43 protein-coding genes, 1 tRNA gene and 4 pseudogenes are annotated in these 46,660 nt (G+C 71.4%); 31 read left to right on the plus strand and 17 right to left on the minus strand.

Going from position 1 to position 46,660, the window contains the following annotated elements; translation table 11 throughout:
• Nucleotides 1–129: 129 nt before the first annotated feature.
• The gene (locus ACIA6T_RS13505; RefSeq protein ID WP_399446665.1) at nucleotides 130–3,000 is read right to left on the minus strand and encodes a penicillin acylase family protein; all 2,871 of its coding nucleotides are present in this window, start codon (nucleotides 2,998–3,000) and stop codon (nucleotides 130–132) included.
• Nucleotides 3,001–3,237: 237 nt separating this feature from the next.
• Here ACIA6T_RS13505 and ACIA6T_RS13510 point away from each other — a divergent pair, with 237 nt between their 5' ends.
• The 6 genes from ACIA6T_RS13510 to mscL all read left to right on the plus strand — a co-directional run bounded on the left by ACIA6T_RS13510 (nucleotide 3,238) and on the right by mscL (nucleotide 9,070).
• Nucleotides 3,238–4,770: a potassium/proton antiporter gene (locus tag ACIA6T_RS13510; protein WP_399446666.1), complete on the plus strand. Its 1,533-nt coding sequence runs from the start codon at nucleotides 3,238–3,240 to the stop codon at nucleotides 4,768–4,770.
• Nucleotides 4,771–5,127: 357 nt separating this feature from the next.
• Nucleotides 5,128–6,414: an MFS transporter gene (locus ACIA6T_RS13515; RefSeq protein ID WP_399446667.1), complete on the plus strand. Its 1,287-nt coding sequence runs from the start codon at nucleotides 5,128–5,130 to the stop codon at nucleotides 6,412–6,414.
• A gap of 67 nt (nucleotides 6,415–6,481) precedes the next feature.
• Nucleotides 6,482–6,811 (plus strand): FmdB family zinc ribbon protein, encoded by a 330-nt coding sequence (locus ACIA6T_RS13520; RefSeq protein WP_399446668.1) that lies wholly within the window; start codon nucleotides 6,482–6,484, stop codon nucleotides 6,809–6,811.
• An 87-nt stretch (nucleotides 6,812–6,898) separates the two neighbouring features.
• On the plus strand, nucleotides 6,899–7,732 hold the full coding sequence (locus ACIA6T_RS13525) for an S-methyl-5'-thioadenosine phosphorylase (RefSeq protein WP_399446957.1): 834 nt from the start codon (nucleotides 6,899–6,901) through the stop codon (nucleotides 7,730–7,732).
• Nucleotides 7,733–7,951: 219 nt separating this feature from the next.
• Nucleotides 7,952–8,464: a hypothetical protein gene (locus tag ACIA6T_RS13530; protein ID WP_399446669.1), complete on the plus strand. Its 513-nt coding sequence runs from the start codon at nucleotides 7,952–7,954 to the stop codon at nucleotides 8,462–8,464.
• Nucleotides 8,465–8,599: 135 nt separating this feature from the next.
• Nucleotides 8,600–9,070 carry a large conductance mechanosensitive channel protein MscL gene (gene mscL, locus ACIA6T_RS13535; RefSeq protein ID WP_399446670.1) on the plus strand — a complete coding sequence of 157 codons (471 nt, stop codon included), beginning with the start codon at nucleotides 8,600–8,602 and terminating at the stop codon, nucleotides 9,068–9,070.
• A 22-nt stretch (nucleotides 9,071–9,092) separates the two neighbouring features.
• On the opposite strand, the gene ACIA6T_RS13540 is transcribed toward mscL, so the two are convergent.
• Entirely contained in the window at nucleotides 9,093–9,269 is a 177-nt protein-coding gene (locus ACIA6T_RS13540) for a hypothetical protein (protein ID WP_107425243.1), read from the minus strand.
• Nucleotides 9,270–9,312: 43 nt separating this feature from the next.
• Here ACIA6T_RS13540 and ACIA6T_RS13545 point away from each other — a divergent pair, with 43 nt between their 5' ends.
• Entirely contained in the window at nucleotides 9,313–10,341 is a 1,029-nt protein-coding gene (locus ACIA6T_RS13545) for a P1 family peptidase (protein WP_399446672.1), read from the plus strand.
• Nucleotides 10,342–10,560: 219 nt separating this feature from the next.
• Entirely contained in the window at nucleotides 10,561–11,307 is a 747-nt protein-coding gene (locus tag ACIA6T_RS13550; RefSeq protein WP_399446674.1) for a DUF6227 family protein, read from the plus strand.
• Nucleotides 11,308–11,337: 30 nt separating this feature from the next.
• Here the strand turns inward: ACIA6T_RS13550 and ACIA6T_RS13555 are convergent, their stop codons facing one another.
• The 5 genes from ACIA6T_RS13555 to ACIA6T_RS13575 all read right to left on the minus strand — a co-directional run bounded on the left by ACIA6T_RS13555 (nucleotide 11,338) and on the right by ACIA6T_RS13575 (nucleotide 17,296).
• On the minus strand, nucleotides 11,338–11,631 hold the full coding sequence (locus ACIA6T_RS13555; RefSeq protein ID WP_399446675.1) for a hypothetical protein: 294 nt from the start codon (nucleotides 11,629–11,631) through the stop codon (nucleotides 11,338–11,340).
• A gap of 116 nt (nucleotides 11,632–11,747) precedes the next feature.
• Complete coding sequence (locus ACIA6T_RS13560; protein ID WP_399446676.1) at nucleotides 11,748–13,805, minus strand: fructose-specific PTS transporter subunit EIIC; 2,058 nt, start codon at nucleotides 13,803–13,805, stop codon at nucleotides 11,748–11,750.
• Between the two features lie 76 nt (nucleotides 13,806–13,881).
• Nucleotides 13,882–14,829 carry a 1-phosphofructokinase gene (gene pfkB / locus ACIA6T_RS13565; protein ID WP_399446677.1) on the minus strand — a complete coding sequence of 316 codons (948 nt, stop codon included), beginning with the start codon at nucleotides 14,827–14,829 and terminating at the stop codon, nucleotides 13,882–13,884.
• A complete protein-coding gene (locus ACIA6T_RS13570) occupies nucleotides 14,826–15,587 on the minus strand; it encodes a DeoR/GlpR family DNA-binding transcription regulator (RefSeq protein ID WP_385046769.1) in 762 nt (253 codons plus the stop codon). Before ACIA6T_RS13570 ends, pfkB begins: the two co-directional genes overlap by 4 nt.
• Before the next feature lie 194 nt (nucleotides 15,588–15,781).
• Nucleotides 15,782–17,296, minus strand: a complete 1,515-nt coding sequence (locus ACIA6T_RS13575; RefSeq protein WP_399446678.1) for an MFS transporter — start codon at nucleotides 17,294–17,296, stop codon at nucleotides 15,782–15,784.
• 63 nt (nucleotides 17,297–17,359) lie between these two features.
• Here ACIA6T_RS13575 and ACIA6T_RS13580 point away from each other — a divergent pair, with 63 nt between their 5' ends.
• Nucleotides 17,360–18,331: a helix-turn-helix transcriptional regulator gene (locus tag ACIA6T_RS13580; RefSeq protein WP_399446679.1), complete on the plus strand. Its 972-nt coding sequence runs from the start codon at nucleotides 17,360–17,362 to the stop codon at nucleotides 18,329–18,331.
• Between the two features lie 268 nt (nucleotides 18,332–18,599).
• On the opposite strand, the gene ACIA6T_RS13585 is transcribed toward ACIA6T_RS13580, so the two are convergent.
• Complete coding sequence (locus tag ACIA6T_RS13585) at nucleotides 18,600–19,313, minus strand: TetR/AcrR family transcriptional regulator (protein ID WP_399446680.1); 714 nt, start codon at nucleotides 19,311–19,313, stop codon at nucleotides 18,600–18,602.
• Between the two features lie 669 nt (nucleotides 19,314–19,982).
• Entirely contained in the window at nucleotides 19,983–20,981 is a 999-nt protein-coding gene (locus ACIA6T_RS13590; RefSeq protein ID WP_344555162.1) for a sigma-70 family RNA polymerase sigma factor, read from the minus strand.
• Between the two features lie 193 nt (nucleotides 20,982–21,174).
• Here ACIA6T_RS13590 and ACIA6T_RS13595 point away from each other — a divergent pair, with 193 nt between their 5' ends.
• Nucleotides 21,175–21,693 carry a GNAT family N-acetyltransferase gene (locus ACIA6T_RS13595; RefSeq protein ID WP_399446681.1) on the plus strand — a complete coding sequence of 173 codons (519 nt, stop codon included), beginning with the start codon at nucleotides 21,175–21,177 and terminating at the stop codon, nucleotides 21,691–21,693.
• A gap of 16 nt (nucleotides 21,694–21,709) precedes the next feature.
• Here the strand turns inward: ACIA6T_RS13595 and ACIA6T_RS13600 are convergent, their stop codons facing one another.
• A complete protein-coding gene (locus ACIA6T_RS13600; protein WP_399446958.1) occupies nucleotides 21,710–22,471 on the minus strand; it encodes a dioxygenase in 762 nt (253 codons plus the stop codon).
• Between the two features lie 146 nt (nucleotides 22,472–22,617).
• Here ACIA6T_RS13600 and ACIA6T_RS13605 point away from each other — a divergent pair, with 146 nt between their 5' ends.
• Complete coding sequence (locus ACIA6T_RS13605) at nucleotides 22,618–23,139, plus strand: MarR family winged helix-turn-helix transcriptional regulator (RefSeq protein ID WP_385046790.1); 522 nt, start codon at nucleotides 22,618–22,620, stop codon at nucleotides 23,137–23,139.
• Nucleotides 23,140–23,230: 91 nt separating this feature from the next.
• On the opposite strand, the gene ACIA6T_RS13610 is transcribed toward ACIA6T_RS13605, so the two are convergent.
• Both ACIA6T_RS13610 and ACIA6T_RS13615 read right to left on the minus strand, forming a co-directional pair.
• The gene (locus ACIA6T_RS13610) at nucleotides 23,231–24,790 is read right to left on the minus strand and encodes an MFS transporter (RefSeq protein WP_399446682.1); all 1,560 of its coding nucleotides are present in this window, start codon (nucleotides 24,788–24,790) and stop codon (nucleotides 23,231–23,233) included.
• A gap of 243 nt (nucleotides 24,791–25,033) precedes the next feature.
• Nucleotides 25,034–25,675, minus strand: coding sequence for a TetR/AcrR family transcriptional regulator (locus ACIA6T_RS13615; RefSeq protein WP_399446683.1), 642 nt, complete (start codon nucleotides 25,673–25,675; stop codon nucleotides 25,034–25,036).
• Between the two features lie 274 nt (nucleotides 25,676–25,949).
• Here ACIA6T_RS13615 and ACIA6T_RS13620 point away from each other — a divergent pair, with 274 nt between their 5' ends.
• The 3 genes from ACIA6T_RS13620 (at nucleotide 25,950) to ACIA6T_RS13630 (ending at nucleotide 27,748) form a co-directional block, all read left to right on the plus strand.
• Nucleotides 25,950–27,242: a M6 family metalloprotease domain-containing protein gene (locus tag ACIA6T_RS13620; RefSeq protein ID WP_399446684.1), complete on the plus strand. Its 1,293-nt coding sequence runs from the start codon at nucleotides 25,950–25,952 to the stop codon at nucleotides 27,240–27,242.
• Between the two features lie 118 nt (nucleotides 27,243–27,360).
• Complete coding sequence (locus tag ACIA6T_RS13625; protein WP_399446685.1) at nucleotides 27,361–27,525, plus strand: hypothetical protein; 165 nt, start codon at nucleotides 27,361–27,363, stop codon at nucleotides 27,523–27,525.
• Between the two features lie 150 nt (nucleotides 27,526–27,675).
• Nucleotides 27,676–27,748 (plus strand) — tRNA-Arg (locus tag ACIA6T_RS13630).
• Between the two features lie 120 nt (nucleotides 27,749–27,868).
• Here ACIA6T_RS13630 and ACIA6T_RS13635 read toward each other — a convergent pair.
• Entirely contained in the window at nucleotides 27,869–28,336 is a 468-nt protein-coding gene (locus tag ACIA6T_RS13635) for a type II toxin-antitoxin system VapC family toxin (protein WP_399446686.1), read from the minus strand.
• Complete coding sequence (locus ACIA6T_RS13640; RefSeq protein WP_399446687.1) at nucleotides 28,326–28,595, minus strand: type II toxin-antitoxin system Phd/YefM family antitoxin; 270 nt, start codon at nucleotides 28,593–28,595, stop codon at nucleotides 28,326–28,328. The genes ACIA6T_RS13635 and ACIA6T_RS13640 overlap by 11 nt, the downstream gene beginning before the upstream one ends.
• A gap of 571 nt (nucleotides 28,596–29,166) precedes the next feature.
• Between ACIA6T_RS13640 and ACIA6T_RS13645 the strand changes: the two genes are divergently transcribed.
• The 10 genes and pseudogenes from ACIA6T_RS13645 (at nucleotide 29,167) to ACIA6T_RS13690 (ending at nucleotide 37,719) form a co-directional block, all read left to right on the plus strand.
• Nucleotides 29,167–29,433 (plus strand): hypothetical protein, encoded by a 267-nt coding sequence (locus tag ACIA6T_RS13645; protein ID WP_399446688.1) that lies wholly within the window; start codon nucleotides 29,167–29,169, stop codon nucleotides 29,431–29,433.
• Nucleotides 29,430–29,876 (plus strand): PIN domain-containing protein, encoded by a 447-nt coding sequence (locus tag ACIA6T_RS13650; protein WP_399446689.1) that lies wholly within the window; start codon nucleotides 29,430–29,432, stop codon nucleotides 29,874–29,876. Before ACIA6T_RS13645 ends, ACIA6T_RS13650 begins: the two co-directional genes overlap by 4 nt.
• A 684-nt stretch (nucleotides 29,877–30,560) precedes the next feature.
• A pseudogene (locus ACIA6T_RS13655) lies at nucleotides 30,561–31,443 on the plus strand (tetratricopeptide repeat protein); the annotation flags it as partial.
• Nucleotides 31,444–31,481: 38 nt separating this feature from the next.
• Nucleotides 31,482–31,982 carry an NUDIX domain-containing protein gene (locus ACIA6T_RS13660; RefSeq protein WP_399446690.1) on the plus strand — a complete coding sequence of 167 codons (501 nt, stop codon included), beginning with the start codon at nucleotides 31,482–31,484 and terminating at the stop codon, nucleotides 31,980–31,982.
• Nucleotides 31,983–32,198: 216 nt separating this feature from the next.
• Nucleotides 32,199–32,865 (plus strand): annotated as a pseudogene (locus ACIA6T_RS13665) (serine hydrolase); the annotation flags it as partial.
• A gap of 441 nt (nucleotides 32,866–33,306) precedes the next feature.
• Nucleotides 33,307–34,284, plus strand: a complete 978-nt coding sequence (locus tag ACIA6T_RS13670; protein WP_399446691.1) for an STAS domain-containing protein — start codon at nucleotides 33,307–33,309, stop codon at nucleotides 34,282–34,284.
• 158 nt (nucleotides 34,285–34,442) lie between these two features.
• Entirely contained in the window at nucleotides 34,443–34,955 is a 513-nt protein-coding gene (locus ACIA6T_RS13675) for a DUF5994 family protein (protein WP_399446693.1), read from the plus strand.
• Between the two features lie 129 nt (nucleotides 34,956–35,084).
• Entirely contained in the window at nucleotides 35,085–36,278 is a 1,194-nt protein-coding gene (locus ACIA6T_RS13680) for a PP2C family protein-serine/threonine phosphatase (RefSeq protein WP_399446694.1), read from the plus strand.
• A gap of 94 nt (nucleotides 36,279–36,372) precedes the next feature.
• Nucleotides 36,373–37,077, plus strand: coding sequence for a DUF5994 family protein (locus tag ACIA6T_RS13685; protein ID WP_399446695.1), 705 nt, complete (start codon nucleotides 36,373–36,375; stop codon nucleotides 37,075–37,077).
• Nucleotides 37,078–37,371: 294 nt separating this feature from the next.
• Nucleotides 37,372–37,719 (plus strand): STAS domain-containing protein, encoded by a 348-nt coding sequence (locus ACIA6T_RS13690; RefSeq protein ID WP_055622667.1) that lies wholly within the window; start codon nucleotides 37,372–37,374, stop codon nucleotides 37,717–37,719.
• A 64-nt stretch (nucleotides 37,720–37,783) separates the two neighbouring features.
• On the opposite strand, the gene ACIA6T_RS13695 is transcribed toward ACIA6T_RS13690, so the two are convergent.
• On the minus strand, nucleotides 37,784–38,305 hold the full coding sequence (locus ACIA6T_RS13695) for a DUF5994 family protein (protein WP_399446696.1): 522 nt from the start codon (nucleotides 38,303–38,305) through the stop codon (nucleotides 37,784–37,786).
• A 900-nt stretch (nucleotides 38,306–39,205) separates the two neighbouring features.
• On the opposite strand from ACIA6T_RS13695, the gene ACIA6T_RS13700 reads away from it, so the two are divergent.
• The 4 genes and pseudogenes from ACIA6T_RS13700 (at nucleotide 39,206) to ACIA6T_RS13715 (ending at nucleotide 42,078) form a co-directional block, all read left to right on the plus strand.
• Nucleotides 39,206–39,409 (plus strand): cold-shock protein, encoded by a 204-nt coding sequence (locus ACIA6T_RS13700; RefSeq protein WP_030730357.1) that lies wholly within the window; start codon nucleotides 39,206–39,208, stop codon nucleotides 39,407–39,409.
• A 362-nt stretch (nucleotides 39,410–39,771) separates the two neighbouring features.
• A complete protein-coding gene (locus tag ACIA6T_RS13705) occupies nucleotides 39,772–41,268 on the plus strand; it encodes a DEAD/DEAH box helicase (protein WP_399446697.1) in 1,497 nt (498 codons plus the stop codon).
• Nucleotides 41,269–41,314: 46 nt separating this feature from the next.
• Nucleotides 41,315–41,718 (plus strand): annotated as a pseudogene (locus tag ACIA6T_RS13710) (CBS domain-containing protein).
• 51 nt (nucleotides 41,719–41,769) lie between these two features.
• Nucleotides 41,770–42,078, plus strand: coding sequence for an SCO5918 family protein (locus ACIA6T_RS13715; protein WP_399446698.1), 309 nt, complete (start codon nucleotides 41,770–41,772; stop codon nucleotides 42,076–42,078).
• A 102-nt stretch (nucleotides 42,079–42,180) separates the two neighbouring features.
• On the opposite strand, the gene ACIA6T_RS13720 is transcribed toward ACIA6T_RS13715, so the two are convergent.
• Nucleotides 42,181–42,540: a hypothetical protein gene (locus tag ACIA6T_RS13720; RefSeq protein ID WP_399446699.1), complete on the minus strand. Its 360-nt coding sequence runs from the start codon at nucleotides 42,538–42,540 to the stop codon at nucleotides 42,181–42,183.
• 630 nt (nucleotides 42,541–43,170) lie between these two features.
• Between ACIA6T_RS13720 and ACIA6T_RS13725 the strand changes: the two genes are divergently transcribed.
• Entirely contained in the window at nucleotides 43,171–43,509 is a 339-nt protein-coding gene (locus ACIA6T_RS13725; protein ID WP_399446700.1) for a MerR family transcriptional regulator, read from the plus strand.
• 92 nt (nucleotides 43,510–43,601) lie between these two features.
• Here the strand turns inward: ACIA6T_RS13725 and ACIA6T_RS13730 are convergent.
• A pseudogene (locus ACIA6T_RS13730) lies at nucleotides 43,602–43,777 on the minus strand (VapC toxin family PIN domain ribonuclease); the annotation flags it as partial.
• 272 nt (nucleotides 43,778–44,049) lie between these two features.
• On the opposite strand from ACIA6T_RS13730, the gene ACIA6T_RS13735 reads away from it, so the two are divergent.
• Both ACIA6T_RS13735 and ACIA6T_RS13740 read left to right on the plus strand, forming a co-directional pair.
• Nucleotides 44,050–45,492, plus strand: a complete 1,443-nt coding sequence (locus tag ACIA6T_RS13735; protein ID WP_399446701.1) for a hydrolase — start codon at nucleotides 44,050–44,052, stop codon at nucleotides 45,490–45,492.
• A 734-nt stretch (nucleotides 45,493–46,226) separates the two neighbouring features.
• Nucleotides 46,227–46,514 (plus strand): DUF4190 domain-containing protein, encoded by a 288-nt coding sequence (locus ACIA6T_RS13740; protein WP_385046857.1) that lies wholly within the window; start codon nucleotides 46,227–46,229, stop codon nucleotides 46,512–46,514.
• Nucleotides 46,515–46,660 lie beyond the last annotated feature (146 nt).

Raw genomic sequence — 46,660 nt, forward strand, 5'->3', positions numbered from 1 at the left:
CGCCCGCGCGGGCCGCCGGGCGCCCCCCCCCGCGGCGCGCCCCCGCCCCCCCCCCCCCCCCCCCCCCCCCCCCCCCCCCCCCCCCCCCCCCCCCCCCCCCCCCCCCCCCCACGGCGGGGACCAGGGGGGTCAGGGCTTCAGCAGCAGGGTGTCGCTGGTGCTGTCCGCGACCGCCTTCTCCGAGTACGACCACTCCAGCAGCTCGCCCTCGGCCCACTTGTCCGTCTGGTCGACGTAGTGGGCGCTGTAGGCGTGCCCGGAGGCGCCGGTGAGGTTGATCCACCGGGACTTGTCGAGGTCGCCGAGGTTGACCACCATCCGCATGGACGGCACCCAGACGACGCCGTAGCCCCCGGCGGCGTTCCAGCCGGTCGCGTTGACGGTGGCCTCGCCGCCGCCGAGCTTCCACGGGCCGCGGTTGAGCATGTACTGCAGGAAGTCCGGGCCCTCGGTGCCGAGGGTCTGGTTGTTCAGGAACAGGCGGTGCAGCCGGCCCCAGCTCCAGCTGTCGATGTCCTTGCCGAGCTTGGCGGTCAGCTCCCAGCGGGCGTCGATCATGGCGCGCTTGAACAGCTCGTCACGGTTGTCCGCGGCGGGGCGGGTGCCCGACTTGGGGGTCTTCCACCAGGAGCTGTCCTCCTTGTCCATCAGCGTGCGGACCACCTCGAACCAGCGGTCGCCGCCGTCGGGCTGCGCCTGGTCGGCGTCGCGCTGACCGCACTCGCGGACCTTGCCCGCCTCGTCGGCGGGCCCGGTGGTGTTGACCGGGTCGACCCACACGCACTGGCCCTTGACCCGCAGCTCCTTGGGCAGCTTGTGGGCGAAGGCGAGCTTGAGGATGTTGCGCCACACGGAGTTGAAGTACGCGGCGGCGGCCGAGTCGGCGTCCTGGGTGTAGTCCCAGCCCTCCAGCAGCTTCTGCGCCTCGCGGACGTCCGCGTCCTCGGTGTCGATCTTGAGCAGGTGCGGCACCAGCAGCTTGGCGATGGAGCTGGAGTTGTCGAGCTGCATCTGCCGCATGTCGTCGGTGGAGATCTTGCCGCCGTCCTTGATCTTCGACTTGATCAGTTCGGTGATCCGCTGGCTGCGGGCACCGTAACCCCAGTCGGTGGTCAGCGTGTACGGGTAGTCCTCGTCGACGACGGCCTGGTTGGCGGTGACGATGTAGCCGCGGTCCGGGTTGTACTCGTAGGGCAGCGCTTCCTGCTCGATCCAGCCGGTCCACTCGTAGTCGGCGTCCCAGCCGGGGGCGGGGAGGGAGCCGTCGTGCTTCTCCGCGCGGGTGGGGATCTTCCCGGGGAGCGTGTAGCCGATGCTGCCCTCGGTGTCCGCGTAGACGAGGTTCTGCGAGGGCACCTCGAACAGGGTGGCGGCCTCGCGGAAGTCGTCCCAGTCCTTCGCGCGGTTCATCGCGAAGATCGAGTCCATGGTGCGGCCGGCGTCCAGGGCGGTCCAGCGCAGCGCGACGCCGTAGCCGTCGCCCCGGTCGGGGGCGGCGCTGTCGACGGTGGCCTTCTTGCCGGTCTTCACCAGGTCGTCGGAACGGTCGGAGAGCAGGGGGCCGTTGTTGGTCTCACGGACGACGATCTTCTGCGCCTTGCCGCCGGCGACCTTGATGGTCTCCTCGCGCGTCTCGAACGGCACCACCTTGCCGTCGTACTGGTAGCCGTCGCCGGTGATCTTCTCCAGGTAGAGGTCGGTGACGTCGACGCCGGAGTTGGTCAGGCCCCAGGCGATGTCCTGGTTGTGGCCGATTATCACGCCCGGCATGCCCGCGAAAGTGTAGCCGGTGACGTCGTACTGGCACTTGGCGGACACCTCGCGGCAGTGCAGGCCCATCTGGTACCAGACGGACGGCAGCGAGGCCGACAGGTGCGGGTCGTTGGCGAGCAGCGGCTTGCCGGTGATGGTGTGATCGCCGGAGACCACCCAGGAGTTGGAGCCGATGCCGTCGCCGTTGACGCCGACGGCGGTGGGGAGGTCCTCCAGGACCTGCTGGAGGCCGGTGAGCTGGCTCTCCAGGGAGGAACCGCTGGTACCGGTACCCGTGCCGGTTCCGGTGCCTGTGCCCGTACCCGTCCCGGTGCCCGTGCCGGTGCCCGTGCCGGTGCCGGTGCCGGTGCCCGTGCCGGTCCCCGTACCCGTCCCGGTGCCGGTCCCCGTACCCGTCCCGGTCCCCGTGCTCTCGCCCTGCTCGTACGCCCCGGTGAGCTGGTTGTACTGGCCCTCCTGGACCACCGGCTTGTTCCGGCTGTACGGGTACGCCGGGTACAGGTCGGCGATCTGCTTCGGGCCGAGGCGGCTGGTCATCAGCGCGCGGTCGATCTCGTCCTGCATGTTGCCGCGCAGGTCCCAGGCCATCGCCTTCAGCCAGGCCACGGAGTCGACCGGGGTCCACTTCCCGGGCTTGTAGTCGTTCTCGAAGCCGAGCGCCGCGTACTCCAGGGAGATCTCCTTGCCCTCCTTGCCCTCCAGATAGGCGTTGACGCCCTTGGCGTACGCGTCGAGGTACTTCCTGGTGGCGGGGGAGAGCTTCTTCTCGTACTCCTCCTCGGCGATCCGGTCCCAGCCCAGGGTGCGCAGGAACTCGTCGTTGTCGATCTGGCTCTCGCCGAACATCTCCGACAGGCGCCCGGCGGTCATGTGCCGGCGCACGTCCATCTCGTAGAACCGGTCCTGCGCCTGGACGTAGCCCTGGGCCATGAACAGGTCCTCGTCGGAGGAGGCGTAGATCTGCGGGATGCCGTAGCCGTCCCGCTTGACGTCGACGGTCCCCGTCAGGCCCTTGAGCGTGGTCGAGCCCTTGGTCTGCGGGAAGGAGGCACGCACGGTGCTGACCGACCAGTACCCGCCGTAGGCGACAGCACCGATCAGGGCCAGCACCAGGACGAGCACGATCAGTCGTCCTCTGCGTCCCTTCTTCCTGCCGGACTTGCCGGGCTGCTGCCCCGCGGAGGCGCCGGCCTGCTGACCCGTGGAGGCGGTGGTGTCGGTGGGCATCGCTGTCCTTGCTGTCCTAACGCGAGCGGCAGGTCGGGCTGTGCTTTTAACTGAGCGCTGGAGCAACGATAGGCGCAGGGCCCCGCGCCCCTTGACGCGGAGTCGGGAACCAGCCCGGACTGACGTTCGATCTTGCCGTCCCGAGCGTCAAGAAAGCGTCAAGAGTTAGGTAAGGTAACGAAGTAGTTTGCCGCGGAAGCGGTGGCTCGTATGCGATGTACGTGAGCTCACGCGCGGGTGCGCCTGAGTCAGGGAAGGGAACGGCCGCTGACTGTCCACCACCTCAACCAGCTCCTGCTCGTCTGCTCGATCGTCCTGCTCGTCGCCGTCGCAGCGGTCCGGATCTCCTCACGCAGCGGGCTCCCCAGCCTGCTCGTCTACCTGGGCATCGGCATCGCCCTGGGCCAGGACGGCTTCGGCGACATCCACTTCGACAACGCCGAGCTGACCCAGGTCATCGGATACGCGGCCCTGGTCGTGATCCTGGCCGAGGGCGGCCTGGGCACGAAGTGGACGGAGGTGAGACCGATCCTGCCCGCCGCCTCCGTGCTCGCGCTGGGCGGCGTCGCGGTGAGCGTCGGCGTCACGGCGTCGGCCGCGCACTTCCTGGTCGGGCTGGAGTGGCGGCAGGCGCTGATCATCGGCGCGGTGGTGTCGTCGACCGACGCGGCGGCCGTCTTCTCGGTGCTGCGGAAAATACCGCTCCCCGCGCGGGTGACGGGCGTGCTGGAGGCGGAGTCCGGCTTCAACGACGCTCCCGTCGTCATCCTGGTCGTCGCCTTCTCCTCGGCCGGACCGGTCGAGCACTGGTACGTCCTGGTCGGCGAGATAGTGCTGGAGCTGGCCATCGGCGCCGCCGTCGGACTCGCGGTGGGCTGGCTGGGCGCCTGGGGACTGCGGCACGTGGCACTGCCCGCCTCCGGCCTCTACCCGATCGCCGTCATGGCCATCGCGGTCACCGCCTACGCGGCCGGCGCCATCGCCCACGGCAGCGGCTTCCTCGCCGTCTACCTCGCCTCGATGCTGCTGGGCAACGCCAAACTGCCGCACTGGCCCGCCACCCGCGGCTTCGCCGAGGGGCTCGGCTGGATCGCCCAGATCGGCATGTTCGTCCTGCTCGGCCTGCTCGTCACCCCGCACGAACTGGGCGACGACATCGTGCCCGCGCTGGTCATCGGGCTGGCGCTCACCATGGTGGCCCGCCCGCTGAGCGTCGTCGTCTGCCTGCTGCCGTTCCGGGTGCCCTGGCAGGAACAGACGCTGATGTCCTGGGCGGGACTGCGCGGCGCCGTGCCCATCATCCTCGCGACGATCCCGATGGTGCAGGGCGTCGCCGGGAGCGAGCGGATCTTCAACATCGTCTTCGTCCTGGTCGTCGTCTACACCCTCATCCAGGGGCCGACCCTGCCCTGGCTGGCCCGCAAACTGCACCTGGGCGCGGACTCCGCCGCCGACCTCGGCATCGAGTCGGCGCCCCTGGAGCGGCTGCGCGGACACCTGCTGTCGGTCGCCATCCCGGCCGGGTCGAGGATGCACGGCGTGGAGGTCGCCGAGCTGCGGCTGCCGAACGGGGCCGCCGTCACCCTCGTCGTGCGCGACGGGACGTCGTTCGTGCCGCTGCCGTCGACGGTGCTGCGCCGCGGGGACGAACTGCTCGTCGTCGCCACGGACCCGGTACGGGACGCCGCCGAACGGCGCCTGCGCGCGGTCGGCCGGGGCGGCAAGCTGGCCGGCTGGCTGGGCGCCGACGGACCGCGGGCGGGACGCTGACGGACGACGGACGGAACGCCGACGGACCGCGGGCGGGACGCCGACGGACGACGGACGGAACGCCGACGGACCGCGGGCGGGACGCCGACGGACGACGGACGGAACGCCGACGGACCGCGGGCGGGACGCCGACGGCGTGCCCGGCTTCACAGCGAGCGGCAGGTGATCCCTGTACGATGCAGGCGACCCCCAGATCGAACCAACTCTGCCTGACGCAGAGCTGGCGCGACCGTATGGCGGCCGGGACGCCCTGAGCTGTGGCGCCGGTATCTACCGCAGTCAGCGCAAGAGGACAGCTCTCGGCGCCCCCCGCACGACCCGCGCGGGCCGCTACCAGGTGGCGGAAAGGCACGGGCCGTGGCATCCACGGTCACCACGTCGAAGGACTCGGCGGCCACCTCCCGACCGGGATACGGCCGGCTGCTGCGCACGCGCGGCGCGTGGACGTTCCTGCTCCCCGGCTTCGCGGCCCGCCAGCCGTTCGCGATGCTCACCCTCTCCATCGTGCTGCTGGTGCAGCACACCACCGGCTCGTACGGAGCGGCCGGCGCCGTCGCGGCCGTCACCGGCGTCTCCATGGCGCTGTTCGCCCCCTACAGCGGCCGTCTCGCCGACCGCCACGGCCAGCGCGCCGTCCTCGTGCCCGGCGTCCTCGTCCACACGGCGGCCGGACTGGCCCTCACCGCGCTCGCGCTGACCGACGCGCCCCTGTGGGCGCTGTTCGCCGCCGCCGTGCCCACGGGTGCCTCGGTGCCGCAGATCGGGCCCATGGTGCGGGCCCGCTGGGGCGTGCGGCTCAAGGGCTCCCCGCTGCTGACCACCGCGGCGGCCTTCGAGTCCGTCACCGACGAGTTCACCTTCGTCGTCGGACCGCTGCTGGCGACGGCCCTGTGCACGGCCGTGGACCCGGCCGCGGGCCTGCTCACCGAGGCCGCGCTGACGTTGGTCGGCGGTCTGCTGTTCGCCGCGCAGAAGGGCACACAGCCCGAGGCGGGCCGCGACGGGCACGCGCGCGTGGAGCACGTTTCCGCGCTGCGCGTCCCCGGTGTGCGCGTGCTGATCGTGACGTTCCTGGGCATCGGTTCCGTCTTCGGCGGCATGCAGGTCTCGCTGGCCGCGTTCACCGAGTCGATCGGCGAGCCCGGACTGAACGGCGTCCTCTACGGCGTCTTCGCCGCGGGCAACATGCTCTCCGGCGTCGCCTGCGGCGCGATCGCCTGGAAGACCGCCCCGCAGCGGCGCCTGGTGATCGGCTACGCGGCGCTCGCGCTGACCGCGTCCGCCCTGTGGACCGCCCACTCGGCCCTGCTGCTGGCCGGGCTCGGTCTCCTGGTCGGCATGTGCATCGCACCGGCCCTGATCACCGGCTACACACTGGTGGAGAACCTGGTCCCGGCGGGCGCCCGCACCGAGGCCTTCACCTGGCTGACCGGCGCCGTCGCGCTCGGTCAGGCGGCGGCCGTCACGGTCGCGGGACAGCTGGAGGACCGCCTGTGGGGCGGCGCCGGCTTCCTGGTCCCGATGGCCGGTACGGTGCTGGCCCTCGCGACACTGTTGGCGCTGCGGTCACGGCTGGCCGCGCCCCCGCGCGGGCGCACCGTCGCACGTGGTGTCGGTCACCGCGAGTCCGTCGCAGTGGACTGAACCCGCGGAATACGTCAAGATGGACCGTCGTTAGCACTCATCGAGTGAGAGTGCCAGGAGGAAGACAGTGCCGACCTACCAGTACCAGTGCACCGAGTGCGGCGAGGGCCTCGAGGCGGTGCAGAAGTTCACCGATGACGCGTTGACCGAGTGCCCCAACTGCCAGGGCCGCCTGAAGAAGGTGTTCTCGGCGGTGGGCATCGTCTTCAAGGGCTCCGGCTTCTACCGCAACGACAGCCGCGGCTCCTCGTCGAGCAGCTCGCCGGCGTCGTCGAAGTCGTCGAGCACCTCGTCGTCGACGTCTTCCGCCTCCTCAGACTCGGGTTCGAGCTCGTCGTCCGGTTCGTCGGCCGGCTCCTCCAGTTCGGGCAGTTCCACCAGCACCACCGCCGCGTAGGGCCGCTTCCTTACGGGACCCTGTCGTCATCCGACGACGGGGTCTTCGGCGTTTCCGGGTGCGGTTAGGGTGCGGGGCATGGCGAACATGGCGAAGGCCGGGATCGGCGTGATCGGCGGCTCCGGTTTCTACTCCTTCCTCGACGACGTGACCGAGGTCCAGGTGGACACCCCGTACGGGGCGCCCAGCGACTCCCTCTTCCTCGGCGAGGTGGCCGGCCGGCGGGTCGCCTTCCTGCCCCGGCACGGACGCGGCCACCATCTGCCGCCGCACCGCATCAACTACCGGGCCAACCTGTGGGCGCTGCGGTCGGTCGGCGTGCGCCAGGTCCTCGGGCCGTGCGCGGTCGGCGGTCTGCGTCCCGAGTACGGGCCGGGCACGCTGCTGGTGCCGGACCAGCTCGTGGACCGTACGAAGTCCCGGGTGGGCACCTACTTCGACGGGCTGCCGCTGCCCGACGGCACGGTGCCGAACGTGGTCCACGTGTCGCTGGCCGACCCCTACTGCCCCACCGGGCGGGCCGCCGCGCTGAAGGCGGCGCGGGGCCGGGACTGGGAGGTGGTGGACGGCGGCACGCTGGTCGTGGTCGAGGGGCCGCGCTTCTCCACCCGCGCCGAGTCGCTGTGGCACCAGGCGCAGGGCTGGTCGGTGGTGGGCATGACCGGCCACCCCGAGGCGGCGCTCGCCCGTGAGATGGAGCTCTGCTACACCTCCCTGACCCTGGTCACCGACCTGGACGCCGGGGCCGAGACGGGTGAGGGTGTCTCCCACGACGATGTGCTGCGGGTGTTCGCCGCCAACGTGGACCGGCTGCGGGGCGTGCTCTTCGCCGCGGTGGCCGGGCTGCCGGAGGCGGAGGAGCGGGACTGTCCGTGCACGTCGGCGCTGGGCGGGATGAACCCGGGGTTCGCGCTGCCGTAGCCGGTGGCGGGGCGGAACGTCCCGTTCGGGTGGGGGAGTTCTCCACAGGTTCGGGGTACGTCCACAGGGCCCGGCGGGGCGCGGCGCGAGGCCTCATCGTGGGAGTCGCAAGCCGGTCCCTCGTCGCAGGTGGTGGTACCCGTGTCCCGTCTTCCCTCCTCGCTCCGCTCCCCCTCTTTCCCCCGTCCGCCCGGCCCCGAGGTCCCTCCCCCGTGCGAGGTGCCGCACTTCGCACCGGTGCGGGTGCGCGGCGGCCTGCCGCTCCCGGGCGGGCTCGTACGGCACCGGAGGCGGGCCATGGCGCTCGGCCTCGCGGTCACGGCGGCGGCGCTGGTGGCGGCGGGGCCGCGGGACGCGGACCGGTCCCGCGGCCGTCCCGACGGATCCCCGGCGGCCCGTGCCGCCTCGGCGTCCCCCGGGGACCGTGCCGTACGGGCGCGGGGCGCGGGGGCGGCGGTCACGGCGGCGGTGCGGATCGCCGACGCGGCCACGGTACGGCTGCTGCGGCCGGGCGACCGGGTGGACGTGATCGCCGCCGAGGAGGCGGTGTCCGGAGGCGAGGCCCGCGTGGTCGCGCGCGGGGCACGGGTGACCGAGGTGCCGGAACCGGCGGACGGAGCGGGCGGAACGGGCGACGGCGGGGCGCTGGTCGTACTGTCGGTGCCGCGTTCCACGGCGGCCGGACTGGCCGGCGCGAGCGCCACGGCCCGGCTGGCGGTGACGGTGTGGTGACCGGCGCTTCTCCGGTCCTCGTCCGCGCGTCGGGCCCTTGCGCCGGGTGGCCCGGCTGGACAGGCCGGCACCGGCGTGACGTAGGTTGCGGAGCGCTTTCTTCCGCACCCTACGCACGAGAAATGAGGCCTCGAAGTGAGCGACCAGGAGAAGACGGGCATTCTGCAGGGCTTCAAGGCCTTCCTGATGCGGGGCAACGTCGTCGATCTGGCCGTGGCGGTGGTCATCGGTGCCGCCTTCACGAACATCGTCAACTCGGTCGTGAAGGGCGTCATCAGTCCGCTGGTGGGTGCGTTCGGCACGAAGAACCTGGACAGCTACAGCTCGTGTCTGAAGGGCCCCTGCGAGGGCGCCGGGGACGCCGCGACCGGTGTCAGGATCCTGTGGGGCTCGGTCCTCGGGGCGACGCTGCAGTTCGTGATCACCGCGGCGGTCGTCTACTTCCTGATGGTGCTGCCCATGGCGAAGTACCTGGCCCGGGTGGAGGCCCGCCGGAAGGCGAAGGAGGGCGCGCACGAGGTCGTCGAGATCACCGAGCTGGAGGTGCTCAAGGAGATCCGCGACACCCTCGTCGCGCAGCGCGGCACGGGGCACGGCGAGCGGTAGGGGCGGCCCGCCGGCGGGCGGGTCAGATGTGGTGGGGCGGCTTCTCGTCGAGGAAGCGCTTCAGATCGGCCGCACTGTCGCCGGACGGGCGCTCCCCCCAGCCGCGGTCCGTGTCGTCCGAGGACTGCTGGTCCAGCGGGTCGTCGAAGACCAGCGCCGGCTTGGGCCCACTCGGGCGGGGATCGGGGGCGGTGCTCATACGTCCAGGGTACGACCGCCCCTGACCGGGCAGTACTGGCCCCATGACAGCTGACGCTCTGACGGATGTGGCCGGCGTGCGCGTGGGGCACGCGACGCGCACCGGCGACGGGTGGCTCACGGGCACCACGGTCGTGCTCGCGCCCGAGGGCGGGGCCGTGGCCGCGGTGGACGTGCGCGGCGGCGGGCCCGGCACGAAGGAGACCGACGCGCTCGATCCGCGCAACCTGGTGCGGACGGTCGAGGCGGTGGTGCTGACCGGGGGCAGCGCGTACGGGCTGGACTCGGCGTCCGGGGTGATGGCCTGGCTGGAGGAGCGGGGGCGCGGGGTGCGCGTCGGGCCGGATCCCGCGCAGGTGGTGCCGGTGGTGCCGGCCGCCTGTGTCTTCGACCTGGGCCGGGGCGGCGACTTCCGGGCCCGGCCGGACGCGGCCACCGGCCGGGCCGCGGTCGAGGCCGCGGCGGCGACCGGTCCGGGCGCGCCGGTGCCGCAGGGGTGCGTGGGCGCCGGTACGGGCGCGGTGGTCGGGCAGGTGAAGGGCGGGATCGGCACCGCGAGCGCGGTGCTGGAGTCGGGCATCACGGTGGCCGCGCTGGTGGTGGCCAACGCGGCGGGGTCGGCGGTCGATCCGGGGACGGGGGTGCTGTACGGGGAGTTGTTCCAGGGCCGGGTGCGGTATCCGGAGCCGGAGGTGCACGAGGCCGCGCTGCGGCGGCTCACGGAGGTGGCCGGGCGGAACGCGGCTCCGCCGCTGAACACCACGCTCGCGGTGGTCGCCACCGACGCCGGCCTGTCCAAGGCGCAGGCGCAGAAGCTGGCCGGCACCGCGCACGACGGCATCGCGCGGGCCGTGCGGCCGGTGCATCTGCTCAGCGACGGCGACACCGTCTTCGCCCTGGCCACGGGCGCCCGCCCGCTGGACGCGGCGGACCCGCTGGCCCTGAACGAGGTTCTCGCGGCGGGCGCGGACCTGGTGACCCGCGCGATCGTACGAGCGGTCCGGGCCGCCGGTCCGGTGGACGGTCCGGGCGGTTCGTGGCCGTCGTACGGGGAGTTGTACGGCGAGCGTTGAGGGAGGTGTACGGCGAGCGTTGAGGGAGGTGCCGGTGACCGGCTGCGGAAGTACCGTTCGGCCAGGAGCAATTGACGTCCGCACCGGACCCGTCGGGAACTCCTCTTGCGCTCCGCCCGTTTTTCGGCCATACGTTTTCTCAGTTCCCGGACACGATGTCCGGCCGAGGGGCTACGGTATGCACCCACAAGGTGACATGCAGCAACGCCGGGAGAAACCTTGAGCGTTCCGTACGAGACGGCAGCGTACGAACCACCCGACCCGCCCGAGTCTCCGGAGGAGCACCTCGCGCGCCTCCTCGGCCGCGCCCTGAACTCCTTCGAGCTGCCGGACGAGACGATCCGGCGGCTGGACTGCGCGCTGGCGCACGACGGTTCGCTGCACTCCGCGCACCACAGCGCCGGTCTGCACCGGGAGACGTACCGGCACACCTGGCTGCTCGCCGACGGTTCGGCGCTGACGCTCTGGGAGCTCGTGCACAACACGGCACCGGGGAACGAGCCGCAGCACGAGGTGTATGTGGACGAGGAGGAGTTGCGGACGGCCACGGCCCGGCTGCCGTTGCCGCCGGACACCCCGGACTTCGAACTGCCCGTGACGGTGCAGTTGTTGCCGCCTCCCACGCTGCGGCAGGTGTATGTTCCGGACGGTTCCGCGGATCACGCGCGGCGCTTACTGCGCCGGGCGGAGAACACGGACCGGCCGGACGCGGAGACGGCCGCGCTGCTGGCCACGGCATGCGCGCACCGGATCACGCAGGCCTTCGGCCGCCCGTCCCGCACGGGGCGGCCGGGGCTGTCCTTCTCGCTCTACGAGCACGCGTTCCTGCTGGGTGACGGTGCGGAGATGTCCGTGTGGGAGGTCGAGCACACGGTCACGCCGGACGGGCGGCACATGTGCGAGGTGTACGCCAGCGAGGACGCGGCGCGGGACGCGATGGAGCGCCGGGCGGCGCAGGTCTCCTGACCCGGCGGGCGGGGCCTCGGCCCCGCCCGCTCAGTCCCCTTCGCCGAAGCGCCGTACCAGCCCGGCGAACGCGTCGCGCTCCGCCGGGGTGAGCCGTACGGCTTCCACGTGGGGGCCGGTCCGGCGCTGGCGCGGGATCACCGGGACGCCGTGAGGGGCGTGGGGGGTGTGCTGCCGGCGGGCCGCCTCGTCGAGGGGTTCACGTGCGCGCGTCCGTCCGCGCCGGCGCCGCAGGGCGTCGGCCAGACCCGCCGCACAGGCCACGGCCACCAGGGTGAGGACGGTGGCGCCCGTCGTCCGCGAGAGTGTCGTGTACTCAGGCATGCGGCCCAGTACACACCAAGATCCGGGGCTTTGACCCCGGATCGTGATGATCGTGATCTATATCGCAGTAGGCATGAACCGCCCACACCTACCCAAACGGACGCACCGCCGTAACTCTACGCGGCCACCGGCTGCTTGGTCTCCGACGGCGGCACCGGGGCGCCCTCGCCCGCGCCCGTGGCGACCGGGGCCGGCTTGCGCAGGCCCTTGAGGACGATCACCAGGGCCGCCGTGACGCACACGCCCGCGGCGATGGCGACCAGGTAGAGGAACGGGTTGCCGATCAGCGGGACGACGAAGATGCCGCCGTGCGGGGCGCGCAGGGTGGCGCCGAAGGTCATCGACAGGGCTCCGGTGACCGCGCCGCCCACCATGGAGGCGGGGATCACCCGCAGCGGGTCGGCGGCGGCGAACGGGATCGCGCCCTCGGAGATGAAGGAGGCGCCCAGGACCCAGGCGGCCTTGCCGTTCTCGCGTTCGGTGCGGTTGAAGAGCTTGCCGCGGACCGTGGTGGCCAGGGCCATCGCCAGCGGCGGCACCATGCCGGCGGCCATCACCGCGGCCATGATCTTCATCGCGGAGTCGCTGGGGCTCGCGACGGCGATCCCGGCGGTGGCGAAGGTGTAGGCGACCTTGTTGACGGGCCCGCCGAGGTCGAAGCACATCATCAGGCCGAGGAGGGCGCCGAGCAGGACGGCGTTGGTGCCGGTGAGGCCGTTCAGCCAGTCCGTCATGCCCTTCTGGGCCTCGGCGATGGGCTTGCCGATGACGACGAACATCAGGAAGCCGACGACCGCCGCGGAGATCAGCGGGATCACCACCACCGGCATGATGCCGCGCAGCGCCGCCGGGATGCGCACCTTCTGGATCGCGATCACCACGCCACCGGCGATCAGACCGGCCGCGAGACCGCCGAGGAATCCGGCGTTGACGGTGAGCGAGATCGCGCCGCCGACGAAGCCGGGCACGAGACCGGGCCGGTCGGCCATGCCGTAGGCGATGTAGCCGGCCAGGACGGGGACGAGGAAGCCGAAGGCGACGCCGCCGATCTGGAAGAGCAGGGCGCCCCAACTGTCGGCCTGGGTCCACACGAAGTGGTCCATCACCGAGGGCGCCTCGTTGATCTCGTAGCCGCCGATCGCGAAGCCGAGGGCGATGAGCAGACCGCCCGCCGCGACGAACGGCACCATGTAGCTGACGCCGGACATCAGCCATGTGCGCAGCTTGGTGCCGTAGCCCTCGCCGGATTCGCCGCCTCGCTCGACGGGCGTACCACCGGACACGGCAGCGGTGACCTCGCCGCGTTCCGCCTTGCCTCTCACCTCGGTGATCAGTTCGGCGGGGCGGTTGATGGCCGCCTTGACGCCGGTGTCGACGGTCGGCTTGCCCGCGAAGCGGTCCTTCTCCCGTACGGGGACGTCGTGGGCGAAGATCACACCGTCCGCCGCCGCGATCACGGCCGGGTCGAGCCGGGTGAAGCCGGCGGAGCCCTGGGTCTCGACGGTGATCTCGATCCCGGCTTCCCGGCCGGCGTTCTCCAGCGACTCGGCGGCCATGTAGGTGTGGGCGATGCCGGTGGGGCAGGAGGTGACGGCGACGACCCGGAACGGGCGTTCCTCCTCGGCGGCAGCGGTGGTGGCGGTGGTGTCCGTGGCGGCACCGGCGGAGGCCGCCCCCGGTGCCGCCACGGAGTCCTCGGGGCTCTCGGAGCCCGAGGAGCCCGAGGAGCCGGCCTTTTCGCCCCGGATGAGCGCCGCAGCCGCCCCCGCGTCGCCCACCGACCGCAGGGCGTCGGTGAACTCGGCGTTCATCAGCTGCCGGGCCAGCGACGACAGGATCGTCAGATGGGCGTCGTCGGCGCCGGCCGGGGCGGCGATCAGGAAGATCAGGTCGGCGGGCCCGTCCGCCGCGCCGAAGTCGATCCCGGCGGCGCTGCGTCCGAAGGCCAGCGTGGGCTCGGTGACGTGCTCACTGCGGCAGTGCGGGATGCCGATGCCGCCGTCGAGGCCGGTCGGCATCTGCGCCTCGCGGGCGGCGACGTCGGCGAGGAAGCCGTCCAGGTCGGTCACCCGGCCCAGGGCCGCCATGCGCTCGGCGAGGGCGCGCGCCGCCGCCTCCTTGGTGTCGGCGGACAGGTCGAGATCGACCAGTTCCGCGGTGATCATGTCACTCATCGCGGGCTCCTTCGCACGCGTATCGCCCGTGCGGCGGGGTGGGCGGAAGGGGGGACGGGGGTGAGGAGGGGGTGGTTCATGACACCGGCTCCCGCAGTACGCGGTCGGCGGGTACGTCGGCCGTGACGGTCACCGCGGCCGGGTCCAGGTCGGCCGGGGTCGGCATCACGCTGCCGGGGAGCCGGACGGCCGCCGCGCCGTGGGCGACGGCGGAGGCGAGCGCCTCGGGGCCGCGCCCGCCGGCGACGAGGAACCCGGCCAGCGAGGAGTCGCCCGCGCCCACGTTGCTGCGGACGGCGTCCACCGCGGCGGTGCCGAACCAGGCGCCGTCGTCGTCCACGAGCAGCTGCCCGTCGGCGCCGAGGCTCGCCAGGACGGCCCGGGCACCCATCCCCCGCAGCTCCTCCGCCGCCTTCAGCGCGTCGCCCACGGTGACCAGGGGCCGCCCCACGGCCTCGGCCAGCTCCCCCGCGTTCGGCTTCACCACGTCGGGCCGCTCGCGCAGGGCCGCGAGGAGCGCCGGTCCGGAGGTGTCCAGCGCGACCCGTACGCCGGCGGCGTGCACCCGGGCGACCAGTTCGGCGTACCAGGAGGGGGCGAGTCCGCGCGGCAGGCTGCCGCAGCAGGCGATCCAGTCGGCGCCCGGGGACTGCCGGCGCACGGTGTCCAGGAGCAGTTCCTGTTCGGCCGGGGTCAGTTCCGGACCCGGCGCGTTGATCTTCGTCAGTACGCCGTCGGCCTCGGCGAGCGCGATGTTGGAGCGGGTGGCGCCGGCGACCGGGACCGGAGCGACCTCGATGCCCTGTGCGTCGAGCAGGTCGGCGACCAGGGCGCCCGGTGCGCCGCCCAGGGGCAGTACGGCGACCGTGCGCCGGCCGGCCGCGGTGACGGCGCGGGAGACGTTGACGCCCTTGCCGCCGGGGTCGACGCGTTCGCCGGTGGCCCGGACGACCTCGCCGCGGTCCAGTGAGGGGACCTCGTAGGTGCGGTCCAGGGACGGGTTGGGGGTGACGGTGAGGATCATGCGCGTACTACTTCCGTGCCGCCGAGCTCGATCGCGGCGGCGTCGTCCGGGCCGAGCCCGCTGTCGGTGATCAGCAGGTCCACGTCGCTCAGGTCGCCGAAGCGGGCGAAGTGCTCCTGGCCGTGCTTGGAGGAGTCGGCGAGCAGCACCACCCGGCGGGCGGCGGCCATGGCCGCGCGCTTCACGGCGGCCTCGGCGAGGTCGGGCGTGGTCAGCCCGTGTTCGGCGGAGAACCCGTTGGCGGCCACGAAGAGCACGTCCGCGCGGATCTCGGAGTACGCGCGCAGCGCCCAGGCGTCCACGGCGGCGCGCGTACGGTGCCGTACGCGCCCCCCGACGAGATGGAGCTGGATGCCGGGGTGGTCGGCGAGGCGGGCCGCGATGGGCAGGCTGTGGGTGACGACGGTGAGGGAGGCCTCCGCCGGCAGGATCCCGGCGAGCCGCGCGGCCGTCGAACCGGCGTCCACGATCAGCGTGCCGTCGGCCGGGAGTTCGGCGAGGGCGGCCCTGGCGATGCGGTCCTTCTCGTCGGCCGCGGTCGTCTCCCGCTCGGCGAGGTCCGGCTCGAAGTCGAGGCGTCCGGCGGGGATGGCCCCGCCGTGCACCCTGCGGACCAGGCCGGCCCGGTCGAGGGCCTTGAGGTCCCGGCGGATGGTCTCGGCGGTCACCTGGAACTCCTCGGCCAGTGAGACCACGTCCACCCGGCCGCCGTCGCGGGCGAGCCGCAGGATCTCCTGCTGGCGTTCCGGTGCGTACATGGGGCGCGCCTCCGAGTCCGTTCATGCCCGAACGTGTGGTTTCGCTCGCAGAGTACGTCCGGATGTCCGGGAAGTAAACACACACGGGCATGCGTGGGCACGAACGGGCTTCCGTTCGTGCCCGCACACCCGCACGCCGAGGGCCCGGCACCCCATGAGTCCCATGAGGTACCGGGCCCTTCCCGTCGGCCCGCTCAGGCCACGAGCTCCCGCTCCCTCTCCACCGCCACCGGAGCCTCCCCCGCTCCCTCCACGTGCTGGGCGGGGCGCTTGGGCAGGGCGAACATCAGCAGGAAGATCACGCCCATCACCGCGGCCACATAGCCCAGCGCGTGCTGGAAGCCGTCCGCGAAGGCCGGGCCCACCTCGGCCGGGGCGAGCCGCTCGTCGATCACCCCGAAGAACACCACCGACACCAGGCCGAGGCCCAGCGCGTTCCCCATCTGCTGCACGGTGTTGATCAGCCCCGACGCCGACCCGGCGTGCTCACGCGGCACCTCGGACAGCACCGCGTCGGTCAGCGGGGCCACGATCAGACCCATGCCGACGCCCATGACCACCAGCGGGAGCGCCATCTGCCAGGAGGCGATGTCCATGCCGTAGCGCTCGGACTCCCAGATGTAGAGCAGGACGCCCGCCGCCATCACCAGCGCGCCCGCCTGGAGCACCTTGCGCCCGAAGCGCGGGACCAGCAGCTGCACCGACATCCCGGCCGCCGCGGAGACCGCGACGGAGAACGGCACCCCGGTCAGTCCGGCCCGCAGCGCGCTCCAGCCCAGGCCCATCTGCATGTACAGCGTCCAGACCAGGAAGAAGATGCCGAGGCCGACCCCGAACACCGTCTGCACCGCGATGCCCGCCGCGAAGCTCTTCACCCTGAACAGCGACAGCTCGATCAGCGGGGAGCCGTCCCGCGCGCCCTTGACCCGCTCGTACGCCACCAGCGCCCCGAAGACCACCAGTGCGCCGGCCATCGACACGTACCCCCACAGCGGCCAGCCCAGCTCGCGCCCGCGGGTCAGCGGGTAGAGCAGCATCAGCAGTCCCAGCGTGACCAGCGCGACGCCCACCAGGTCCAGCTTCAGGGCGCGCGGCGCCTTCGACTCGGTGATGAAGCGGCTGCCGAGGAGCAGGCCCGCGATGCCGACCGGCAGGTTGATCAGGAAGATCGGCCGCCATTCCAGGCCGAACAGGTTCCACTCGGTCAGCAGCGCGCCGAGCAGCGGCCCGGACACCGCACCCAGGCCGACGATCGCGCCGAACAGCCCGAACACCTTGCCGCGCTCGTGCGGCGGGAAAGTCGCGTGCACGATCGACAGGACCTGCGGCACCATCAGCGCCGCCATGGCGCCCTGCAGGATGCGGGAGGCGACCAGCATCTCGGGGTTCACGGCGAACCCGCACAGCGCGGAGGCGAGGGTGAAGCCACCGATGCCGACGAGGAAGATCCGCTTGCGGCCGTGGATGTCGCCGAGCCGGCCGCCGGTGACGAGCCCGGCGGCGAAGGCCAGCGCGTAACCGGCGGTGATCCACTGGATCTGGCTGAAGGTCGCGCCCTCGTCGCGCTGGATCGACGGGATCGCGATGTTGACGATCGTGACGTCGACGAGGTCCATGAAGGCCGCGGTCATCACGATCGCCAGCGCGAACCAGCGGCGGCGGTCGCCCACGACGGGCCGTGGTGCCTGCGGGGTGTCGGTGGAGTTCATGTCTCGGAAGCTATTTCCCCAGTAGGTCAGATCAGGTCCTACTTCCGCGGGATCCTCGTTCTCATGACGACGGACACTCCGGCCCGGCTCCTCCAGCTCCTCTCCCTCCTCCAGACGCCCCGCGAATGGCCCGGCGGCGAGCTGGCCGACCGGCTCGGGGTCTCCCGGCGCACGGTCCGGCGGGACATCGACCGGCTGCGCGAGCTCGGCTATCCCGTACAGGCGACGATGGGCGCGGACGGCGGCTACCGGCTCGTCGCCGGCAAGGCGATGCCGCCACTGGTGCTCGACGACGAGGAGGCGGTGGCCATCGCGGTCGGGCTGCGGGCCGGCGCCGGGCACGCGCTGGAGGGCGTGGACGAGGCGTCGGTGCGGGCGCTGGCGAAACTGGAGCAGGTGCTGCCCGGCAGGCTACGCCACCGCGTCAGCACGCTCCAGGCCGCGACCACCCCGCTGACCAGCGGCGACGGTGCGACGATCGCGCCGGAGACGCTCATCGTCATGGCCTCCACGGTGGCCGGGCACGAGCGGCTGCGGTTCGCCTACCGGGCCGCCGACGGCACGGAATCCCGGCGGGTGACCGAGCCGTACCGGCTGGTGTCGACCGGGCGGCGCTGGTACCTCGTGGCGTACGACCTCGACCGCGCGGACTGGCGGACGTTCCGCGTCGACCGGGTGAGCGACCCCTTCGCGACCGGGGCGCGGTTCACACCGAGGGAGCTGCCGACGGGGAGCGCGGCGGAGTTCCTGCGCCGGTCCATGCAGCGCGCGCGGGAGTCGTACGAGATGGTCGTCACCTTCGCCGCACCGGCCGGGGCGGTCGCGGCCCGCCTGCCGGGCTGGCTGGGCCCGCCCGAGCCACTGGACGAGGACAGCTGCCTGCTGCGCGCGACGGTGAGCGACGCCAAGGACTGGATGGCGGTACGACTGGCGATGCTGGGGCACGAGTTCACGGTGCAGGAGCCCGCGGAGCTGGTGGAGGCGGTACGGGAGCTGGGCGCGCGGATGAGCCGGGCGGCGGGCGGGACGGGATGACGTGACGTCGGGCCCTTCAGAAGGAACCGTGCCCCGGCAGCAGGCCTCACGGAAAGAGCCCACGCCTTGGCAACAGCCCTGACGGAAAAGGCCCGCAGCCCTGAGTCAGGCCTGACGGAAAAGGCCCGCAGCCCTCCGCCAGGCCTGACGGAAAAGACCCACGCCCCGACGCCAGGCCTTACGGAAAAGACCCACGCTCCTGCATCAGGCCTCACAGGAACGGCCGCGAACCGGCGTCAGGCTCCTCGGGAACGGCCGCGAACCGGCGTCAGGCTCCTCGGGAACGGCCGCGAACCGGCGTCGAGTCCTCCCACGCGAAGCCCCGTAGCGCCGCGAGGTTGGCGACCGCCAGTTCGGCCGGGCCCCGGGGGCCCTCGGCGGGGCCGTCACCGGCCGCCCAGCTCTCCATGGCCGTGCGGACGGCCGCGCTCGCGACGGCGGCGGTGAAGCACAGCCGGGTGCGGGCGGCAACGTTGTCGGCGTCGTAAGGGGCCTGAGCGGCCGTCAGCCGCTCCGCCAGCGCCTCCGCCAGGCTCCGCTCCGACGCCCGGCACACCTCGGCCCACACCCGGCGCAGGGCGGGGTTCGCCTCGGCCAGCCGGATCAGGGTGCGCACCCAGTCCCAGGAGGCCGCCGACACCCCGAGGCCGGGGGTGAGCGTGTGGCGCACGGCGTCCTCCAGGACCTGCGGCAGGGGCACCCCGGCGGGCGCGGCGCGCACCGCCGCCACCCAGCGCTGGGCGCCGGTGGCGTAGAGCGGGCCGATGGCCTCTTCCTTGCTGGCGAAGTACCGGTAGAAGGTGCGCGGGGCGATACCGGCCGCCTGGGCGATGTCCTCGGCACGGGTGGCCCGCAGGCCCTGCCGGACGAAGAGACCGGCCGCCGCGCGGGCGATCTCCATACGGGTCTCGGCCTTGCGCCGTTCGGTCAGCGAGACCGCGGGAGACGGAGGTGGGGACGGCGTCGGGGTGGTGCTGCTCACGCCCGGCAGGCTATGCCCATGTGGCACAATCTGCCATCTGGCGGGCCACCCCGGGGTTCAGGTCCGGGGTGACCCGCCAGATGGCGACGCGCACGAGGAAGCCGGGCCCGGCGCCCGGGGGGAGGGCGCCGAACCCGGCTTTGGGAAGTCCCGGCGCCGGGGGGGGGTGTGCGTCGGGACGTGGCTCGGTGGGTCCAGGATCCCAGGGGCCCGAAGTACGAACTCCTGGTCCTTGCATTCTTGTTCCCGGGGTCCGGCGGGTTGAAGCGGCGGGGAACGGCCATGTTTTGCGCGGTCTTTCGCCACCCGGCGTACGCGGCCGGGGCCCTGCACGGACCCCGTCGCTCCCCCGGACTCCGCACGGCGGCATCAACACCCCCGCACCGAACCCGGCGACAGCACCGCCACGTTCACCTCCGACAGCCCACCCATCACGCTACCGCGCCACCCGGATCCTCACGCCACCGCACCCGACCCGGCCGTCACACCACCGCGCTCAGGACCGGGAACCGGCTACCGCGCTGCCGTTCCGACCGTCACACTGCCGCACCCCGACCAGGCATCACGCCACCACGCCGACCCGGCCGTCACACCACCGGGTCCGGCCCGGCCGTCACACCACCGGGTCCGGCCCGGCGGTCACTCCACCGCGCCGGACCCGGTTCGTCCTCACGCCGCCGCGTCGAATCCGGTGTCGCGGGCCAGCTTCTTCAGCTCCAGCAGGGCGTGCTTCTCGATCTGGCGGATGCGCTCGCGGGTCAGGCCGTGCTCCTTGCCGACCTCGGTCAGCGTGCGCTCACGGCCGTCCTCGATGCCGTACCGCATCTTGATGATGGAGGCCGTGCGCTGGTCGAGGCGGCCGATCAGGTCGTCCAGCTCCTCGCTGCGCAGCAGCGTCAGCACCGACTGCTCCGGCGACACCGCCGAGGTGTCCTCCAGCAGGTCACCGAACTGGGTCTCGCCCTCGTCGTCCACCGACATGTTCAGCGAGACCGGGTCACGGGCCCAGTCGAGTACGTCGACGACGCGCTCCGGCGTGGAGCCGAGCTCGGCGGCGACCTCCGCGGGCTCCGGCTCCCGGCCGTGCTCGCGGTTGAACTCGCGCTGCACGCGCCGTATCCGGCCCAGCTCCTCCACCAGGTGGACGGGCAGGCGGATGGTGCGCGACTGGTCGGCTATCGACCGGGTGATGGCCTGACGGATCCACCAGGTCGCGTACGTCGAGAACTTGAAGCCCTTGCGGTAGTCGAACTTCTCGACCGCGCGGACCAGACCGGCGTTGCCCTCCTGGATCAGGTCGAGCAGCGGCAGTCCGCTACGGGGGTAGCGACGGGCCACGGCGACGACCAGGCGCAGGTTGGACCGGATGAAGACGTCCTTGGCCCGCTCACTGGCGTCGTACAGGGCTTCGAGCTCCTCGGTGGTGGCCCCGGCCTTGTTCTCCTCGAGGCCGTCGAGGATCTGTCGCGCGAACACACCCGCTTCGATGATCTGGGACAGCTCGACCTCCTTGGCGGCGTCGAGCAGCGGCGTGCGCGCGATCTCGTCCAGGTACATACCGACCAGGTCGCGGTCGGCGATCTCGCCGCCATGGGCGCGGACACTGCGTGCCGAGTCGGCCGTCTCGCCGGTGGCGGACTGACGACGGGCGACGGCGCGGGTTGCCATGCGTGCTCCCTTGCGATGATGAGGTCAGCGGGTGGTCCTGCGGACGCCTGACACGTCTCTCAGGTCCCTCCGGACTCTGGTCGAGTGCCCTGCATCCGATGGAAACAACGACTGGAATCCGGACAGAATTCCCAACCCGCCCCCCGATTTTTCTGATCATGCAGTACCCTGTCGGGCCACGCGAGGAGGCGCGATGCCGTCGGAGCACGAAGAGGTCCAGGTCAGGCCGGGCACGGAGGGTGATCTGACGGCCCTCACCGACCTGTACAACCACTACGTACGTGAGACGGCGATCACATTCGACACGGCGCCTTTCACCCCGGAGGAGCGCCGCCCCTGGCTGCTCTCCCACCCTGTAGACGGTCCGTACCGCCTGATGGTTGCCACGGGTGCCGGTTCGCGGCGGATCCTGGGGTACGCCACCTCCAGCCCCTTCCGCCCCAAGCCCGCCTACGCGACCTCGGTGGAGACGACGGTCTACGTCGCCCCGGACGCCGGCCGGCGCGGCGTCGGCACCCTCCTCTACAAGGCCCTCTTCGAGGCCCTGGCGGACGAGGACCTGCACCGCGCCTACGCCGGCGTCACCCAGCCGAACGACGCCTCGACGCGACTGCACGGGCGTTTCGGCTTCCGGCACGTCGGCACGTACCGGGAGGTGGGCCGCAAGTTCGGCCGCTGGTGGGACGTGGCCTGGTACGAGAAGCCCCTGTAGCCCCGCCGCGCCGGCCTCAGCCGAACTGCACCGACCGCTTGGCCAGCCCCAGCCAGAACCCGTCGATCACGGACCTCTGTTCCCCGAGCTCCCCGGCGGCGTCCGCGGCACCCATGGTCACGAAGAGCGGGGCGAAGTGCTCGGTGCGCGGGTGGGCCAGCAGGCCGGCCGGGGACTTGCGGGTGAAGTCGAGCAGCGCGTCCACGTCCCCCGCCTCCAGGGCCTCCCGCCCCCAGGCGTCGAACTCCGCCGACCAGGCGGGGATGCCGCCCTGCCGCAGTGCGGCGAGGTTGTGGGTGAAGAACCCGGAGCCGACGATCAGCACGCCCTCGTCGCGCAGCGGCGCGAGCCTGCGCCCGATCTCCATCAGCCGCACCGGGTCCAGGGTCGGCATGGAGACCTGGAGCACCGGGACGTCGGCCTCGGGGTACATCTCGACCAGCGGGACGTAGGCGCCGTGGTCCAGCCCCCGGTCGGGGACGTCCTGGACGGGCGTGCCGGGGGCGCGCAGCAGCTTGCGCACGGACTCGGCGAGCGCGGGGGCGCCGGGGGCGCCGTAGGTGACCTGGTAGTAGTGCTCGGGGAAGCCCCAGAAGTCGTAGACCAGGGGGACGGTCTCGGTGGCGCCGAGGGCGAGCGGGGCCTCCTCCCAGTGGGCGGAGACGACCAGGATCGCCTTCGGGCGGGGCAGTCCGGCCGACCAGGCGGCCAGTTCGCCGGTCCAGACGGGGTCGTCGGCCAGGGGCGGGGCGCCGTGGCTGAGGTAGAGAGCGGGCATGCGTTCCTGGGTGGCGGCGGTCATGACGGCGGCTCCCTCCGATACGGCGAATCGATACGGCGACTTGCTTGAAGTCTCAACTTCCACCATCGACTGTACGGCGCATTTGTTTAACATTCAAGAAGCACGGCCGTACAGTGGAGCACATGAACACGGCACCCGCAGCATCATCGGCGTCCGCCGACGAACCCCGCTGGCTCACCGACGAGGAGCAGCGCGTCTGGCGCTCGTACATCGAGGCCGCCACCCTCCTGGAGGACCACCTCGACCGTCAGCTCCAGCGTGACGCGGGAATGCCGCACGTCTACTACGGCCTGCTGGTCAAGCTCGCCGAGTCCCCGCGCCGCCGGCTGCGGATGACGGAACTGGCGATGTCCGCGAAGATCACCCGCTCCCGCCTCTCGCACGCCGTCGCGCGCCTGGAGAAGAGCGGCTGGGTACGCCGTGAGGACTGCCCCTCCGACAAGCGGGGCCAGTTCGCCGTACTGACGGAGGAGGGCCAGGAGGTGCTGCGCCGGCACGCGCCCGGCCATGTGGACGCCGTACGCCAGGCGGTCTTCGACCGGCTCACCCCGCAGCAGCAGAAGTCCCTCGGCGAGATCATGCGGATCGTCGCCGAGGGACTTCAGCCGAGCGGAGCGGGCGCGGACCTGCCCTGGCTCCGCTGACGGGGCGGGAGCCGGGGCAGGTCCGGGGAGCCGTACGGAGGAGGCGTCCCCTCCTCTTCCGCACGGGCGGTGAGGGATGGACGGACGGCCGTCAGTGCATGGCCACCGGCACCGCCATCTCGTCCCCGACGGTCTCGTCGGCGGACCCGGCGACCGCGGTGCCGCCCGGCCGGCCGGCGTTGATCAGGGTCAGGGCGATGGCCGCGGCCGCCACCAGGATCCCGACGGCGAACCAGATCGCGCTGGTGTAACCCTGCACCTGCCCCTGGAGCTGGACCAGCTGCTGCTGGGACCGGCTCGTGGCGCCGCCGATGTGGTCGGTGACGTAGGACGTGGTGGCCGAGGCCGCGATCGTGTTCAGCAGGGCCGTACCGATGGCGCCGCCCACCTGCTGCGAGGTGTTGACCATCGCGGAGGCGACACCGGAGTCACGCGGCTCGACGCCCAGCGTGGCCAGCGACATGGCCGGCATGAACGCCGTACCCATGCCGAGGCCGAGCAGCAGCATGCCGGGCAGCAGGACCGCCGCGTACGAGGTGTCGATCTCCAGCTGGGTCAGGAAGAGCATGCCGAGCGCGGCGACCAGGAAGCCGGGGCCCATCAGCAGCCGGGGCGCGACCCGGGTCATCAGCCGGGTGCCGATCTGGGTGGAGCCCGTGATCATGCCCGCGATCATCGGCAGGAAGGCGAACCCGGTCTTGACCGGCGAGTACCCCTTCACGACCTGCAGGTAGTAGGTGAGGAAGAGGAACAGGCCGAACATCGCGATGATCGCCAGGCCCAGCGAGAGGTAGACCCCGCCGCGGTTGCGCTCGGTGACCACGCGCAGCGGCAGCAGCGGCGCCTTGACCTTGGCCTCGACCGCCACGAAGGCGGCGAGCAGCACGGCGGAGGCGACGAACATGCCGACGGTCAGCGAGTCGCTCCAGCCCTCGGACTCCGCGCGGGTGAAGCCGTAGACCAGCGCGACCAGACCCACCGTGGACAGCAGCACACCGGGGACGTCGAGCGGCGAGCGGTTGCGGCCGCCGGCCGGCTCACGGATGACGAAGTACGCGCCGGCCGCGGCGACCACGGCGAACGGGATGTTCACGAAGAACGTCCAGCGCCAGTCCAGGTACTCGGTGAGGAAACCACCGAGGATCAGACCCACGGCACCGCCGCCACCGGCGATCGCGCCGTAGATGCCGAACGCCTTGGCGCGCTCCTTGCCGTCGGTGAACATCACCGCGAGCAGGGACAGCGCGGCGGGCGCGAGCAGCGCGCCGAACACGCCCTGGAGGGCACGGGCGCCGAACATCATGGCCTCGTTGGTGGCCGCGCCACCGAGCGCGGAGGCCAGCGCGAAGCCGCCCAGACCGAGCACGAAGGCCCGCTTGCGCCCCCACAGGTCGGCTATCCGGCCGCCGAACAACAGCAGCCCGCCGAAGGCGAGGGCGTAGGCGGTGACCACCCACTGGCGGTTGCCGTCCGAGATGCCCAGGTCCTGCTGGGCGGAGGGCAGGGCGATGTTCACGATGGTGGCGTCCAGGACGACCATCAGCTGGGCGAGCGCGATGAAGACGAGCGCTTTCCAGCGGTTGGCGTCCGGGCCGCCCGGAGCGCTCCGGGCGCTCCGGGCCTTTCCGGCCGCTGAGGCTGTTTCAGACATGGGGGTACCCACTTCGGAAGTTCGTGACGGAAATTTTGAAAAATGAGATGAAAAAACGGTGTCGTCAAGGGAACGACTCGCCCCAGGGACGGCCGCTGGTACGGAAAACCTGCTCTGGTACGGGATTCCCGTTCCGGTACGAGAATCCCGTTCCGGTACGGAGATCCCGTTCCGGTACGAGAATCCCGTTCCGGTACGGAAGTCCCGCTCCGGTACGGAAATCCTGCTCGCGTCAGAGATCGCTCAGCGGCGCAGATCCTCCACGGTCACGGCCGAACCCGGCAGGACGGTCGGGGCCGGAGCCCGCATCCCGTCCAGGAACAGCTGCAGATGGCGGTGGACGAAACGGTCGGCGTTGTCGCAGCCGGTACCGGCCGGGGGCCGGCTCAGCTGGGCGACGCCCACCATCAGATCGCCGTACTCCACGTCGGTACGGAGCTGACCGGCCGCCTTGGCGCGGTCCATCAGCTGCGCGACGAGGCTCTCGGCGCGCCGGCGTGCGTCCTCCAGGTCGGGGTGGTGCTGGTCGAAGGTGCTGGAGACCATCGGGCACAGCGCGCTGATCCGCTCGTCGGCGGCCGTGTGCGCGAAGCGCTCCAGTGCCTCGAAGGCGTCCCCGGTCTCGCTGAGCGCCTGCTCGGCCGCCCGCACCGTACGGTCCATCACGGAGCAGACGACCTCGCGCACCAGCGCGTCGCGGTCGGGGAAGTTGCGGTACACCGTGGCGTTGCCGACGCCGGCCCGGCGGGCGACGTCGTCGAGCGGCACCTCGGGCCCGAACTCGACGAACATCTCCCGGGCGGCGGTGACGATCCGCTCCCGGTTGCGCAGGGCGTCGGCGCGGGGCCGGGGCGCCTTGCGCGGTGCGGGGGTGGCGGTCTGCACGGTGCACTCCTGGTCGCAGTGGCTTGATCTTTGTGTCATGTCCGCGATCCGGGGAGCGAGTCCCCGTTTCGCTCGGACACAGATCCAAACGGGGAAACGATCCCCGTTTATTTCCCGCCCCCGAACTCTTTTCCTGTGACCCGCCTCACATGCACCGGCTCGGCACGCCCCACGATCGGCCCTCCCAGCGGGCGCCCGCATACCCGGCGACGGAGGGTGATCGGGAGGGTGCAGTCGGAGACCGGCGGCTGCCGTGTGGAGCGGAGGTCCCCGCATGCAGCCGCAGCCGAGCCGACGCCGGATATCCCCGCGCCGGCTGGCCGCCCTGGCATCGGTGACCGTCCTGACCCTCGCGGTCAGCACCTCGGCCGGCAACGGCCGGCTCTCTTCCGGCCCCTCCACCGCCGGCGCCGGACCCGGCACCCTGTCCCGCACCTCCGTGCACGGCCCCTGCATGATCAGCACGGAGGGCGAGGTCCAGATGTCCGAGGGCATCCCCACGGATCCCGGCTACACCCGCTCCACCGGCACGGTCCGCGCCCTCACCCTGATGATCGACTTCTCCGACGCGCCCGGCGAGGGCGACGCCCTCGACCGCTACCGCGAGTTCTTCCCCGAGACCAGCGAGTGGTTCGCCACCAGTTCCTACGGCCGCCTCGACTACCGCCCCGAACTCCCCGTCCCCGACTGGCTCCGGATGCCCAAGTCGTTCCGCGCGTACGGCATAGAGCGCGGCGCCCCCTTCGACCCCGGCTACCGCGAACTGGTCCGCGACATCGTGGCCGAGGCCGATCCCGAGGTGGACTTCCAGTCGTACGACCTGCTGAACGTACTGGTGACTCCCAACGCGGGCCCCGCCGCCCTCGACACGGTCCTGTCCGTCACCTTCGCCGGCAACAAGGAGGCCCCGAACGCGGACGGCGTCCCCGTCTCCAACGCGTCCTTCGTCTACTCCCGCCAGGACGACGGCTCCGGCTCCTACGGCCGCACCGGCTACCGCGTGCTGCCGCACGAGAACGGCCACGTCTTCGGCCTGCCCGACCTCTACACCGCCGAGGGCGGCGGCGCGGTCGGCCACTGGGACATCATGAGCGAGGACTGGGGCGCCAACAACGACCTCCTCGCCTGGCACAAGTGGAAGCTGGGCTGGCTGGACGCGTCCCAGGTCGGCTGCGCGGCGGACGCGGGCACGAGGGAGTACACACTCACCCCCCTCGCACGGGCGGGCGGCCCGAAACTCGTCTTCATCCCCCTGGACGACCACTCCGGCTACGCCGTCGAACTGCGCACCCGCGCCGGCAACGACGAGGCCGTGTGCCGCCCCGGCGTCCTCGTCTACCGCGTCGACGCCGACGTCGACACGGGCATGGGCCCGATCACCGTCTACGACTCCCGCCGCGACAGCGGCGGCTGCACCCGCTCCCCCAACGTCCACGCGGAACTCTCGGACGCGACGTTCACACCGGGCGAGAGCTTCGTGGACCGCCGTACGGGCATCCGGGTGACGGTGACGGCGGCGGAAGCGGAGGAGTACCGGGTACGGGTGACCCGCACGTCACCGGGCTGACCCCCGACGATGATGCTGGTGCGACGCGGCACGATCGACGACAATCACTGGACCGGGTCCTCGATCCGGTGTCAACTGAAACGCCCTGTACGGCAGTTACGAATCGACAGGTGAGCTCATGACGGAAACGCAGCGGGCAACGGCGAACGCCGTCGGCCCGGCGGAGGCACCCCGGGGACGCACCCGGTGGGGGGTGGCCGCCGCGATCCTCGGCCTCCCGGCACTGGCGGTGACCGGCTTCCTGGCCCTGATGGCACTCTGGGTGCTGTTCGGCGAGTCCTGACGGAGCCCCGCGCCGATCCGGCACCCACACCCACCGCAGCACCGATCCGGTACCCTGTGGACCGAGCGCCCCGGCAGGCACCTCAGCCGACCCGGAACGCTCAGGGCTTGACAGAGACACCCACCCAGGACCGTCTCACCACCAAGCCCCGCCTTCGTAGCTCAGGGGATAGAGCACCGCTCTCCTAAAGCGGGTGTCGCAGGTTCGAATCCTGCCGGGGGCACACGGCACAGGGCCGGTTCGAGGGGCTTGATCCCTCGAACCGGCCCTGCTGCGTGATCGCACCCGTGCCACGCGCGGACCATGAAGTCCGGTGCGCTCCCACCGCGTCAGTGCCCTGCCGTCAGCCTTCGTGGGGCACCATCGGGCGGGTGACCGGCACGACGGTGAGGAGGTCGTCCAGCCCTTTGAAGTCGTCGGGGTTGGTGGTGAAGAGGGGAAGGTCCTCAGCCACGGCGATGGCAGCGATCATCAGGTCGGCCACCCGGCGGCGTGGCTTGCGGCCGGCGCTGATCACCGCGGCACAGATACGGCCGTAGATGCGGGCCGCTTCGGCGTCGAAGGGGATGGGGTCGAACTCGTTCTCGGCGCGTTGCAGGACGTCGAGCCTGCGGGCGCGTTCGGCGTGTTCGTCGTAACTGCTCTGTTCGTCGTTGCGACGGACCTCATGCGGACCGGCGGACAACTCGGCCAGGGTGACGGCGGTGATCGCCATTTCGTCCGGTAGCTCCTCAGGTGCCACCCAGTGGCGCAGAATCATGATGTTGGTGTCGAGGAGGCCCTGCTGATGCGTCGAGCGGTCAGCGGTCATAGGGATCGTCCGGGTAGGTGTCGGCCGTGGCGTCCTGATCGGCGCGGAATCTGTCGAGGTCGATGCCGGGGGCGGTCCTGGACATCGCGGCGAACTCCTGACGGGAGACGAACCGACGGCGTCGACGCAGAGGCACGAGCCGGCCGATCGGATGTCCGTCGCGGGTGACGGTGAACGACTGGCCGCCCTGTATGGCGTCCATGATCTCTCGGGACCGGCTGCGTAGATCCCGCTGGGTGATTTCGGGCTGAACGCTCATACCAACCAAGGTAGCACCCGGTGCTACCAGGTGACACATGGCGGCCGAAGGCTTGTGCCGACAAACCTTCGGCCGTAGCGGCCGGGGACGGCCTTCGCTGATCGATCTGGCTGGAGCTACGGATGAGAAGGCATCTGACATCCACAGCTGACATCAACGACGCCGGACGGGGACACGCGCCAGCGACTCCCGCCGAGCGTCGCGCCAGTCGACGACAGCAGTCGGACCTCGCTCGGATCGAACTCCTGAAGCGGGTGTCGCAGGTTCGAATCCTGCCGGGGGCACGTACGAAAGGGTCGACCCGGGAGAGTTTTCCCCGGAGTCGGCCCTTCGCCGTTTCGGGCACCACACCAGACGACTGTCACCACGTCGTCCATGGGCACGCACCCGAGCCACCAGGAGCGGAGCAAGGGCCGACCTCCACCGGATCACCCAGGGGGCCGGATGCCTCTGATCGCCCGGCGGTGACCGGCAAGGGATGGCGGCCTGGACGAGGGTGCCTGACGGGATTTCCGGGCCGGATTCGCGAGAAAGCCCGGTCATCCGACACACCATCTGCCATACTTGGAGTATGGCAACTCGGAAGATCACCATCACCGTGCCGGAAGAGCTAGTGGAATCGATCAAGGAACGCGTCGACGCACGCGGAGTGTCCGGTTACATCGCGGCTGCCGCCGCTCATCAGGACGCCATGGACCGGCTGCGCGAGTTGGCCGAGCGTCTGGAGGAAGAGCACGGTGCCGTGACGGACGACGAACAGCAGGCGGCGCTGGACCGCATCGCTGCCATCGACGACTGGCACGACGAGCAGCGATCGCATCCCGGTGCGGCCGCGTGAGCCGTACCTCCCGAGCAAGGCTGCACCAGCCGCGGCAGCGCGTCTTCGTGTTCGACTCCGAGGCCCTTTCCAAGGCGATTCAGGGTGATCGGGAGATGACCGCGCTGGTCAAGGCGGCTCCGCGACTCGACGTCCCCATCGTCACCTCGGCGCTCACCACCTTGGAAGCATGGAACCCTGGCGACACGTCGCGGCAGGCGCTGTGGAACTGGACGCTGTCCCGGATTCGCATCGTGCACACGGACGACCAGGTGATCGCCACGGCACGGGACATGCTGAAGACCGCCGGCCTGCACGGGCACAAGTACGCCATCGACGCCGTCCTGGCTGCCGTGGCCGCACGGGAAGCCGCGCAGGGAGCCCAGGCAACCGTCTTCACCTCGGACACCGACGATCTGCATCAGCTTCTCGCAGGCCGCCCCGTGCGAGTCGAGAAGGTCTGACGAGACGCACCTGGCTCGGACCGCTCGTCGGCCTCTCCCGAGCGACCCGCGCCTACGCCGGGCGGCGTCCGCCGACACGCATTCAGCACACATGAGGCCGGGAAACCCCGTGAACACCTGAGAACCGCAGAGACGTGTTTCCCGTGGCCAGGCACCCCACGATGGACGTTTCCACAGGTCAAGGCCCCACCCAGGGAAAACTCCTGAAGCGGGTGTCGCAGGTTCGAATCCTGCCGGGGGCACAGGCGGAAGGGCCAGCTCAGGAGGGGTTTCCTCCCGGGCCGGCCCTTCGTCGTGTTCGAGGCCGTGCCACACGCGTGCCACCGGAGTCCACGCGGAGTCCACATCCCCTGGGTAGAGAGCCGATGTCTCTCACTGTTGGATACGGACGTGCCGAAGAGCGACGACTACACGAGAACCAGCATGCGGCTGACCATATGGGGCTGCCTTGCCGGGTTGGCCGTGGCCTTGGCCATCCCGGTGTACATAGTGGTGGCCGTTGTACATAGTGGTGGCCGTGCTCCTGGGCGGGATGCCGACGGGCCTTGACCCTTGATCCTGGACACACGAGACACTGGATCCTGAGGATCTGAGAACGGACATCTCGTGGTCATGAAGAACTATCCGCCGCAGTTCAAGGCGGACGCGGACGCGCTGTACCAGTCGCGGCCCGAGGCGACGTTCCGGCAGATCACTGCCGCGTTCAGCGCAGCCGACGAACGCCTGGGCGGCGGCCACGGGCTGACCACCGTCACCGCCTACCTCGCCGATACCGCCGCCCCGACGCTCCGCGCCCGCTTCGCCTCAGAAGCCTTGCGCCGGGCCGCCTTCGGCGCCGTCGCCGAGCTGGCCCACCTCGCGGGCTGGAAACACCACGACCTCGGCCAGGAGGGCACCGCCCAGCGCTACTACAGGTCGGCTACCAGCTCGTCTGCGAAGCCGACCCGCACGGTCACGCCGCATGGATGATGCGCGCCCTCGCCCACCAGGCCCTCAGCCTCAAACAACCCCACCATTGCGTCGACCTCTCGTCGAAGGCGCCCTCAGCCGTGGACTCGGCCACGTGGACGGCCAGACCGAGGCCCTGCTCCACATCACCCACGCCCGCGCCTTCGCCGCAGTCCACGAGAAACCCTCAGCGGCCCGCGCCCTGCTCGCCGCCGAAGACGCCCTGCTCCGCGACGACGGCCCCCAGGCCAGCTTCTCCCTCGTCAGCGGCCCCGCCGCCGGCACCGTCGCCGGCCACACGGCCCGCACGCTCACCGACCTCGCCGATCACGTCGGAACCGAGCAACAGCACCGCAACGCGCTCGTCCGCTGGGATCCTGAGAAGTACAAGCGCGTCCACGCCCTCACCTACGCCGACCTCGGCGACAGCCTCACCGCCCAGGCCCGTGCGGACGAGGCGGTCTGCGCCTGGGGCGAAGCCCTCACCCTGATGGACGGAATGACCTCCGACCGCGCCAGGAAGGCCATCACCTCCATTCGCTCGACGCTGGCGGTCTACCAGCGGCGCAAAGTACCCGGCGCCGCCGAACTCGCCCGTCGCGCCCGAGAGGCGCTCGCCCAACATGCCCACCAACCCGGCCGACGAAGGGATCCCCCGTGGCTCAGCCGACAACCGATGACCAGCCCCAAGCGCTCAAACCCGCCGTGGAATCCATGACCCTGCTGGTCGCCGCCGTCATCGTCCACGACAAGGCCACCAACCGCGTGGTCCTCCTCCAGCGCAGCGACCAGGCCAAATTCGCCAGGGGCATGTGGGACCTCCCGGTCGGCAAGAACGAGCCCGGCGAGCCGATCACCGAGACGGCCGTCCGCGAGCTGTACGAGGAGACCGGTCTGACCGTCAGGCCGGAAGCGCTCAAGGTCGCCCACATCATCCACGGCGCCTGGGGCGTGGAAGCCCCAGGCGGCTTCCTCACCGTCGTCTTCGTCGCCCACGAATGGTCCGGCGAGCCCGAAAACCGCGAACCGCGCAAGCACGCCCAAGTCCGCTGGGCCGACGCCAACGCCATCCCCGACGAATTCGTCGAGACCACCGCCAGTGCCCTCCACCGCTACCTCAGCGGCGGGCCCCAGGTGTCGCTGGACGGCTGGAACTAACTGAGCGCCTCTTCCGGGGAAGAAGTCTCGCCCCACGGCGGGATGCGTGACCGCGTTCAGCGTTCCCAAGTTTCCTCGGTGAACGCCCGGCAGGACACGTCGGCGAAGAGGGAGACCATGACGTACGACCGCGACCGCATCGAAGCCCTGCTCGACGGGGGAGTCCGCGACAGGGTGTACCCGGGCGCCGTGCGGGCCGTCGGCGACGCCACCGGCGCCCTCGTCCTGGGCTACCTCGCGGAAAACCTCTCCGGCCAGCCCCTGGACCAACTGGCCACCGCCCGCACCTGGCACCCACTGGGCATGGCCTCCACCCGCTTCGGCCCCCTGCCCGCCGACCTCGCCGCCGGCTGCGCACCGACCGAACCCGACCAGGACACCGACACCCACCTCAAGGGAGTCGCCCACGACTTCCCGGCCCGCCTCCTCGGCGGCGTGTGCGGCATCGCCGGGGTCTTCACCGTCGTCGACGACCTCGCCGCCTTCCTCCGCTACATGCTCACCCCTGCCACGTCCTCTTGGCGGGCCGGTTTCGGTAGCAAGTGGGCCACCTGCTCCCTGACCAAGCAGACGGGTGATCTCCAGCCGGCTCGCGCCTGTTCCGGCATCCGGCTCCCGGCACCACTGCCGAGGAGGAGGTCTGGGTCCACTACGGCTTCACCGGCACAGGCATGTGGATCTCCCCACCGACGGCCGGTGGGCGGTGCTTTTGACCAACAAGCTCTCCTGCTCCCGCGACCGCGAACCGCTGAACGGTGTCCACAACGCCTCCGAAAGCCGGCTTTCACTCAGGGACCGATTCCTTCCGGCGTGGGACGTTTTGCTCGGATGGGTTCGGAGACCCGGTGAGCGGAGGTCGCGTCGCGTGCGGGTTCGGAAGTGAGCTGGCATTCAATTCGTCCACCCGCACTGCCGTCCGGCTTCGATCGCGGGCGGCAGCGTTGTGCCGTGTTCAGGGGGCCGCGCGGCGGCCAGTGCCGGTCCAGAGCCGGCGCGCGTCCTGTGGTACCTGCCGCGACAGGGCAGGGGCGGGTGGCGCCTCGCCCTTACCCCGCCGACCCTCGGCTGTGAGGTGCGCGTCCTCCGACGCAGCCGCTTCCGGTTGTGGCCGACGTACGGTTGAAGTACCGAGGGCATCACGCACTCCGGCCCCACGCCGGGTCGTCCTCGGCGAGAGACGAGCGAATCCGGGCCGCCCCCGTGGTCGGCACGGAGACGGGTCGGCACCATGTCCGCCGCGGTCGAGAGCAACTCCGCGCAAGCTCATCACGGCACGAGCCGCGCCGAGCGCCCCCACAGGTCCGCAACCCCGCCGAGGGGAGACGTGACGGCCCTTTCCCGGCTGGACATCCACCGGCGGAACCGAGGAGAGCGAACGCTCGTCACGCTTGCCGGCGACATCGGGCCGGCTTCGACGCCGCTGCTGCGGGCCGCGGTGGAGCAGTGTCTGCTGGACGGCGTCACCGAGATCGACATCGACCTGACCACGGTCGGCTCCTGCGACACGAGGGGCTTGGACGTCCTCCTGTCGGCAGCACAGCGCGCCGGCCGGGTCCACGCTCGCCTGCGGCTGCACCATCCGTGCGCTCAGATCGCCCGGCTCCTCGATGCCTCCGGATCGACTTCGCTGCTCCTTACGGACCCGGCGAGTCCCGTGCCGCCCACCGCGTCCGGCGACCTCATGAGCACCGCGACGCGGGCGCCCGAGGACCGTGCTCGTCGGCCGGACCAGCCGGCCCTCAGGGAGGGGATCCGCCTTCGCCGGCTGACCCGCCGGCAGGCAGAGGACATGCGCGAGGACATCGCCGACCTGGCCGCGGAGTCCGTCGCGGGCACCGCCGGCGAGGCGTACCACGACCGAGGAGACTTCCTGCACCGCTTGGCGGTCACTGCCCATCGTCCCGGCTTCGCCCTGCTGGTCGCCGAGACGACGGTGCTGGTCGGTTGCGCCTTCGGTTTTCCGATGGGTCCCGACGGCTGCGGCCACCGGGAGTGCGGCGGAACGCTCCAGGAGATCATCCAGCGGCTCACTTCCCGGGCACGGTTCGTCGTCCTCGCCCAGGTCGTGGCCCATCCGCACGCTCAGCACCGCGATATCGCCCACCGGCTGCAACAGCGTCTGCTCACGGACCTGCACTCCTCGCTCGGGGTCACCCTGCTGCATCCTGCCGACCGGGCAGGACAAGCCGCCTTCTCGTCCTGGGGCTGGCAGAACATGGGTGAGGTCGTGGGGCTGCACGGCGCCGTCGCCCCCTGCGTGCTGACCTTGTCCGCCGGAGAGCTGCCCTTGGCACGCCGATGATGCGACAGTGCGATGGCCGCCCGCCCGCCGCCTGCCACAGCCGGGAGTAATCTGAGACATACCGAGAACTTCCGGGCGCACGATGACGACGTCGCCGTTCCCGGCGAGTGACAGACACGGGCAGCCGGGAACCGCACGGCCCGGAACGGAACCGCACGATGAACATCACCACAGAGCCCGCCGAAGGTGCGCTACCAGGTGACGGACACTCCTACCGGATGCCCTTGCCCCGGCTGCGCCTCATGCCAGGTGTCAGTCATGGCCCGCTGGACGGCGCATGGTGGCCGCGCTGCGACGCACTGGAAGTGGAGCTGCCCGCGCTGGTCGGCTCCCTGGATCCGGGCATCGGCACCGTCACCCGCGTGACCGTGGAAACGGCCGCCTGGCCCGATGCCCCGCAGGAGGTGATGGCGCCCGGCCACGTGATCGAGGTGGTGCTGACCGATTCCGCCGCCGAGGCGCATGCCATCACCGTGGACTGCGGCACCGTGGGAAGCTGGGAACTGCTGGTGATCCCCCCGGACGAGCCGGCCCGAGTGGCCACCCGGCTGCTGACCGCTGCTGCCGACCCCGCGAACCCACTGTCGGCTCCGCGCCTGCTGGCACTCGCCGAGAGCGGCCCCGACGGACAGGACACATGGGAGTCGGAAGGAGGAGCCGGACCCGGGTAAGCAGCCCGGCCGGCTCCGCACGACCGACGGGCCGGGCATCCACGACCTCATGATGGAGCCATGGCACCGACAGATCCTTTGTCATCCGGGCCCGCCCCCGCCCGAAGCGTGACCACGGAAGGTGAGGGGATGCCAGCAGGGCGACGCCCGGACCGGTCCGAGAGCTTCGGGGAAGCTCTTCTCGGAAGGATCCTCGACAGCGCGCACGAACTCCCGCCCCACCTCATCGGGCCCCTGGTCGCCGACGTGATGGGGCGGCTGGGTGGCCGCCGTCCGCAGGTGCTGTTGCAGGACTACGGCCAGTTGGTGCTCGTACCGCTGCCCGGGGAGGGCCTCACCGGCGGGGAGCCGCAGGTGATCGACGACTCCGAGGCGGGCCGCTGCTTTCTCGACGCCGTCCCTGTCGAGGTGTCTCAGGAAGACGGCGTCCGGGTCCATCTGCCCCTGCTGGACGGCGGTGACCAGGTGGGAGTCATGGCGGTGACGCTGGACAGCGTCGATGACGACGACCGCCGTCTGCTGCTCAGAATCTCCGGCCTGGTGGCCGACCTTCTGGTGACCAAGCACGGCTACTCCGACCTGTTCTTCGACGTCCGACGCGATGAGGGGATGAGCGTCGCCGCGGAGATCCAGTGGTCGCTGCTGCCACCGCTGGCCATGATCATGCCCCGGGTCGCCGTGGCCGGGATCCTGGAACCCGCCTACGACGTGGGCGGCGACAGCTTCGACTACGCGCTGAACGGCGACGTCCTCCACGTGGTCATGATCGACGCGATGGGGCACGGGCTGGACGCGGCCACGATGGCCACGGTGGCCATCGGCTCCTACCGCCACGCCCGCCGCGCCGGCACCGGACTGTCGGAGATCTACGCGTTCATGGACCGCGCCGTGGCCGAGCAGTTCGGTCCCGAGCATTTCGTCACCGCGCAGATGCTGCAGCTGGACACGACGACGGGACGGGTGCAGTGGGTCAACGCCGGGCACCCGCCGCCGATCCTCGTCCGCGACCACCGCGTCGCACAGCGTCTGGTCGTTCCGACGACCCTTCCCGTCGGCCTGGGCGGTTCGGAGCCTCGGGTGAGCGAACTGGGACTGGTGCCCGGGGACCGAGTTCTCTGCTTCACCGACGGAGTGGTCGAGGAGCACAGGAGCGGCGGGGAGGAGTTCGGCGAGGACCAGCTGATCGACTGTGTGAACCAGCTGGAGAGGACCGGCCGCGGCATCCGGGCGGTGACGCGCGCCCTGTCCCACACGCTCAAGCGGGCGCGCGGCGGACAGACCAGCGACGACGCGACGCTGCTCATGGTGGAGTGGCGCGGCTGACGTCTCGTCCCCACCGTCCGTCACCGTTGCACGGCGACAGATACCGCACATCCGTGCGCCCAGCGCCCCTCGCCGCCGGTGAACGCGGAGTAGTGTGGACAGTACCGAGGGCATTCCGCACACCGGCTTCCACGCCGGGTCGTCTCCGGCGAAGGATGACAGCCGGGCCGCCGCACAGGTGGCCCGGAGACGGGTCCGCACCATGTCGGCGACCTTGTACCCCACCCTGCCGCACCGCGAGCCCGTCGCAGCCCCGGCCGCGCGCCTCGCGCTGAGGACCGACGGCGCCTCCCGCGGGCTGCTGGACGGAGCCTGGTGGCCCCGGTCCCGGGACCTGCTCAGCGAACTGCCGGCGCTCACGAACGTGCTGGACCCCCTGTGGGGCCGCATCACCCGTATCGCCGTCAACCCGGAGCACTGGCCGGTCATCCCCCGCGAGATCCCCGTGAGCGGGCACATCGTCAAGGTCGGCTGGTTCACGTCGGAGATCGACCCGCACAAGCTGCTGCTGCTCTCCTACGGCACCAGCCGCTGGGATCTCCTCGTCATCCCGCCCGGGACCGGGGCGGAGTCGGCGGCCCGTCTGATGGCAGCCGTGTCGGACCAGGACGGCCCACCCCTGACCGCGAGCGCGCTCATCGCCGCGGACGCGGCCCGGCACGCCGTCTCCCCCAGCGACCAGGCACTGGACCCGGACGAGGCATGGGAGTACGAGGGAGGCTCCTCGGCGGTGTCCGCGGCCGCCACCGGACAGACCGGTACGCCAGGGCCTTCCAGTCGGCTGATCATCGGTATGTGAGGTGGCCGCCATGAACGCCTTCCTGACGGCCATCGCTTTCCTGGTCCTCGTCGCAGTGGCGGCGTACGTGATCCACCGGCTCGGGCTCCAGCACGCCGACAGGATCGCGGCGTACCGGTACGGCACCCCCCGGCCCGGTCGCCGTGGCCGGGGCGCGCCCCAGCCGCACCCCGCACCATGGGTCGGCGGCCGGGCGGCCGGGCGGCCGACCGGCCGCTCCGCCCCACCGTCCACCCGGGGCGTGGACGCAGACTCTGGAGCACCCGAGGATCCGAGCGTCCGAACCGAGGCGTCATGACTCTTCCACGGCTGAACGTCTACCGGCACGACCGGGGCGCGCGGGCCCTGGTCACCCTGGCCGGTGTGATCGACCCCGTCACCGCGCCCCGGGTGCGCGCGGCTCTGGAGCAGTGTCTGCGGGACGGGATCACCCTCATCGACGTCGATCTGACCACCGTCGACCGCTGTGACGACAGCGGCCTGCGCGTCTTCCTCGACGTGTCGGAGCATGCCGCCGAGGCCCAGGCGTTCCTGCTGCTGCACCACCCCTCCCCGCAGACCGAACGACTGCTCATGGACACGGGCTCCGACGGTCTGCTCTACCCGATGAGGCCGGGAGGGGCGCGCCCCCAGCGGGCCTGACGTCGGCAGAAGCGCCCCAGGGAACGGGCCGCCTGACGGAGAGCGCTGGTGCGCCGGTCAAGCCTTACGCCGGTCGCGCCCCGCGCCGCCCCGCGCCGCCCCGTCGGCCCACAGGACCGCGCCCGCTCCCGGTGTCGATGAGGATCTGTTCCGCGTCGCTGACGTTCTCCACCCGGACCGCCTGGGCCATCGCGGAACGGGCGGCATCCGGTGCCGCGTCGGGCGGGACGACCAGCAGCGAGAAGATGTCCCGGTCGCCCCGGGTGATCAGGACCGTGCCGTCACCGACCGGGAAGGAGTCGACGCGCACCACGTGGTCGTCCACGACGACACGCGTCGGGAGACCCTCCCAGGCGGCGGCGTCCGGCCCCGCACGGGACACGGGGCCGAGGTGGGCGACGAGGGCACTCAACAGGGCGGGCGGCTCGGTGCCGATGTCGCGCGAGCGCGGCCACCACGCGCCGTCGAGCACGCCCTTGCGTGACTCGGTCGTCTCCGGCCGGAGAAGCGCACACCCCGGCCGCACGGCCTCGTGGACGCCACTGGGCAGGCGCCGGGGAACAGGTGGTGTGTCCGAGCTGGTCATGATGACCAGCCGTCTGCAGGGCCGGTGCGACGACGGGACTCCGCCCCGCAGCAGCCGCCGGGCATCGTTCCTCGGGGCTCAGCCGCCCTGGCCGAGTGGTGGTCGGCACGGTCGGTCGAGGGTTCATTCACCCGCTCGTTCAGCGCCTGGAAACGACTCGGCGAGAAGCCCAGGGGGCCGCTGACGCCACCCAGCGGCCCGGGGATCCAGGGGCCGGTCCGGTCTGATCTGCGGCAGGATCAGCCCTTCGTGCTCTTCCCTGCGGAGCGTCTCACCCGGGGACAGATGTCGGGCGGGGGCGCCCTGCTCCTCCTGATGATGTCGGCCGTGGTGGCGATCTCCGCGGCGCGGCAGCGGCGCACGGACCCGATGCCTGACCGGACTTTTCAGGAGGGGCAGCGGCACGGCGGCGACCAGGTGTGCCGACCCATGAGGTCGGGGACACGGCCGGCGGGTGGTCGGCTCCGCAGCGCGGTGTGTCCGCGGTGGTGATTGCAGGTGTGCGGCCGGCCGAGGAACTTTTCGCGGCGTTCCCGCTCTGACCGACGGGGCCCTTCGGAGGACAGTCCTTGCCCTGACCGCGCCCCGTACTCCCCGGAACGTTGAACTCCTGGTGAATCAATAGCTGTGCCCGCGAGCTGAGATTTCAACGGGACATGCGGACAGATTTCCTGTCGCGATAAGCAGAGTGGGATTCTTCACCGCACACAGGCTGCTGCGGCGTGCTACCGTCGATCTCAGTTGCAGTTGTGGTTCCCGAAACTTCACATGCTCTCCGGCCGGTTTCCGTGCCGCTGGAAGCGCTTGTGTATCCGGTCTTTTCCGGGTGGGGCGATCATCGCGGCGACACGGGGTCCGCACAGTGCGGACCTCGACGCACTGCCCCGAAGGAGAAATGACATGGCTACTGGCACCGTGAAGTGGTTCAACGCGGAAAAGGGCTTCGGCTTCATCGAGCAGGACGGTGGCGGCGCCGACGTGTTCGCCCACTACTCGAACATCTCCGCCCAGGGCTTCCGGGAGTTGCTCGAGGGCCAGAAGGTGTCCTTCGACATCGCGCAGGGCCAGAAGGGCCCGACGGCCGAGAACATCGTTCCCGCCTGACACTGACGCGCACTTTGCAGCTGGGGCCCGCATCCTTCGGGGTGCGGGCCCCAGCTGCTCGCATTTCCCGCAGTGGTTTCACCTGTGGACGACAACCAGTGTGAACGAAAACCAGGAAATCCGTAGGCTCACCGCACACGGATCGACCTTCAGGGGTGCGGACGCATCCCTGCACAGCCGCATCGCCGTGGACGCCCGAACATCGCGTCCGCATCGCGCCACTCATTTCAGCGCCCGCACCCGCACGGATTTCCCGTCAGGCAAATTCGCTGTCGCGTTCCACCGGCCCATTCTTGCAATTCTCCATGCCGCTCGTCGCTGCGGGAATTCCTTGATATGTGCCGCATCGAGGAAGGTTCCGCATGAACCGCACACGCACGAACGACCGCTTCGCCCGCACCCGTGACCGCGGTGCCGACTCCGGAAGGGGCGGCAGCCGATTCGGTTCGTCGGCCCCGCGCCGGTCCGGCGGACCGAGCCGCTCCGGCGGTTACGGCCGCCGGCCCGCCGCGGTCCAGGGAGAGTTCGCCCTCCCCGAGACGATCACCCCCGCGCTTCCCGCCGTGGAGGGCTTCACCGATCTCGACATGCCCCGGGAGCTGTTGGCCGCGCTCGGCTCGCAAGGCGTGACCGTACCGTTCCCGATCCAGGCCGCGACCCTCCCGAACTCCCTCGCCGGGCGGGACGTCCTCGGCCGTGGCCGCACCGGTTCCGGCAAGACCCTCGCCTTCGGGCTGGCGCTGCTGGCCCGTACGGCCGGGCAGCGCGCCGGGGCCAGGCAGCCGCTGGGGCTGATCCTCGTACCGACGCGTGAGCTGGCGCAGCAGGTGACCGACGCGCTCGCCCCGTACGCCCGCTCCGTGAAGCTGCGGCTGGCCACCGTGGTGGGCGGGGTGTCGATCGGCAGGCAGGTGAGCGCGCTGCGCGGTGGCGCCGAGGTCGTCGTCGCCACACCGGGACGTCTCAAGGACCTCATCGACCGCGGCGACTGCCGACTGGACCAGGTCTCCGTCACCGTCCTCGACGAGGCCGACCAGATGGCCGACATGGGCTTCATGCCGCAGGTCACCGCCCTTCTCGACCAGGTCCGCCCCGAGGGTCAGCGCATGCTGTTCTCCGCCACCCTCGACCGCAACGTCGACCTGCTCGTGCGCCGCTACCTCAGCGACCCCGTCGTGCACTCCGTCGACCCCTCGGCCGGCGCGGTCACGACGATGGAGCACCATGTGCTGCATGTCCGGGGCGCCGACAAGCACACGGCCACCACCCAGATCGCCGCACGCGACGGCCGCGTGATCATGTTCCTCGACACCAAGCACGCCGTCGACGGCCTCACCGCGCACCTCCTGAACAGCGGGATCCGGGCCGCCGCCCTGCACGGCGGGAAGTCGCAGCCGCAGCGCACCCGCACGCTGGCGCAGTTCAAGACCGGGCACGTCAGCGTGCTGGTGGCGACCAACGTCGCGGCGCGCGGCATCCACGTCGACAACCTCGACCTCGTCGTCAACGTCGACCCGCCGACCGACCACAAGGACTACCTCCACCGCGGCGGCCGTACGGCCCGCGCCGGCGAGTCCGGCAGCGTCGTCACCCTGGTCACCCCGAACCAGCGCCGCGGCATGACCCGCCTCATGGCGGCGGCCGGCATCGTCCCGCGGACCACTGAGGTCCGCGTCGGCGAAGAGGCCCTGCACCGCATCACCGGAGCCCAGGCCCCCTCCGGCATCCCGGTCGTCATCACCGCACCGGCGGCCGAACGCCCCAAGAAGCGCGGCGGCACGTCGCGCGGCCGTCGCCGCCCCGCTCCGGCGGCCCGGCGCGCGCCCGTACCGCGGTCCACCGTCGGTGCGGCCGCATAGGACCTTCGTGACCAGGAAACCGACCCGACTCCGCAGGAGGCACCCTTTGACGCTGGTCCAGACGCAGTCCCGCCCGACGAGTACCCACCCCGTGCACGGCACGGTGGCCGACGCCATGGACGCGGCCGGACCGCAGGTCTGGGAGGACATGACCGTGGAGGTGGCACTGTCCGTGATGGCCGCCGCCCGTACGGGCCATCTGATCGTCTGCGACGAGGACGGGCTGTGCACCGGCTTGGTCACACGGGCCGGGCTCACGGCCGCTCGTGACGGTTCCGCATACACGGACCGGATCCGTCTGCGTGACATCGCCGACGTCATCGGGCCCTCCCCTCGCCGCTGACCACGGGGGCCGAAACCGAGCGTGCGATGCGCCGCCGCCGGCTCGGGGCCCTGCCCGCGGTCGACGAACACGGCAACGCTCCGGGTGTCCTCGCCCTGCCCCGCTGAACCGCTTCACGGCGGTCGGCCCCGCCCCTCCTTCTCCCCCTGTGAGGCGTCATGCGCTGTGTCATCGCCCGCTTCCCGTTCGAGCTGACCAGGAACGGCGTGCTGGAATCGATGAAGGGCGTCAAGCCCGAGCCGGTCACCGGCGAGTCCGTGCTCATCGGACGACGCCACTACCCCGCCAAGCAGGTCGGCCAGGTCATCACCCGCCAGGACCGCCGCGATTTCAGTGCCGGTGAAGTCCTTCGGGCCATGTCCCGGCTCGGCTTCACCTGTCGCACCCGTCCCGAGGCCGTACCGACGCGCCTCGAAAGCCCGTCGCAGCGGGCTTCCGCGATGCTCGGCACCTCCCTGTCCGTCTGACCGGCGGGACAGGCGCGAGCCGAACAGAGCGGTGAGGGCCCTGCCGGCACGTGCCGGCAGGGCCCTCACCGCGTGCCATGCCGCTCTCGGCGTGGCGACGGGTCAGTGGTCGGAGTAACTGAAGTCGCCCACGGTCCAGGCACTGACGTCCTCGATCGCGACGCGGTACATCCCGCCCGTCTCCGGGATCCCCACCGCGCCCTGGAGGATCCGGGCGACATGGAAGTGCAGATGTGTGGGCGGCCCCTCCTGCTTCGCGGGGGTGTCGAAGACGGCGGAGAACTCGCCCAGGCGGGCGGAGTCCGTCAGCACCTCCGACACCCTCCGCCTCCACACGGCTTCGGGAGCCAGGCGACCGGTGATGACAGCACCACCGGTGACCACGGTCAGGGACATCTGGTTGCTCTGCCCGGACTCCACACGGGCGGCGATGTCAACGATCAGCTCGTCAGGCTTCGGCATGAGATCGGATTCTATGCACCTGCCCGTCCGGGCGGCTCGGGTGGTGGAACCAAGGGGCAGGACGAGCGCACACGGCTCCCCCCGGCGCCGCAGTACAGGTCAGGAGTGCGCGTGCGGGGCGGCTGCGAGCCGGGGTGGTGGACGGCCGCTCGGTGGTGGCCGGGTGGACCGTCCGTCACCTCGCCGATCCGTCCGGCCCGAGAGGACACCTCATCGCCGAGCACACCAAATCTGTGATCGCCGGAGTAGACATTCACAGCACTCGTGACTACGATTTCTCTCGTAGCCGAGATCGATCAGGGCCCGGCAGACACGAACTGCCGGGCAGTAGTACAAGCAGTACGCAGTCCCCGTTCGCAAGTGATTGATCGAGAGGGAAGGACGGAGGAGTCGAGCGCCATCAGGATCGCCCGGGCGGAAGACGCGAGCCCGGGTACCGCAGGACATCGATAGGCAGGTGGTCTCCGGTCACGCATCCGCGATCCCCGCACCCCCGTCGGAGTACCGGACGGCCGTGCGGAAACAGAAGGCCGACGCAGTACTAGGGTCGGCAGATGGTGTTGTAGTTCCTTCGGGGCCCTGGTGCCGTACGGCACCAGGGCCCCTCCACGCGTTCCCCAGAGAGGTGAGATGACAGCAGACAAATCACTGGGCCGTCTCGACGACGACGACTACCCCGCCTACACGATGGGCCGGGCCGCCGAGTTGCTCGGTACCACTCCCGGCTTTCTCCGCGCCATAGGCGAAGCACGACTGATCACACCGCTGCGCTCCGGGGGCGGGCACCGCCGCTACTCCCGCTACCAGCTGCGTATCGCGGCACGCGCGCGTGAACTCGTCGACCAGGGCACCCCGATCGAGGCCGCATGCCGGATCATCATCCTCGAAGACCAACTCGAGGAAGCCCAGCGCATCAACGCCGAATACCGACGCGCCGGCGGATCGTCCCATCCACCGGCCGGAGTCTGAGGTGAACGGGCCTGCCGGTATCGACGGGCCCTCACCCACACCCATGGCCGGAACACGAAGTCCGTCGCGCTCCCACCGACCCGGCACCGGTCTTCGCGGGGCACCTTCGGCCGGGTGACCGGTACGACGGTGAGGAGACCGTCCAGCTCCTGAAGTCGTCGGGGCCGGTGGTGAAGAGGGGAAGGTCCTCGGCCACGGCGATGGCGGCGATCACCAGGCCGGCCACCCGGCGACGCGGCTTGCGGCCCGCGCTGGTCACCGCGGCGCAGCCGGTCGTCCCGCCGCCCCGCTGAGGAGTCGGTGGAACTCCGGAGCGGTCGGAGGCGGAAGAGGGCTTGCGCCGGCCCCGGGGAGGGTAGGCCGGGAGAACGGCTCGCGTTCCGGGAGGGTGGGCCGGGAGAACGGCTCGCGTTCCGGGAGGGTGGGCCGGGAGAACGGCTCGCGTTCCGGGAGGGTGGGCAGGCGGTTCCGCCTGTTCGGGCACTCATCGTGCCCCGTTGCTTCCTGACTCGGCGCCATCGCCTCGCTTAACGTCCGGGAGTGAGCCTCTGGACCTCCCTCGAGCCCGCCTCCGCGACCGTGGACCCGGGCGGTAGTACGACTGTGCGGCTGCGTCTGCGCAACACCGGTGACGTGGTGGACGAGTACCGCTTCGAGGCGGTGGGTCCTCTCGCGCCCTGGGCCGTCGTGGAGCCGCAGGCGTTGCGGTTGTATCCGGGGACGACGGGGTCGGTGGAGCTGACGTTCGCTCCGCCGCGTACGCCGGACGCGACGGCGGGGCCGAATCCGTACGCGGTGCGGATCACGCCGACGGAACATCCGGAGGCGACGACGGTTCCGGAGGGGAACCTCACCGTCACCCCGTTCACCGAAGTGCGGGCGGAGTTGGTGCCGCCGACGGTGAAGGGCCTTTTCCGTGGCCGTCCGAGGCTGGCCGTGGACAACCTGGGCAACACGAGGCTGACGGCGTCGGTGAGCGGCAGCGACAACGGTGACCAGTTGTCGTACGACATCCACCCGAGCAATGTGCAGATCGAGCCGGGCCGTGCGGCGTTCGTGAGGACGACGCTGAAGCCGCGGCAGATCATCTGGTTCGGGTCGGCGGAGCGCCGGCCCTACACCCTGGCGGTGCAGCGGTCGGGTGTGCCGCCGTTGGACGTGGAGGGCACGTACGTGCAGCGGGGTTTCCTGCCGCGCTGGCTGGCGGCCTTCCTCAGTGTCTCCGTGGCGCTGGCGGTCGCGTTCGTGATGCTGTGGATCGCCTACAGGCCCGATGTCCGCAGCGCCGCCACCGAAAAGGGCCAGGAAGCCGCCGGCAGCACACTGCCGCCCGCCGCCTCACCGACCCTGGAAGCGCCGAAGGCCCCGCCCGCCGGCGTCTCGGCGCCCCCGGCCGCGGCCGGTACACAGCAGCCCGACGGAGCCGGGGACGGGGCCGGAGACGGTACGGGAGGTGGTGGTTCCGAAGAGGAGGCCGAGGCGCCGGAGAGGACCGCGGCGACCGCCGTCCAGCGACTGGCCGCGGAGGAGCCGAGCGAACCGCACATCTGCTACCGGGTCCACGCGGCGGGCCAGGGCTGGACCGACGCCGTGTGCGACGGCGAGACGGCGGGCACGGCGGGCTCGGGGACGCCGCTCACGGCCGTCAACATCGCCGTGTCCGGAACCAACGGCACATCCGGCGGCGCCTTCGTCCCCGACCCCGCGTCGACCGAGGGCAAGGGGCACTACCCCGAGCCGTGGACGAATGCCGCCGACGGCATCGACAACTACGTCGGCAGTACCGAGGAGGACGCCCCGCACATGATGGGGTTCAGCATCAGCGTCGACGGTGGCGGCGGTACCGTCTGCCAGACCTCCTACGTCCACGACGACACCTGGCTCGGCCTGGCATGCGACGACCCCGGGGTCGGTCTCGACTTCACCTACGCCGGCACCCATGACAACACCTTGTGGATCGAAGCGGTCAGGCTCACGGTGTGAGCCGGGCCGTACGGGTCCGGTGACCGCCTGGCGCGCTCGGCCGCCCGCCCGCCGGCCGGCTCACGCCGGCGGGTGTCCGCCGTGGTGGGCGACCGGCAACGGCTGGGTGACGCCGGGGTGGCGGCGAACAGTCGACGGCACCTGATGAAGCCGCCTCCACCCCGGAAACCCGTAGGGGTGCGGAGTGGGCCGAGGTCCGAGTGAGGAGCCGCGGACCTGCGGGCGTCGCGCGCTGCGGTACGAGAGCTGTTTCCGGGTGGAACTTCCCATCGCGAACGTGGGGTTGGCGCTCGTGGCCGTAGCGAGTGTGTTTGCCGGTGTGGTCCGGTCCCCCCAGGACGGGGGTGATCATCGCGGTGGCTTTCGCAGCACTGTTCGTCGTCGCTCCGGCCGTGGCACTCCTGTCGGGCAGGCGAGGACGGGGCGCGGCACGCGCCGCATGCAAGTTCACCTTCGGCCGGGCCGACCGGATCACGCCTTGGGCATCCCGGTGGGCCCTGTGCCGGGGGAACCCCGTCCGGGGCCCGCGTCGGGCGCGAGGCGAGCGGCGGTCCGCCGCACCTCGTCCCGTTGCCGACGTCCTCTGCCTCGCCCCGGCACCGGCGGCCGCGGTACGGCCCGGCGACGGGGCCGTCGGCATGGGAGTGCCCGGGAGGGGCATTCGGAGCGAGTAAGCCAAGAGTGAGGAAACTGCGGTCCGTTCGGTCCGTGCAACCGACAACCGGGAGTATCCAATGACGAGTTACGGCAGCTCATCTGCCGCGTCCTCCGGCTCGCGCACCAATGGCCTGGCGGTGGCGAGCCTGTGCTGCGGCATCGTCGGACTGTTCGTCCTGAACATCGTCCTCGGCCCCTTGGCCATCGTCTTCGGTGCCGTCGCCCGCCGTCAGGCGGCCGTCAAGAACGGCGCCGGGATGGCGAAGGCCGGCATCGTCCTCGGTGTCGTCGACATCGTCCTGTGGCTCGTGCTGCTGGCCTTCGCCGCCAGCAACGGCGGGTTCAGCTGGTACGTGGGCGGCTGACGGCCCCGTGGGAACACGAGTGAGGCGTGGGGGGGGGGGGGGGGGGGGGGGGGGGGGGGCCGCGCGGGGGGGGGGGGGGGGGGGGGGGGGGGGGGGGGGGGGGGGGGGGGGGGGCGGGGGCCGGCGGGCCGCCCGCCGCGCGCGCC

It is taken from the genome of Streptomyces sp. NPDC051740 (assembly GCF_044453165.1).
Classification (GTDB): domain Bacteria; phylum Actinomycetota; class Actinomycetes; order Streptomycetales; family Streptomycetaceae; genus Streptomyces; species Streptomyces atrovirens.

Bases quoted from the DNA above. Each gene is read 5' to 3' on its own strand.
- ACIA6T_RS13505 (WP_399446665.1), bottom strand. From the start codon at position 3,000: ATGCCCACCGACACCACCGCCTCCACGGGTCAGCAGGCCGGCGCCTCC.
- ACIA6T_RS13525 (WP_399446957.1), top strand. From the start codon at position 6,899: ATGGCGAAGGCCGGGATCGGCGTGATCGGCGGCTCCGGTTTCTACTCC.
- ACIA6T_RS13540 (WP_107425243.1), bottom strand. From the start codon at position 9,269: ATGAGCACCGCCCCCGATCCCCGCCCGAGTGGGCCCAAGCCGGCGCTG.
- ACIA6T_RS13545 (WP_399446672.1), top strand. From the start codon at position 9,313: ATGACAGCTGACGCTCTGACGGATGTGGCCGGCGTGCGCGTGGGGCAC.
- ACIA6T_RS13555 (WP_399446675.1), bottom strand. From the start codon at position 11,631: ATGCCTGAGTACACGACACTCTCGCGGACGACGGGCGCCACCGTCCTC.
- ACIA6T_RS13560 (WP_399446676.1), bottom strand. From the start codon at position 13,805: ATGAGTGACATGATCACCGCGGAACTGGTCGATCTCGACCTGTCCGCC.
- pfkB (WP_399446677.1), bottom strand. From the start codon at position 14,829: ATGATCCTCACCGTCACCCCCAACCCGTCCCTGGACCGCACCTACGAG.
- ACIA6T_RS13570 (WP_385046769.1), bottom strand. From the start codon at position 15,587: ATGTACGCACCGGAACGCCAGCAGGAGATCCTGCGGCTCGCCCGCGAC.
- ACIA6T_RS13575 (WP_399446678.1), bottom strand. From the start codon at position 17,296: ATGAACTCCACCGACACCCCGCAGGCACCACGGCCCGTCGTGGGCGAC.
- ACIA6T_RS13580 (WP_399446679.1), top strand. From the start codon at position 17,360: ATGACGACGGACACTCCGGCCCGGCTCCTCCAGCTCCTCTCCCTCCTC.
- ACIA6T_RS13590 (WP_344555162.1), bottom strand. From the start codon at position 20,981: ATGGCAACCCGCGCCGTCGCCCGTCGTCAGTCCGCCACCGGCGAGACG.
- ACIA6T_RS13595 (WP_399446681.1), top strand. From the start codon at position 21,175: ATGCCGTCGGAGCACGAAGAGGTCCAGGTCAGGCCGGGCACGGAGGGT.
- ACIA6T_RS13600 (WP_399446958.1), bottom strand. From the start codon at position 22,471: ATGCCCGCTCTCTACCTCAGCCACGGCGCCCCGCCCCTGGCCGACGAC.
- ACIA6T_RS13605 (WP_385046790.1), top strand. From the start codon at position 22,618: ATGAACACGGCACCCGCAGCATCATCGGCGTCCGCCGACGAACCCCGC.
- ACIA6T_RS13610 (WP_399446682.1), bottom strand. From the start codon at position 24,790: ATGTCTGAAACAGCCTCAGCGGCCGGAAAGGCCCGGAGCGCCCGGAGC.
- ACIA6T_RS13620 (WP_399446684.1), top strand. From the start codon at position 25,950: ATGCAGCCGCAGCCGAGCCGACGCCGGATATCCCCGCGCCGGCTGGCC.
- ACIA6T_RS13625 (WP_399446685.1), top strand. From the start codon at position 27,361: ATGACGGAAACGCAGCGGGCAACGGCGAACGCCGTCGGCCCGGCGGAG.
- ACIA6T_RS13635 (WP_399446686.1), bottom strand. From the start codon at position 28,336: ATGACCGCTGACCGCTCGACGCATCAGCAGGGCCTCCTCGACACCAAC.
- ACIA6T_RS13640 (WP_399446687.1), bottom strand. From the start codon at position 28,595: ATGAGCGTTCAGCCCGAAATCACCCAGCGGGATCTACGCAGCCGGTCC.
- ACIA6T_RS13645 (WP_399446688.1), top strand. From the start codon at position 29,167: ATGGCAACTCGGAAGATCACCATCACCGTGCCGGAAGAGCTAGTGGAA.
- ACIA6T_RS13675 (WP_399446693.1), top strand. From the start codon at position 34,443: ATGAACATCACCACAGAGCCCGCCGAAGGTGCGCTACCAGGTGACGGA.
- ACIA6T_RS13680 (WP_399446694.1), top strand. From the start codon at position 35,085: ATGCCAGCAGGGCGACGCCCGGACCGGTCCGAGAGCTTCGGGGAAGCT.
- ACIA6T_RS13690 (WP_055622667.1), top strand. From the start codon at position 37,372: ATGACTCTTCCACGGCTGAACGTCTACCGGCACGACCGGGGCGCGCGG.
- ACIA6T_RS13695 (WP_399446696.1), bottom strand. From the start codon at position 38,305: ATGACCAGCTCGGACACACCACCTGTTCCCCGGCGCCTGCCCAGTGGC.
- ACIA6T_RS13700 (WP_030730357.1), top strand. From the start codon at position 39,206: ATGGCTACTGGCACCGTGAAGTGGTTCAACGCGGAAAAGGGCTTCGGC.
- ACIA6T_RS13705 (WP_399446697.1), top strand. From the start codon at position 39,772: ATGAACCGCACACGCACGAACGACCGCTTCGCCCGCACCCGTGACCGC.
- ACIA6T_RS13715 (WP_399446698.1), top strand. From the start codon at position 41,770: ATGCGCTGTGTCATCGCCCGCTTCCCGTTCGAGCTGACCAGGAACGGC.
- ACIA6T_RS13720 (WP_399446699.1), bottom strand. From the start codon at position 42,540: ATGCCGAAGCCTGACGAGCTGATCGTTGACATCGCCGCCCGTGTGGAG.
- ACIA6T_RS13725 (WP_399446700.1), top strand. From the start codon at position 43,171: ATGACAGCAGACAAATCACTGGGCCGTCTCGACGACGACGACTACCCC.
- ACIA6T_RS13740 (WP_385046857.1), top strand. From the start codon at position 46,227: ATGACGAGTTACGGCAGCTCATCTGCCGCGTCCTCCGGCTCGCGCACC.